55 protein-coding genes, 2 pseudogenes and 1 riboswitch (1 of these 58 running past the window's edge) are annotated in these 57,671 nt (G+C 38.0%); of the genes and pseudogenes, 8 read left to right on the top strand and 49 right to left on the bottom strand.

Annotation, left to right across the window (positions count from 1 at the left end; translation table 11 throughout):
* The 4 genes from betB to VKA52_RS17500 all read right to left on the bottom strand — a co-directional run.
* Positions 1-21, bottom strand: the start of a protein-coding gene (gene betB / locus VKA52_RS17515; protein WP_326316625.1) for a betaine-aldehyde dehydrogenase. Its footprint begins 1,458 nt before the window's first position; 21 of the gene's 1,479 nt are visible here — the first part of the coding sequence; its start codon is at positions 19-21; its stop codon lies off the left edge, out of view.
* Between the two features lie 262 nt (positions 22-283).
* Entirely contained in the window at positions 284-526 is a 243-nt protein-coding gene (locus VKA52_RS17510; protein WP_326316624.1) for a hypothetical protein, read from the bottom strand.
* A 192-nt stretch (positions 527-718) separates the two neighbouring features.
* Positions 719-1,429: a nitroreductase family protein gene (locus VKA52_RS17505; protein ID WP_326316623.1), complete on the bottom strand. Its 711-nt coding sequence runs from the start codon at positions 1,427-1,429 to the stop codon at positions 719-721.
* A 112-nt stretch (positions 1,430-1,541) separates the two neighbouring features.
* Positions 1,542-1,955, bottom strand: coding sequence for an RrF2 family transcriptional regulator (locus VKA52_RS17500; RefSeq protein WP_326316622.1), 414 nt, complete (start codon positions 1,953-1,955; stop codon positions 1,542-1,544).
* 402 nt (positions 1,956-2,357) lie between these two features.
* Here VKA52_RS17500 and VKA52_RS17495 point away from each other — a divergent pair, with 402 nt between their 5' ends.
* The 4 genes from VKA52_RS17495 (at position 2,358) to VKA52_RS17480 (ending at position 7,861) form a co-directional block, all read left to right on the top strand.
* Positions 2,358-3,680, top strand: coding sequence for a hypothetical protein (locus tag VKA52_RS17495; RefSeq protein WP_326316621.1), 1,323 nt, complete (start codon positions 2,358-2,360; stop codon positions 3,678-3,680).
* Entirely contained in the window at positions 3,674-4,423 is a 750-nt protein-coding gene (locus VKA52_RS17490) for a hypothetical protein (protein WP_326316620.1), read from the top strand. The genes VKA52_RS17495 and VKA52_RS17490 overlap by 7 nt, the downstream gene beginning before the upstream one ends.
* Before the next feature lie 348 nt (positions 4,424-4,771).
* Positions 4,772-6,145: a M28 family peptidase gene (locus VKA52_RS17485; protein ID WP_326316619.1), complete on the top strand. Its 1,374-nt coding sequence runs from the start codon at positions 4,772-4,774 to the stop codon at positions 6,143-6,145.
* A gap of 177 nt (positions 6,146-6,322) precedes the next feature.
* Positions 6,323-7,861, top strand: coding sequence for a multicopper oxidase family protein (locus VKA52_RS17480; RefSeq protein WP_326316618.1), 1,539 nt, complete (start codon positions 6,323-6,325; stop codon positions 7,859-7,861).
* A 71-nt stretch (positions 7,862-7,932) separates the two neighbouring features.
* Here VKA52_RS17480 and VKA52_RS17475 read toward each other — a convergent pair whose 3' ends face one another.
* The 11 genes and pseudogenes from VKA52_RS17475 to VKA52_RS17430 form a co-directional block, all read right to left on the bottom strand.
* Positions 7,933-9,081, bottom strand: coding sequence for an MFS transporter (locus tag VKA52_RS17475; RefSeq protein WP_326316617.1), 1,149 nt, complete (start codon positions 9,079-9,081; stop codon positions 7,933-7,935).
* A 321-nt stretch (positions 9,082-9,402) separates the two neighbouring features.
* Positions 9,403-10,320 carry an endonuclease gene (locus tag VKA52_RS17470; protein WP_326316616.1) on the bottom strand — a complete coding sequence of 306 codons (918 nt, stop codon included), beginning with the start codon at positions 10,318-10,320 and terminating at the stop codon, positions 9,403-9,405.
* Between the two features lie 430 nt (positions 10,321-10,750).
* Positions 10,751-11,689: a nucleoside hydrolase gene (locus VKA52_RS17465; RefSeq protein WP_326316615.1), complete on the bottom strand. Its 939-nt coding sequence runs from the start codon at positions 11,687-11,689 to the stop codon at positions 10,751-10,753.
* Between the two features lie 73 nt (positions 11,690-11,762).
* Positions 11,763-11,864: riboswitch (purine riboswitch) on the bottom strand.
* A 137-nt stretch (positions 11,865-12,001) separates the two neighbouring features.
* Positions 12,002-12,448 (bottom strand): threonine/serine exporter family protein, encoded by a 447-nt coding sequence (locus tag VKA52_RS17460; protein WP_326316614.1) that lies wholly within the window; start codon positions 12,446-12,448, stop codon positions 12,002-12,004.
* A gap of 18 nt (positions 12,449-12,466) precedes the next feature.
* Positions 12,467-13,210: a threonine/serine exporter family protein gene (locus VKA52_RS17455; RefSeq protein WP_326316613.1), complete on the bottom strand. Its 744-nt coding sequence runs from the start codon at positions 13,208-13,210 to the stop codon at positions 12,467-12,469.
* A 48-nt stretch (positions 13,211-13,258) separates the two neighbouring features.
* Positions 13,259-13,416: pseudogene (locus VKA52_RS20810) on the bottom strand (IS91 family transposase); the annotation flags it as partial.
* Between the two features lie 616 nt (positions 13,417-14,032).
* Positions 14,033-16,183: a hypothetical protein gene (locus VKA52_RS17450; protein ID WP_326316612.1), complete on the bottom strand. Its 2,151-nt coding sequence runs from the start codon at positions 16,181-16,183 to the stop codon at positions 14,033-14,035.
* Positions 16,184-16,245: 62 nt separating this feature from the next.
* Positions 16,246-16,713 carry a Panacea domain-containing protein gene (locus VKA52_RS17445; protein WP_326316611.1) on the bottom strand — a complete coding sequence of 156 codons (468 nt, stop codon included), beginning with the start codon at positions 16,711-16,713 and terminating at the stop codon, positions 16,246-16,248.
* A 580-nt stretch (positions 16,714-17,293) separates the two neighbouring features.
* On the bottom strand, positions 17,294-18,211 hold the full coding sequence (locus VKA52_RS17440; RefSeq protein WP_326316610.1) for a DUF2971 domain-containing protein: 918 nt from the start codon (positions 18,209-18,211) through the stop codon (positions 17,294-17,296).
* An 88-nt stretch (positions 18,212-18,299) separates the two neighbouring features.
* Complete coding sequence (locus VKA52_RS17435; protein WP_326316609.1) at positions 18,300-18,782, bottom strand: hypothetical protein; 483 nt, start codon at positions 18,780-18,782, stop codon at positions 18,300-18,302.
* A 109-nt stretch (positions 18,783-18,891) separates the two neighbouring features.
* Entirely contained in the window at positions 18,892-20,343 is a 1,452-nt protein-coding gene (locus tag VKA52_RS17430; protein ID WP_326316608.1) for an NUDIX domain-containing protein, read from the bottom strand.
* A gap of 313 nt (positions 20,344-20,656) precedes the next feature.
* On the opposite strand from VKA52_RS17430, the gene VKA52_RS17425 reads away from it, so the two are divergent.
* Positions 20,657-20,881: a hypothetical protein gene (locus VKA52_RS17425; RefSeq protein ID WP_326316607.1), complete on the top strand. Its 225-nt coding sequence runs from the start codon at positions 20,657-20,659 to the stop codon at positions 20,879-20,881.
* Positions 20,882-21,175: 294 nt separating this feature from the next.
* Here the strand turns inward: VKA52_RS17425 and VKA52_RS17420 are convergent, their stop codons facing one another.
* From VKA52_RS17420 to VKA52_RS17275, 30 genes are all read right to left on the bottom strand, one after another.
* A complete protein-coding gene (locus tag VKA52_RS17420; RefSeq protein WP_326316606.1) occupies positions 21,176-21,835 on the bottom strand; it encodes a hypothetical protein in 660 nt (219 codons plus the stop codon).
* Between the two features lie 222 nt (positions 21,836-22,057).
* Positions 22,058-25,060 carry a restriction endonuclease gene (locus VKA52_RS17415; RefSeq protein ID WP_326316605.1) on the bottom strand — a complete coding sequence of 1,001 codons (3,003 nt, stop codon included), beginning with the start codon at positions 25,058-25,060 and terminating at the stop codon, positions 22,058-22,060.
* 15 nt (positions 25,061-25,075) lie between these two features.
* Positions 25,076-26,929: a site-specific DNA-methyltransferase gene (locus VKA52_RS17410; RefSeq protein ID WP_326316604.1), complete on the bottom strand. Its 1,854-nt coding sequence runs from the start codon at positions 26,927-26,929 to the stop codon at positions 25,076-25,078.
* Positions 26,930-26,932: 3 nt separating this feature from the next.
* Positions 26,933-27,754: a PD-(D/E)XK nuclease family protein gene (locus tag VKA52_RS17405; RefSeq protein WP_326316603.1), complete on the bottom strand. Its 822-nt coding sequence runs from the start codon at positions 27,752-27,754 to the stop codon at positions 26,933-26,935.
* Positions 27,741-30,326, bottom strand: a complete 2,586-nt coding sequence (locus tag VKA52_RS17400) for an ATP-dependent helicase (protein ID WP_326316602.1) — start codon at positions 30,324-30,326, stop codon at positions 27,741-27,743. The genes VKA52_RS17405 and VKA52_RS17400 overlap by 14 nt, the downstream gene beginning before the upstream one ends.
* Before the next feature lie 334 nt (positions 30,327-30,660).
* Positions 30,661-31,476: a hypothetical protein gene (locus VKA52_RS17395; RefSeq protein ID WP_326316601.1), complete on the bottom strand. Its 816-nt coding sequence runs from the start codon at positions 31,474-31,476 to the stop codon at positions 30,661-30,663.
* Positions 31,477-31,744: 268 nt separating this feature from the next.
* Complete coding sequence (locus VKA52_RS17390; protein WP_326316600.1) at positions 31,745-32,668, bottom strand: toprim domain-containing protein; 924 nt, start codon at positions 32,666-32,668, stop codon at positions 31,745-31,747.
* Between the two features lie 59 nt (positions 32,669-32,727).
* A complete protein-coding gene (locus VKA52_RS17385; RefSeq protein WP_326316599.1) occupies positions 32,728-34,221 on the bottom strand; it encodes an ImmA/IrrE family metallo-endopeptidase in 1,494 nt (497 codons plus the stop codon).
* Complete coding sequence (locus VKA52_RS17380; RefSeq protein ID WP_326316598.1) at positions 34,208-34,489, bottom strand: hypothetical protein; 282 nt, start codon at positions 34,487-34,489, stop codon at positions 34,208-34,210. The genes VKA52_RS17385 and VKA52_RS17380 overlap by 14 nt, the downstream gene beginning before the upstream one ends.
* Positions 34,490-34,528: 39 nt before the next feature.
* A complete protein-coding gene (locus VKA52_RS17375; RefSeq protein WP_326316597.1) occupies positions 34,529-34,957 on the bottom strand; it encodes a hypothetical protein in 429 nt (142 codons plus the stop codon).
* Positions 34,958-34,967: 10 nt separating this feature from the next.
* A complete protein-coding gene (mobP2, locus tag VKA52_RS17370; protein ID WP_326316596.1) occupies positions 34,968-36,131 on the bottom strand; it encodes a MobP2 family relaxase in 1,164 nt (387 codons plus the stop codon).
* The gene (locus tag VKA52_RS17365; protein ID WP_326316595.1) at positions 36,128-36,385 is read right to left on the bottom strand and encodes a hypothetical protein; all 258 of its coding nucleotides are present in this window, start codon (positions 36,383-36,385) and stop codon (positions 36,128-36,130) included. The genes mobP2 and VKA52_RS17365 overlap by 4 nt, the downstream gene beginning before the upstream one ends.
* 250 nt (positions 36,386-36,635) lie before the next feature.
* Complete coding sequence (locus tag VKA52_RS17360) at positions 36,636-37,499, bottom strand: hypothetical protein (RefSeq protein WP_326316594.1); 864 nt, start codon at positions 37,497-37,499, stop codon at positions 36,636-36,638.
* A gap of 11 nt (positions 37,500-37,510) precedes the next feature.
* Positions 37,511-38,074 carry a hypothetical protein gene (locus tag VKA52_RS17355; protein ID WP_326316593.1) on the bottom strand — a complete coding sequence of 188 codons (564 nt, stop codon included), beginning with the start codon at positions 38,072-38,074 and terminating at the stop codon, positions 37,511-37,513.
* Positions 38,075-38,089: 15 nt separating this feature from the next.
* On the bottom strand, positions 38,090-39,190 hold the full coding sequence (locus tag VKA52_RS17350; RefSeq protein WP_326316592.1) for a lysozyme family protein: 1,101 nt from the start codon (positions 39,188-39,190) through the stop codon (positions 38,090-38,092).
* Between the two features lie 2 nt (positions 39,191-39,192).
* Entirely contained in the window at positions 39,193-41,115 is a 1,923-nt protein-coding gene (locus VKA52_RS17345; protein ID WP_326316591.1) for a VirB4 family type IV secretion system protein, read from the bottom strand.
* Positions 41,116-41,118: 3 nt separating this feature from the next.
* Positions 41,119-41,778: a hypothetical protein gene (locus VKA52_RS17340; RefSeq protein ID WP_326316590.1), complete on the bottom strand. Its 660-nt coding sequence runs from the start codon at positions 41,776-41,778 to the stop codon at positions 41,119-41,121.
* The gene (locus VKA52_RS17335) at positions 41,779-41,982 is read right to left on the bottom strand and encodes a hypothetical protein (RefSeq protein ID WP_326316589.1); all 204 of its coding nucleotides are present in this window, start codon (positions 41,980-41,982) and stop codon (positions 41,779-41,781) included.
* Entirely contained in the window at positions 41,969-42,292 is a 324-nt protein-coding gene (locus tag VKA52_RS17330) for a DUF5592 family protein (protein WP_241655963.1), read from the bottom strand. The genes VKA52_RS17335 and VKA52_RS17330 overlap by 14 nt, the downstream gene beginning before the upstream one ends.
* 26 nt (positions 42,293-42,318) lie before the next feature.
* A complete protein-coding gene (locus VKA52_RS17325; protein ID WP_326316588.1) occupies positions 42,319-44,220 on the bottom strand; it encodes a pLS20_p028 family conjugation system transmembrane protein in 1,902 nt (633 codons plus the stop codon).
* Positions 44,221-44,251: 31 nt separating this feature from the next.
* Positions 44,252-46,741 carry a VirD4-like conjugal transfer protein, CD1115 family gene (locus tag VKA52_RS17320; RefSeq protein ID WP_442788859.1) on the bottom strand — a complete coding sequence of 830 codons (2,490 nt, stop codon included), beginning with the start codon at positions 46,739-46,741 and terminating at the stop codon, positions 44,252-44,254.
* A 13-nt stretch (positions 46,742-46,754) separates the two neighbouring features.
* A complete protein-coding gene (locus tag VKA52_RS17315) occupies positions 46,755-47,864 on the bottom strand; it encodes a hypothetical protein (protein ID WP_326316586.1) in 1,110 nt (369 codons plus the stop codon).
* A 14-nt stretch (positions 47,865-47,878) separates the two neighbouring features.
* Positions 47,879-48,142 carry a hypothetical protein gene (locus VKA52_RS17310; RefSeq protein WP_035541924.1) on the bottom strand — a complete coding sequence of 88 codons (264 nt, stop codon included), beginning with the start codon at positions 48,140-48,142 and terminating at the stop codon, positions 47,879-47,881.
* Between the two features lie 15 nt (positions 48,143-48,157).
* Positions 48,158-48,352, bottom strand: a complete 195-nt coding sequence (locus VKA52_RS17305) for a hypothetical protein (RefSeq protein ID WP_115895028.1) — start codon at positions 48,350-48,352, stop codon at positions 48,158-48,160.
* Between the two features lie 68 nt (positions 48,353-48,420).
* Positions 48,421-48,861, bottom strand: coding sequence for a hypothetical protein (locus VKA52_RS17300; RefSeq protein WP_160841182.1), 441 nt, complete (start codon positions 48,859-48,861; stop codon positions 48,421-48,423).
* Positions 48,862-49,271: 410 nt separating this feature from the next.
* Positions 49,272-49,505, bottom strand: coding sequence for a hypothetical protein (locus tag VKA52_RS17295; protein WP_115895029.1), 234 nt, complete (start codon positions 49,503-49,505; stop codon positions 49,272-49,274).
* Between the two features lie 17 nt (positions 49,506-49,522).
* Positions 49,523-50,545, bottom strand: coding sequence for a DnaD domain-containing protein (locus VKA52_RS17290; protein ID WP_115895030.1), 1,023 nt, complete (start codon positions 50,543-50,545; stop codon positions 49,523-49,525).
* A gap of 11 nt (positions 50,546-50,556) precedes the next feature.
* Positions 50,557-51,048: a helix-turn-helix transcriptional regulator gene (locus VKA52_RS17285; protein WP_326316585.1), complete on the bottom strand. Its 492-nt coding sequence runs from the start codon at positions 51,046-51,048 to the stop codon at positions 50,557-50,559.
* 99 nt (positions 51,049-51,147) lie between these two features.
* Positions 51,148-51,471 carry a hypothetical protein gene (locus VKA52_RS17280; protein WP_008590613.1) on the bottom strand — a complete coding sequence of 108 codons (324 nt, stop codon included), beginning with the start codon at positions 51,469-51,471 and terminating at the stop codon, positions 51,148-51,150.
* Positions 51,472-51,702, bottom strand: coding sequence for a helix-turn-helix transcriptional regulator (locus VKA52_RS17275; RefSeq protein WP_035546713.1), 231 nt, complete (start codon positions 51,700-51,702; stop codon positions 51,472-51,474).
* Between the two features lie 190 nt (positions 51,703-51,892).
* On the opposite strand from VKA52_RS17275, the gene VKA52_RS17270 reads away from it, so the two are divergent.
* Entirely contained in the window at positions 51,893-52,315 is a 423-nt protein-coding gene (locus VKA52_RS17270; RefSeq protein WP_115895032.1) for a helix-turn-helix domain-containing protein, read from the top strand.
* A 347-nt stretch (positions 52,316-52,662) separates the two neighbouring features.
* Positions 52,663-53,643 carry a DNA/RNA non-specific endonuclease gene (locus tag VKA52_RS17265; RefSeq protein WP_326316584.1) on the top strand — a complete coding sequence of 327 codons (981 nt, stop codon included), beginning with the start codon at positions 52,663-52,665 and terminating at the stop codon, positions 53,641-53,643.
* Between the two features lie 915 nt (positions 53,644-54,558).
* Here VKA52_RS17265 and VKA52_RS17260 read toward each other — a convergent pair.
* Entirely contained in the window at positions 54,559-54,984 is a 426-nt protein-coding gene (locus VKA52_RS17260) for an NUDIX hydrolase (RefSeq protein WP_326316583.1), read from the bottom strand.
* A gap of 524 nt (positions 54,985-55,508) precedes the next feature.
* Between VKA52_RS17260 and VKA52_RS17255 the strand changes: the two genes are divergently transcribed.
* A complete protein-coding gene (locus VKA52_RS17255; protein WP_326316582.1) occupies positions 55,509-55,670 on the top strand; it encodes an aspartyl-phosphate phosphatase Spo0E family protein in 162 nt (53 codons plus the stop codon).
* A gap of 136 nt (positions 55,671-55,806) precedes the next feature.
* On the opposite strand, the gene VKA52_RS17250 is transcribed toward VKA52_RS17255, so the two are convergent.
* From VKA52_RS17250 to VKA52_RS17240, 3 genes and pseudogenes are all read right to left on the bottom strand, one after another.
* Positions 55,807-56,025: a hypothetical protein gene (locus VKA52_RS17250; RefSeq protein WP_326316581.1), complete on the bottom strand. Its 219-nt coding sequence runs from the start codon at positions 56,023-56,025 to the stop codon at positions 55,807-55,809.
* Between the two features lie 133 nt (positions 56,026-56,158).
* Positions 56,159-56,272, bottom strand: a pseudogene (locus VKA52_RS17245) (GNAT family N-acetyltransferase); the annotation flags it as partial.
* 1,175 nt (positions 56,273-57,447) lie between these two features.
* Positions 57,448-57,671: hypothetical protein (locus tag VKA52_RS17240; protein WP_326316580.1), on the bottom strand; the 224-nt coding region annotated here is incomplete at its 5' end.

Below are 57,671 nucleotides of genomic sequence, written 5' to 3'. Positions count from 1 at the left end.
CAATTTTATATTTACGTTCATTTGATCAACTCCAGTTCTGAAGTGAATTAAGTTTGTTAAGAATTTATTTAACGTTTTTAACACTAACATGTCTTTTTTAGGCTGTCAAAGTCATTTCAAAGAAAAAAAGCACCCGTTCCCCTACATTTGCTTTTGTGTAGGGGAAGCGAGGTGCTTCCTGTACTGAGATTCTTTTTTTCTACTTATTGAAGGAAGATTGTATCTCTCCCTGAGAATGGTAAGTGTACTTTCCGGCGTCATACCTATGGAAATTCCTTAGCAGTTAAATTGGACAGGTTCCCCATTTATGTAAGTCTTGAATTCCGATCATCTGATTCTGGGATGGGTCCATAAGTGCAACCATCACTTTCACATGATTTTGCATAATCATATATTGTTCTGTCGCGACCCGTTTGATCTCTGATTCTTGAATGCTGCAAATCAAAGACTCTAATTTGTCCAGTTCAGCTTTATGAACCGTTAAGTGCTCAGCCATCAAACTTAGATCGATCATTTTTAAGATCATATCCGTCACACCCCCTCCATTGAAATGTATTCTATTGATTGGAGGAAATGACGAAAGTATAAAACAACCTCTTCCTACTTCCTATTGTGAGAGCAGAATTGATCCGACGGTAAGGTATCTCTTCAATTAAATGATTCTTTTAAATGCTCCTTGAATAAAAAAGGTCATCCACTAGGGATGACCTTTTATGATTTATTCGTAACGATTCCACTGGACAACACTATCTAAAGGAAGACGTGTTTTCTGGAAACCTGCTTTGACCCCTTTACCAAGGGAGATCAGCATGACAGAAGTGTATTCTTCAGGAACATTAAAAGCTTTTAGAAGCTGTTCTTCATCATATCCTCCCATTGGTACGGTGTCATATCCTTTCGCTTTGGCAGCGAGCATGAACTGCATCGCAACGATCCCGCCGTCAATATGAGCGATTTTAGCAAGACGCTCTTCAGGGAAGTTTCCATAGTTGTCGAAGATACTGTTCACGTACATCTCTTTTACATCTTCCGGCATATTGCCTTTTTCAGCAATTTGAGAATAAATTTGATCGGCATTTTTATAGGCTTTCTTATCCCCAAGAACAGCAATGACAGCCGAAGCATCCACGATTTGCTGCTGATTATTCGCTATGGGAAGCATCCTCTCCTTCTCATCCTGCTCGTCTATGACAAGGAAACGCCATGATTGCAGGTTGGAAGATGAGGGAGCCAGCGCGGCGGTTTCCAACAACTCTTCAATTTCTTTACGTTCGATCTTGTAGTCCGGATCGTACTGACGTACAGAGCGTCGTTCTTTAGCTATTGTAAGAAAATCCGTATCATCAAGAACTTTCGGGGCTTCCTTCGTCGTATCGATTTCTTTTACTTTATTAAGGTATTCTTCTTTGGTCATTGTTTTGTGAGACATGAGTTTCCACTCCTTTAACTGTATCTTTAACAAATACAGTATAGAGCGTTAACTGTTACTTTGTCAAATACAGTTACTTATTAAAAGAAAACGAAACGGTCATCGTTTCGTTTTACTGTTCGATAAAATCTGATAAGGACTTTAACTGTAAACCTTCTACTATCCAAGACTCCATTTCTCTTTGTAAGTCACAAAGAGATTGTTGGGAAGTTCCTGAGAAACAGTGTTTCCCTTCCGTTTCAAAGTAATCCTTCACGACAGTCTCAGCACGAATCGCCTCATATACTTCAGATAGCTTGATGTCTTCTGTTTTTTTACTCAGGGCGTATCCACCATCCCGGCCTTCTTTTGCGCTTATTATCCCCGCCTTAACCAGATGAGTCAGGATCTTACGCAGATAAACAGATTGAGACTCCAGCTTCTCCGCAAGTTTCCCGCTCGGGCAGCGGCTTTCGTTCTCAGCTAAGACAATCAATGCTTTCAGCGCCATACTGAACCAACGCACATTATTCATTTTATCTGACATCGTTTCACCTCTTATCCAACCTATATTTTGGAACATGCGATACTAAAAGTCAAAGTTAAAAAGTCAAAAGCCGCTGGATTTAAATAGACCTCCGCCATCTTCTTGTACATACTCATGATTTATTTTGCATTTGTAAGTATTTAAGAAAAACACATACACCCATACTGGAACCCTTTAAACCGCCTTCCATCAACTCCACCTTTCACTCATCATGAGTCTTTATTCTTTACTTGAGTCGTTTATTTCCCTTCATGTAGGCATTTGGTTAAAACGAATAGCCCTATCTTTCATAGGATATTGAAGGAATCTTCCATGCCGAACCAGTACTTTTCACCCACTACTTATCATCCTTATCCCATCTGCATAGGAGGAACGTATTAACAGGAAAGGAGCTTGTTAAGAATGAACCCAGACTTATGTGAGCTTTTAGCTAATGACGGGTTTCTCAGGTGCTATTTGACCAATATGGAAGGAATACCTGTGGACGCCCCCACTTGCGAAGAGCTCCAGCAGCAAGGTGGCCGTGAGAATATAGAGGTCCTCTTACCCGGAGGAGAACAGGCCATGCTTCAAATAGTGAGAATCAAAAGCGAAGGGTATGTCGTCATAGAAGTAGGAGATGAAGACTCCCTGTGCATATCAGACCCGATTCCTTTTTGTTTTGTAGAAACATTGATCCTCTGCGCGCCGGATGGTACCACGGTCTCCTGTGAGGTGATGGAGTTCGAATGCCAGCCTTGTGTCAATTGCCGTGATGGAGAGTTTGAGTCCTTGGATATCCAATTCAATGTGTGCCTTAGCGTACAGACAGAGGCAGATGTAGTCATCGAGGTTGAAGCTGGATTCTGCCAGCCCCGAGAACCAATCACTCCTCCTTCTTGTGATTTTTCTGTCCCCAATCAGTGCCCTCCATTATTCCCGCTGGGAAGGGAAGCTCAAGGAGTAGATAAGGGAGACGAGGAAAAGTGCAATACTGACGTTGTAAAACCAAAGACATTAGCGCGCACACGCCTCCAGGAATCGGCCTGCGTATCAGTCGCAAAGGTGTACGATTGGGTGATACAGCAAAAAACACTGGAGAGAACGATTGACGCAGCAGATATCAATTTCATGTGTAACCCATGTGAAATTCATTTGTTCGTTCCCGCCGATATTGTATGCGACCGTTTCCTTTCAGGTAAAGTGGTTTGTGGAGATGTCGATGAAATTGAGGGAGCAGAAGTGACATTCAGTGCCGAGCCAGCCATTGTAGACTTCGTACCGGACTCTGTGTTCACTGATGATTACGGAAACTTTGAAGTGGAAGCGATCATCGATGCTGTGACTGAACCGACTCCTGTAGTGATTACGGCTACAACAGTAGTCAATGGGGAGATGATTCAAACATCGCTCCCAACAATTGTTGAATGCTTGGACGATCCTTGTAGTATTGAATTATTCGCACCAGCAGAAATCTCTTGCGAAGGTTTTGTGAGTGGAAGAGTCCAATGTAATGGCAGGCTCATTGAGGGAGTGACAGTAACTCTGGAAAGCAGCAATCCCGCAATCATAACGTTTACCCCGAACCCCGTGGTCACTGATTCTTTAGGGGACTACTTTGCCGGAGTAACCTTAGAAGATGAAACACCGCCTCAAACGATTACGATTACAGCTTCAGCGACGGTGGAAGGCCAGCCGGTTTCTAATTCTGTAGATGTATTTGTGGAGTGTGATCGACCATGTTAACTATTAATGTACCGGAATTGATTACTTGCGATGCAGTCATTACAGGAAATCTCAGTTGTCCCGTAGGTACTCCCGTTGAAGGAGCGGAAGTGTTTTTTAGTGATTTTCCTGAGGATGTCGTTTTTTATGATCCGAATCCTGCCATTACGGATGCGAATGGAGATTTCTCCACTACAGTCACCGTTCTTCCAGGCACCCCCCTTGTAGCGATTGACGTTTCAGCTACTGCAGAAGCCTTAGGGATCTTCTTCGAAACCCATGCAGGAACAGAAGTGGAATGCCCGGAAGTCGAATGCCCTTGTAAGTTTAGAATCGGAGTACAGGGGAACCGGGCGCCTGCAACTGTAGAAATTACCAATCAGGGAGTGCCTTCCACACTGGATGGGAACATAAACGTGACAGCCGTTCAATGCTTTACAGGAAGTCCAATGTGTAATCCTGCAGTGGATAACTTCAATGTCACCTTCGGTTCAGGTGGGACAACAATCAATTTCATTCAAGGAAGAAGAATTGAAATTGACTGCATCACTGATACTTTTGCGAGGGTTCGTGGAACAGCTTTGGGACGCGGGAACCTGTTCACCGGACTCTTTGAAGTACTGATTGAGGTGACCGTCAGTGCTGGGAATGTAGGGACATGGACAGTATTGGCTAACGATAATATGGGACACACCTTTTCAACGACATTTACGGCCAGGATGAATCCTATTACCTCGATCGGGGAGTGCGGGGTTCAATTTTAATCTGATGATGGAAAAAATCAGCTCAAAACTATAAATAAAAAGGGGGTGTCTATAGACATCCCCTTTTTCATGAACAGAATTGCCAAGAGTTTAAAGTGCGTTCAGGGTGCAAAAAACAAAATGAATCTTAAGTAACATTTTTTGGGAAGTGTTTTATCTTTTAATCATCCTTTCCCCTACGACGGACTATAAATTCGACATGCTCCCTCAAATTTCTGCTTTATCTTATAGGTAAGAAGGACAAGAACACCAACCACCCTTTCCTATTCTACAAAAAACCAGATAATTACAATTCTGCTAAACTATCAATAGCACGATTCTATTATGACTTAAGAGGAGGACATTGATTTGTCTAAAAAAGCCATCCCCCTGATGTTGGCCGCTGGAATTGTTTTAGGCTCCGTGCCTGCTGTCACTCTTGCTGACCCGCCTGCCCCAAATGAACAAGCTGATCACGCCTTTGATAATAAGGTGATTAAAAAAATTAGTGCCGAACGCCTTTACGAACGGGTGGACCTGCTGTCTAAACAGCCCCGGGAAGCAGGAACCCAAGGAGAGTATGAGGCCGTCCAGTACATTAAAAGCGAATTTGAAAGCTATGGATATGAAACAGAATTACAGCCTTTCACCTTCCAGGCGTGGGACGGAGGAACTTCCTCCATTTCCGTCAATGGCTCAGACTTTGAAAGTGGTGTCCATACCTTTAATGGATCTGTGAACGGTACAGTGGAAGCTCCATTGGAGTATGTAGGTCTGGCTTATGCCGAGGATGTACCGGATACCGTTTCCGGCAAAATTGCGTTGATTGAAAGAGGCGAAATCAGTTTTTACGAAAAAATAAAAAACGTGATCGATAAAGGTGCTGTGGGTGTAATTATGTTTAACCGTGAAGGAGCAGAAGGCAACGACTTCGGTTCTACATATGAAGGGCAGAACATTCCCGCTGTTGCGATCGACCGGGAAGCTGGAATGTCCCTCGTAAATCAACTTCAGTCTGAACAAGTCACGGCAGAAGTTTCCGTACAAGATGCAGGCCCGATCGATCAAACCTCTTATAACGTGATCGCCACCATGAAACCGCACAAAAATAAAGATACCGGACAAATCGTCACGGTTGGTGCCCACCATGACTCCGTGGCAGGCGGGCCAGGAGCCAATGATGATGCTTCCGGTGTGTCCGGGGTGTTGGAATTAGCTAAGATTATGGCGAAAACTCCTACGGACACCGAGTTGCGTTTTATGACCTTTGGAGCTGAAGAAAAAGGATTGCTCGGTTCTTATCACTACGTCAGTACACTTAGCGATAATGAAATCAGCCGAATCTCCGCCCATTTTCAAATGGACATGATCGGAAGCCGCGATTCTGGCGACCTGATTATGTTCACACCGGATGGAGAGAAAAATCTAGTCACAGATTTAGGAGCGTCTGCAGGGGCAAGAGTAGCAGAAGTAGTCGAATACGGACAGCTTGGCCGCAGCGACCATGTTCCGTTTTATCTGGAAGGAATTCCTTCTGCACTGTTTATCCATGCGCCTCTTGAGCCGTGGTACCATTCCCCTGAAGATACGTTAGATAAAATCAGTAAAGAGAAATTGAAAGAAACGACAGAAATTGTAGGGGCAGCCGTCTATCAAATTGCAAGACCAGATACACCTGCCCTTGAAAATGCACGCGTCGCGCCTGGTCCTGTTCATTATGAGTTTGATGATCGTCCCCTATAATTTTTAATTTTTCCAGTAAGCAGCCAGTCTATGTCAGACTGGCTGCTTTAAATATTTCATAGACTTTGTGTAGAGTAAAAAAAACGATCTCCATAGAATGAAAGAGTGAAACAGGCGTAATCCTCCTCCTCTGTAAATAAAATAAAAGAAGCCTAACAATCAAGAGGAGAGATAGATATGCTGAAGAAGTTCGTGGACCCCCTTCCCACCATGAAAGCCATCCGCCCAACGAGTCATATTCAGAATGTCCCCTTCTATGAGGTGAACATGCAGGAAACCTTTCAGAAACTGCACCGAGACCTCCCCCCAACGAAGGTCTGGGGATATAACGGACTGTACCCTGGTCCAACTTTTCATGTGCAGAGACATCAGCTGGTCCACGTTTTATGGAAAAATGAACTTCCTGAACATCACTTTCTTCCCGTTGATACAACCGTTCATGGGGCTGAGAAAAACAACCCGGAAGTGCGGACTGTGGTGCACCTGCATGGAGGGGTGACGCCAGATACTAGTGATGGGTATCCAGAAGCATGGTTCACACGTAATTTTCAAAAAGTAGGACCCCATTTCACAAATAAGCTCTACACGTACCCCAATCATCAGCCAGCGACCAACTTGTGGTACCACGACCACGCCATGGGCATCACACGACTCAATATTTACGCCGGACTTGCAGGCATGTATATCATCCATGACCAGGAAGAAAAACGATTAAATCTTCCATGCGGCCCCTACGACATCCCGCTGATCATTCAGGACCGTTCCTTTCATAAAGATGGCCGTCTCTTCTACCCATCGGAACCAGACAAACCTGAAACAGCTCCCCACCCCTCTGTCGTACCAGATTTCTTCGGAGATACCATCCTGGTGAATGGCAAAGTATGGCCTTATATGAACGTAGAACCAAGGAGATACCGTTTCCGCATTCTGAACGGCTCAAACTCCCGCTTCTATCGTTTGACCCTTTCCAACGGAACACCTTTTATACAGATTGGCACTGATCAAGGGTTACTTGAAACCCCGATCCGCGTCCCTTCCCTTATATTAGCGCCAGCGGAAAGAGCGGATGTGATCATCGATTTTTCTACTTGTGTCGGAGAATCAATCGTCCTGCAAAACGATTTTGAAAGGAAAGGAGAAAAACCCGACCCGGAGACGACGGGGAGTGTGATGCAATTTCGTATAGTCAATTCTCTCAGCTGTCAGGATAAAAGTTCCATACCCACTCACCTGGCATCTGTCCCCAAGCTCACACAATATCAGCAAAATAGGACCTTACGCCTCAATATGCGAAAAGATTCCTACGGGCGCAACATCCACTTGTTAGACGACCGGCTGTGGTCAGAACCCGTTTCAGAGACACCGAAGCTTGGTCAAACGGAAATATGGACGCTGATTAACGAAACCCAGGATATACACCCTATCCACCTTCATTTAGTCCGGTTCCAAATTCTCGATCGCCAACCCTTCGATCGTGATGTCTTTGAAAAGGAAGGGCGGCTCATTCCTGCAGGTCCACGTGTACTTCCAGATTTAAATGAACGAGGGTGGAAGGATACCGTCCGGGCTAATCCTGGTGAAATTACGCGGATCATCATTCCATTCGGTCCTTATCCTGGATTATTCGTATGGCACTGCCATATTTTAGAGCATGAAGACTATGAGATGATGCGTCCGTATTTAGTCATAAAGTACAGGAAAAAAGGGGAGCAGTAAAAACAAAAAGTTCCGCTCACGAGAATATCGAGAGCAGAACTTTTTTCATGGTGAGCAAAGAATTCGTTTATTTAAAATTCATTCCGCAACACCGGCAAAGCAAACAATTTTACCAAGCCAATGATTCCTAACAACAGAAAGATCAAGCTATACGTGGAATAAGCCAATATCCAACCAAACACCGCCGGGCCGAGAATCGCCCCGATATTCAGCACAATGATACAGATGCTGAACCCTTGGGCTGGGAACTTCGGAAAAACTTTCGCACTCCAAATGGGCAGATATGCGGCGTATAACATGAAGGAGATGCCAAACGTCAATCCTGAGAAACATACAATAAGCCATCCTTGAGATAAGAACAGGACCGACATGCTGAGGGAATAAAGGACGATCGTCATTGCAAAACTCAACCTCATCCCCCACTTACTGATGAGTTCTCCCCCTAACAGTCCGGCCAGGCCTCCTACACCTGTGATCAGGAAGAAAATCGCATTTGAATTAGCGATAGAGAAATTATCCTGCACAAAGTCCGCAGAATACGTCCAATAGGTAGACTCCGTGAAACCGAATAAGAACGACGCTGCATAGAACGGCTTCGTATATTTCGTGAACAAAGGCCGAAGATCCGCGATTCTAATTCGCTTTACATTTGAATCCTCTTTCTGATAGGGTACCGTCTTATACGCCCACCAATAGATGAGGTAGCCCGCCACAGCTCCACCACCCCAAACCAGTCTCCAATTTCCGTCCAGGAGCAAGTAGATGAGAGAAATGAAAATCAGCCCCACCGTTGAACCCGTACTGATAATGGCAAGCGTCCGCTTCTGAATGTTTTCAGGCAGGTGCTCGTTCACACTTTGGGAGAAAGAAGACCATGTCAGACCGGGACTGAATCCTGCAAGTAAACAGGAGGCTGCAAAAACAAGCCAGCTTCCTGTAAGAGAGGCAACCAACAACCCTGTCGAAGCCGTCATGATTCCAGCCATAATGACATGCCGTGACCCGAACCTTGCCACAAATAGGACAACGATTAACGCACCTGCTAAAAATGTGACAAACGTAAGACTGGAAATTATCCCCAGAAGGGAAGTAGAAAGACCGAAAGCTTTCTTAAATTCACTAAACAACAGCCCATAGCCGTACCGGAACCACCCAAAAATAATCATAAGCGCAAGCAAACCGATTATTGATATGGAGGGTATTTTCTCTGTTTTTATCATATGTCCACCCCATCATCTTTTAGTTATTTTCCTGGAAAAGATTTTCCCCTTCTTATTTACCTTTAAAACTTAAAAGTAAGAAATTGTTTTTAACAGCTGGGTTGACTTGACACTTACTGAAAATTAGAGTGGGTGTAAGTAAACGTGGTGTAGAAAAATCATTTGAGATTTGATAGATGAATGGATGAAATAAAAAAAGTTGGCCTCTCTTTTCTTGAGAGTCCAACTTTAATTACAATAATAAAATTCATATTAGGAATGGTCTATGCGAAAGTGCCTCCCCCGCTCCACCATTGCGTGGCACCATATCCAGAACGAAAGTTACATAGGTTTATTACTGAATAACCCAGCCATCTCAACCGGATAATCAATAAACGGATTCCGATTTCCCTGAAGCTCAAAAATCGCCTGATTCCGGTGAAATTCATAGATTTCAGGTGGTTCATTCCTATGCCACTCAAGCATAAGATCCACATCGATTTTTTCTCTATGATTTGATTCCAATTCATCCGGGTATCTCAGCAAAAAATAAAGCATCGCACGCGCCACCGTGCCTTTGGCGTATTCCGGTTCAAATAATTCTTCCTCTGCTTTTCCGCATTGATCCTCGATTCGAAGGACCCCCGCCTCTTGTCCAGCCGGATAATCATGAAAATCATGATAAGGAAAATTACTCCTGATTGAATTACATAAAGGTTCACAGGTGAATAAATGATGCAGGTCCCCCCGCATGGGTTCCTTCGCGTCATACCAGGATTGAGGGACGACGTGTTCACAATTGTATTTAAAGGCGGTAACTGCCTCTGCCATCACGGTCATCAGATTCTCGTTCTTTTTGTTAGCTCTTATTTTTTGTTCACGTTTCTGCGAAGCTACATAATCTTCCTGTATGATATCCTCCGGCTCTCTTACTTCTCCTGAATAGATGCTCTGTAACTTTCCATCTGGTCGCAGATCTACCCAGGGATAAACGTATGAGCTCGGGTCGTAGCGGAAATAGTTTGTATGTGTCGACTGGATTAATTCCATAACCTTTTTTATTGCTGTACTATTGGCAGAATCCGAAAGATCAACAGACGCATAATATTCTTGTTTCTTTTGTTCGTTTTTACTTTCATCAAAGTAGAGCTGTTGATTCTTATCAATCGCTTCCTTGTTTTTCTTCGCTTGTTTTACGATTTCGTCTATTCGTTCCGGGTCCGTAGATACGGAAATCGCCTGGCTGATCATTTTATCCATCCATTGATCCCTCCTAATAATCTATGTGAACGGTAAAGCTTTCTCTCCTCTATCCATTCCACTCATTCGTTTCATTCCCCTTTTATAGAAGTAATAAATTTGAATAAAAGTACAGAGAAGTTTACAAGTCTATTTGAATTTTAGATACATGATGAAGAGAGGAGGTTATAATAATAAATTCAAAATGCCTGCTCCCAAATCGCTAAAATTATATAGTTGAGGAGTAAAGAATTACAAAAAAGATGGCGAGCAAATGCTCACCATCTTTTTATAGCATAGGGAATGACGTAATTACCTCAAGCCACCCACTTATTAATTAAAATAGCTTAAAACAAAAACTAAATTCCTTCATATAAAAACCATTTCAACTAAACTAGGATACTTTTAATCAATAACTCATTGATCAATATAAGTATGTTCCAGTCAAAAATCAACCTTGTCTAGATAACTCTGTCACGTATTCAAAGAAATCATCACGGTTCACTTCATACACAAGATTAACCTTACGGCCGTTCTCAGACAACTCCGTTCTTCCCTGGCTCACCCCAGAGTCGTGGACGATGCTCTTCACTGTTCTTTTCTTCACGAGCCCTTCATTGCCGACCGTCGCCGTCGTCAACACGTCCCACAAAAAGTAAGTCGAGTTCGTCTGATTATGGACAAGCGGCGGAACCATCGCATAGCACTGACCGAGAAAATCAATGCCCAGATCTTTGCGCTGTGATGCCCATTTTTGACGGACGTCGAGCGTCAACGGAACCATGTTCGTGCTCTCTAGAGCGACCAGGTCGATGACGATCGAGCTGTCCCAGACCCGCTTCGCCGCTTCAGGATCCCAGAAAGCATTCCATTCCGCTGTTCCGTCGTGCTCCGGCTCTTCAACGTTTCCAACCTCAAGGAACGTCCCGCCCATCCAGATCAGCTTCTCGATCTTACCTTCGATATCCGGTGCTTCAGACAGTGCGCGGGCAAGATCCGTAAGCGGTCCAATGAACACGAGCGTCGTCGGGTCCTCCGTTTTACGGAGTGTCTGAATCAAATGCTCGTGAGCTGGAATCGAGGCAAGCGGTGCATCGATGTTCCCTTTTTCATTTAACAGCGGCAGGGCGTCCACATAGAACGCATGCATGCGCCAGTCCTTCGGAAAAGCGTTCACCCCGCGCGAGTTCGATGCCGCGACTTCGACCGACTTCCCATGTCCGAACCGGTCGATGATCTTACGGCTCGCATAAGCAGCAGGCTCCAAATAACAATCGGCAGGAATGACGCCCACCCCTGTCAGTTCCACATCATCCATCTGTAATAAAAGGAAAAGCGACACAAGATCGTCAACTCCACCATCATGGTTCAAATATACATTCTTCATCATCCATCTCCACCTCTCGTTGTATGCACGAAAAAAAAAGACCTCTTTCCCGTAAATAAAAAAGGAAAGAGGTCTCGCCGCGCGATTCTCTCCTTATAGTCCAGCTTTTCTCGGCAGCTGGGTAGAAACGTGTGGGCCATCTTTCCACATATATATAAGGAATGCTGATTTAATTGGTTTCATTTTAGCACAGGGGGTAAATGGAGGCAATCCTTCGTACCCAAAAGATGAATAATAAGAAAATCTACTGTTTACAAAAAAGATGCTTCTCACTAGTGAGAAGCATCTACTATTAGCGCAAGTGAGGTTCATCCATTACCTCAATTGCGCTTTTGTTTGTCTTACCTTTTTTATAATCTGGTTAAGCACTTCCGAGAACACGAGCCCAAATGCAATAGCACCAGATATCATAAAAGCTTTCGCTGCAATGGAGATAGCGGCGCTGTAGTCATTTTGTACAAAGTTCCGCATCGCGTCATAAGCGAGACTTCCTGGTACGAGAGGAATAATCCCTGGTACGCTAAATATAATCATAGGCGTTTTAAATCTCCTTGCCAGCGTCTGGCTGACCAGGGCAATAACAAAGGAGGCGATGAGTGTAGCGGGGACAGTGTCGACTTCTTTCCATACTAAGAATGCGTAAATCATCCAACCAACCATGCCGACGAGACCACATTTGACGAGCGTATTTCTTGGCGCCTGATAGATGATTCCAAAGGCAGCTGATGCAAAAAAGCTTGCTATGGCATATTCAATCCACATAGTCATTCCTCACGATCTCTAAAATAGTGCAAACATAACAGCAATACCTGCCCCAATTGCAAAAGCCGTTAAAAAAGCCTCCGCCCCCTTGGCGAGTCCTGAGATAAGATGACCTGCCATCAAATCTCTTACAGCGTTGGTGATGAGCAGACCAGGGACCAACGGCATGATTGAACCGACAACGATCTTATCAACTTCCTTCCCAATACCGAATGAAAAAAGGGAGAAGGCTGTAAAACCGATCAACAACGAAGCAACGAATTCAGCTACGAATTTAATTTCAAATAATCGAATAAAGTTAATCAATGCAATAAACCCCAGTCCTCCTGCTAAGCAGGCTGGCAGGAAATCGTACCAGCTCCCCTGAAACATGATAGTAAAGAAACCACTCGCTAACGTGGCGGAGATGATTTGCATGCGCATGGAATAATCTGTAGGACTGGTTTCAATCTTTCTGAGCTCTTTATACGCTACGTGAGTAGACATTTCCCCACTTGCGATCTTTCTGGAGACATTATTCGCAAGGTTCACTTTCTCGAGATTTGTCTCTCGTGCCGAAACTCTTACTAATTTTGCATGGGCACCAGGGGTAATCGTAAACATAATTCCAGTAGGTGTTACATAACTTTGGGATTCATCCCGTCCGAAAGATTGGGCAATCCGCGTCATCGTATCTTCCACACGATAGGTTTCCGCTCCATTTTGTTGCATGATCTTCCCCATTAATAAACATAACTCAATCAAGTCCTCTGTACGCTCCACTCGGTCACCTCAATTCGTATTACAGTATATTTAGCGTGTCTATTCCTATACTAAAAGCTTAAAACCTTTTTTAAAATTCCACAATCTCGAAACTTCTCCACTTTCTTTTGCACGACTGGCCGGATCTTAGCTCCACATTTGTTCTTAAAGGCTTCCCAATGTTGATGTTCATCAAAGAAAATTCGTCGTGAAATATTCGTCTCCATACAGGTACAATACCACATCATCAAGGGCTGTCGTATTGTCAAAAGTTATAGATACTTTACTTTGAACAAAAACTAATAAAAGAACTATCAGAAAAAGAGGTGTGCATGAGTGCTTTCCACACCTAGTTTTTTTGAATGTATAAACCATTCGTCTATGGGGACTATTTTTTCTGTTGGCTAGAATTTACAGTCTTCTAAAAAACCTGATATGCAAATTTTAAAAGCAAAAAAGGACTACCTCCTTTATTTAGGAAGTAGTCCTTTTATTACTAACTATTTTTACATTACTTGAAGAGTTTCCAGCCAGACTTTTTTGTGTGTTTCAAACTTTTTATAGAAAATCCAGTCAAAACTTATTTGTAATGCGGGAAAACCCTATTACATAAGTGGTTTGAGCGTTATTACATCATGCCGCCCATGGATTCTTCAAGGTGAATGGACTCGAATAGTATTAAAATAATAGTTAGAGCCTCATTTAACAAAGGGTGAGTGGGATCATATTAATATAAGAGGATAAACAGTTATATCTAAAAGTATGTCAATTAGTATGTCATCTCTCATTCCCTGTTTCCATTCTATTAAAAGAAAAGAAGAAACCTTTGCTTTTAATGAACTCCTATCTTTTGTCGTTTTGTTTATTTAGCTTTTCGTAAAACAAAATTAAGTTTTCCAACACTGTCTTCGCGTCACTTACTCTAAAATCTTTTTTTATCTTCTTTAAAAACTTTTCATCTCCCAAAAAGATTAGACCGTATTCGTTTTTGGCTTTTTCCAGCTTTTTAAACATATAAGGTAAATATTTTTGAGAATCTAATATTATCGATATATTAATTGGCTCTTCAGGAACTTTTAAAAAGTTAACTTGATTTTCAATTACATACCTTTGCTGACTATATAATAGTATAATTAGTTTAGTTAAGAGATAATCCTTCACCTTAGTATTCATATGGAAATCGTTGTCGATATCTTTATAAAATCTGTTTTTAGGAAGATACTTATTATCGTATGGATCTTTGTAAAACTCTAAAAACACTACGTTTAACATCTTGCTGTCATATGTGGTAACAAGGAATTTAATTAAGAACCCCGTGGTTCCGTAGTGTGTTAGTTCAATACTCTTTAAGAGAGCTTGTAAAAAAATAAATATTGATCCATTAAGATAATCAGTTGTATTTCCGTTTTTAGCATCCTCCTCATCTTCATCTATATGCTCAGTTATTGTGAAGTTTTCGTTATTGTTAAGATAGACTTTAGCTTCATTTATTTCTTCGTCATTTTTTTGAAAAAAGTCACTTAAATAATAAGAAAAAGAAGAAAGCATCTTTACATCATTACTAACCGTAGCCTTTATAATTAGAGACTGAAAATTTCTTAAAATCCCTTCTTGTTCAGTTGATTCAGTAGAACCTGATTCATTGTTCATTTCCTCGAGAATAGAATGAACACTTAATATTTCATTATCATACAAAAAGCTAATTACTTCATATAAAGTAACATAATAATGAGCCAGATACCTATCATAACTTTCTTGTCCAGTTTCTTCTGAAGGCGAAGGCATTAATTCTAGTAGTAAGTTGATGGCGTCTTTTGCATCTTCAATTTTATGGTTGCTTACTAGGGTAGTAATCAGTTGCTTATGATTTTTTAAAATGGTTTTGTAAAAGTCAGTATGTCTTTTTTCGTGTTTATGGAGCAAATATAAATGTTTCGTAGTGTTATCCAAGCTTCCTAAGCGATAATCAATTAACATATCATGCAAAAGTACTCTTAAATCTTTAAAATTTTCTCCATATACTTTACCATGATTTTTTTTGGATGCCTGAATCAGTAACTGGTAAATTGTTTCAACTTGGGAAGACAGGTATTTATAAATAGTTTTAGATTGTTTACTTGTACGACCTCTCCTCTTGGGGTTAACATTCAAAAAGGTAAATAAAAAATACGTTAGATATGTATTTTTCAATTTATTCTTCAACAGTCTTTCGATATTAATATTTCTAAAGAGCTTAGAGATACATTTCAGCAAGAAAAATTGAGAGATTAAAATATAAATACCTATAAGGCTGAGATCCTCTGCATATTCATTAGTCACCTTCAGGCTATTGGATCCTTCTGATCTTATACTATTAAATACATCCAAAACATTTATAATGTAGCCAATAGCACACAAAGATATTAATAAAAAAAGCAAGAAATATATATTTATAGATCGATCAGTCAAGTCTGAATCTGAAATATTCTTCTGTTCCCTAAAAGCAAAATAGTAGAAAGGTAAGCTTACAGGTAATAAGACTTTAAAAGTATTCAATATGCCTTCTAATAAAGTTAGGGTGAATTCATCTGTGGGGTTTATTAAGTAAAACCAATCATAGAGATTAAGAGTTTTTGTAACCTTAATCTCTACAAACGAAAACCAAATTAGAAATAAGGATACGAGAAATATAAAGATCCATTTTGTAGAATAACACCTTATTATAGCTAAATATAGATTAGATAATATAGAAACCTTTTTCTCTAGTTTATCTTTTCTCTTAACAATGCTTGTTTCATTATTACCAGAAGATTTTCGTGACAACTCATTATGTATTTCTTTTATTTTGTTTTCTACATATTTAATTATTGATTCAAGAGTAGGAAAATTTCTATTTAAGAAATATATAGCTAAGTAATAAGCAGCAAAAGCAAACACCGCTACCCCAAGGATTATATAAAGATTCCAAAATAGAATTAAATCATTTTCAATACCAAAAGGTTCCAATACAATCACCTATTTATAATTTTTATACAAAAAAAGTGTCATTCATTTAATGACACTTCTTAGGGTATAAATCAATTCTTAGCTACTTTAAATTTCTCAGAGTAGTATTCTTTAATTTTTTCTTTCGGAATAATTTTGTTTGAACTTTCATAGTAAGATAGACCACTTCTTGTCTCTTTCCAAGGTTTTTCGTTATGTGTCTTGTTTTCCAAGAATTTACCATCTTTTTCTCCATAAATTTGCCATACAGCTTCAATTACTTTAGCATCATCAGGGTTAATATTAGGTTTCTTAACATCATCTTGAATGTCTTTAGAACGATATTTCTTATAATTATAATAAAGTTCCGGTGAAACTGGCCCATGAACCCATGCTTCAAAGTCCTCTTTAAAAAGGTATCGATTATTAAATGGATGACTTAGTGCCTGAGCATAATAAACTAACTTCTGAAGTTTTAGTGGGGTAATTGATCTTGAAGTCCCTGGGGTACTTAGAGCAAGAAAATATTCCGCAACTCTGTGAATATTTGTTTCCTCCATAAAATCCCCTCCATCTCTACTCTAATTATACATTTTATAACTTAAATTGTCACTAGGCAAGAAGGGGTTGCATTGATGCATTTTAACAATAAATGTAAATCAAAAGTGAAATTTCATTCCTTCGTACTTTTCTTATTGTATAATTTCACACCACAATATTTCAGGTTAAAGGTTCCAACTCACTATCTTACATTAATTAAGAGGATTTGACCTCCTCTTTAATTTTTTATCAGTGCGCAGCTTTAACGGTTGGACACCGCCCATTCACTGTATTAAATAAATAATTGAAGATAAGACGTAAGAACCCTTAAATAATCAGTGCTCCAACTTTGCGTTATTATTCCAAGATCAAATAGTATATATGTATTTATAAATAGGATCCAGTCAATATCCAGCCAGAAGTATGACAATGTTTACATTAAATCATGAACTAAAACGACCTCCACTTTGTAAAGGTTGACTCCTGAATAAGAATGGTTGTGATGACTCTAGATAAAATCCTTTCTTATTTAGTTCTTTCTACGTTCTCTCAAACTTTAAAAGTTTAGTATGTTTTTTTCGATATTAATCATTTTGTGTACTATCTGTAAGGAATTTGGGACTTACTAACTTTTGTTTCAACGTATTCCTTGTTCTTTAGAAAGTATTCAATACTCTCAGTAGTAAGCTTACTTGACCCGGAAGGCCCAACTATAATCCTATCAATCGGTAAGTTAACTTTGTCGTCTTTCATTTGTTCTCTAAGAGGTAACTTCACAAAAGGAAGAATTCCATTTTCCCTTACTCTAAAATATACTTTATGGCCACCGTTACTCTCTTTATAATTTGTGGTAACAATCCTCCATTCTTGTTCTTCAGAAAATGAACTATCTTTAAATAATGGTATAAGTGTTTTTAGCGCTCTTGCAAATTGATTGGGTATAAAGTCAAGGTCTAAACCACTATTCTTCACATTCTTAAGCCCAATATCAAGGACTTCTTTGACAATATCTCTCTGTATAGAAGGATCATAAATAACTTTTTGAGGGAAAATATATTCATTATCTCTTGGAGTGGTGAATGAAAATAATTTTTTATAATTAAAACCGATCGACATTCCGTATTCACCTCTGCTATACCCTCGCCATTGGCTTAATAAATCACCATTTGGACAAAATGATATCACAAAGTCTTCTGATCCATCTTTATCTAAAGAATCCCCCACACTGCTCAGAAATTTCCTCTCATTTTCATTAACATCCTTTTTAAGTTCATCAATTATTTTAAAACATATACTTAAACCATGGAGGTATTCTTTTGAATCATTCATAAATTTAATGTGGGTAGCCCAAAAACCTCGTGATCCAATAATGCCTAATAAACCATCTAAATTTGTATAGTGATAGAGGCACTCAATATCGTCAGACAAGAATCTATTAAAAGCTTTATATATATATTGAGAAATTCCAATAAAAGTAGGGGGTCCTTCAATTAATTTTTCTTTAGAGAAGTCATCCAAATTACTCACATCCTATATTTTGGGAGTTGCCGCGACAAAGGTGATTTTCCAAATGAAGTACCTGAACTCATAATAGATCTCAGATAAATTACACTAAGTTTAACTTGTTCAAAACGCTACGCTGAGTATTAGATGCTTCGATGATTACTGAATAATCCTTTTGAACCCAGATCTGTAAAAGTTGCAGTTTTTCTAGCGAACTATTTACTTTTTGAACTCTTTGTCTAATCCTAGGTATATCTGGGTTAGCCATAGCTAAAATTACATTTGAATGTTGTTCATTATCGTATTCCATTAGCTTGCATATTTGCATATAAGTATGAGTTTTTATTTGATTAGTATCAAATACTACTGTTTTTTCATGTTTGTTTGCTTGTGAACCTTTGGATTCCACAAATATTGCCCATCCATTCTTGGATCCTCTCACATCTATTCCAGTTTTATTACCCGAGAGGTATTTCACATTTTCAAACATTGATTTTTTCAGAAAATTCGCTACAGCGACGTTCACTTCATCTTCATTCATAACAAAGGGGTCAGGGTTTATAAGTCTAGAATTAGTTACTGGCATATAATGTCTCTCCCTCTACCTTACTTTCAAACTATTACATCAAAGACTATTATGGTAAACAGATTAAGAATAGAGTATCTCTTTATATCCATAATAATTTTATAACGAGTTAACCATTTTTTATTAACTTCTGCACAATAGGTATATCAGCAGGTAAGAAATTATATCCATCCAACTTATTAACACTTACAAACTTCATTTCTTCATGGACTTTTAAATCATATTTTCCAGCAATCTTTTTTACGTAAAAAGCCATTAGTCTAATCACACCACACTCATACTTAAATATACTCTCACCAAAATACTTGCTGACTCTAACCTTTATACCTAACTCCTCTTGTAACTCGCGTCGAAGAGCCTTTACATATGTTTCATTTGCCTTCACCTTCCCCCCGGGAAACTCCCACTTTCCCGCACATTCGTCGTCACCCCCTCTCTTAGCAATTAACACTTTCCCGTCCTCTATTATTATTCCAGCTGTAACCGATATAACATCAGCTGCATGGTGATATTCTCTATGACAATTGGGACAAAGTGCTACTGCATTACTTACGGTATCCTCTCCTCCCTCGGCTAAAGGTTTAAGGTGATGAACTTCTAAATAAGGGGTAAAATCATTGGCTCTAAGGAACGGTGCTGGCTTAAGACATTTTTCACACACCCCATCTGCCCGCTCTAACACTTCTGCAATAACATCGGGGTTACGGTTAAATTGTGTAGAGGTTACAGCTAATTTACCAGGTACCCTCTTTGCATTAGCCAACCGTAGCTTCCTATCTTTCTTGGTATTCCTTTTTGATTGATTTACTTGCTTTTGAAGCTCTTGGTCATACTCTTCATCTGTCATTATCTTTTCAGTGCTTAGCGTATTAACCTTTTGAAGAATAAACCACCTGGAACCATCATCAGGATTATGTTCATTCTTTTCATAACGGAAAATACCTTTTAAGAACAGTCTTGTACCTTCTTTTTGAAATACATAGATTGGGGTATTGGTAATATTTGAATTTAAAATAGCTCTATTATACTTATAATCTGTGTTAAATTTATTTTTGGCACTATACATATAATATTTCAATAGATTATTTGGCTCGAGCCATTCATTAGGGTATTTACCTTCTTCAAATGTTGCTTTCACGAAAACGGCTTGGTAATTTGGTTCCTTCCCGATCAAGTAAATACCTGATTGCGTATCATATGTCTGAGCAAATATCGATATATCCCATGAAGTGTACTCTTTACCTATTACAAAATCATCTAGTACTGTTACATCATCAATATATGGAGCAAACTCCTGAACAAACTCTGAATAGAGATCTTCATAGGTTTTAAGGTTTAACTCTTTAAATCGATCATAAAGATCCCTTTTTGGATCACCAACTGGTGGTACACTTTCAAATCTCATTAAGTACCTATACAAATCACCGATCTTTTTAATTCGGTGAACAATTATTTTAGAGCGCTTTACTTTATTTTTATAGATCTCTTCTAAGTCCGGATGTTCTAAAGCTGGATCTTCTACTTCGTCCACAACAAATCTAATAGCATCATTTATGTGCATAGAACTACCTCTCTTATAATAAATCAGTATTTAAGAAATTCTTGTAAAATTATGTATTAATCCTAAGTATATCATAACGAAAACTGTCGATTGAACAGCAAGAAAATTACTTTACATTAACAACTCGTCAACATTCACTTGAATTTTGAGATGTAATAGCAGTATTAGATTGTCAGATCAATATTTACTTTATATGTAGGGATAAGATTTTTGTTGGTGAAAATTTTTAACCACTTTTTATTTTGAAAAATAAAGGATACTTTCAGTTTTAGGAGAATATAATCTAAGGGATCTTTTGCATAGGAGGAATGGTATGAAAACAACAAAAGAAAGAATCAGGGAATGGAATAAGCTAATGGCTTCTGAGGAAATGAGTCAGGACTTGGAATTTACGATTAGTAAAGTAATTAGTTACTTAGAGGTTCAGTCAGAAGAGCTGGATAATCTCAAACAGAAAGTTTATACATACGAGGCTCTTCTTAACGAGATTGGAAAGGAGAAGTTTATAATCGAAGATGAAGATGTCGTCAAGCATTAATAAATAAGTGTAACCCCCCAACCTCATGGATGGGGGGTTACTAAATTTGCACTCTAACAATTGTCTTTAAGTCGAATCTCTCTATAAGTTATAGTATACCTTAACTTATAACCATTAAAAAGGTTTCTGGGTAAAACACCTATAATGCCATCATCCATGTCAACTTATCGAATAGAGAAGAATAACATTAGACTATATCAGGTGAAAAACTTTTATAAAACGTACTATAATTCACGTAATGTATAAAGAAATTAACTAAATGAAAAGAATACTTCACTGTTATTTATATAATATTCAAGAGAGTTTTTTTAAACTTTCCGTTAATTGTATACTTAGTCCTTCAACTCTCCGATAAGCTAATAGCCCCATACTTAGGTTATAATCTAAGTTCTTTTTTAACTCAGCTTCGAGATGGACCGTATTTCGGTATTCATATAATTTAATTAAGTCCTCTTTTAGTCGGGAGTCGATTAGATTTAAGTTATAGCAGGCATTAACTTTTTGATCGTATCGTATCTTTGTTCTATCCACTGTTTTTTTTTCTTTGTAATATGTGTAAATCTCTTTCCCATCATGAATCAACTCTTTTTTTAATTTTTCTTTTTTATGTTTAGGTATCATAATTTGAGTAGATCTCTCTTGAAATAGTAAGTCCTGTACATGATCTTTATCTTCTAGTAGATTGAATAACACGTAATTTACCACTGCTTCTTGTATAGATACATACATAATAACTTGTGTTTTTATCTGTGCTAATAATAGCTCTTCTTTTGCTTGTAAACCCTCAAATATTTTATAAATCACTCGACAATTTTTATACTCTATTATTAATCTGTTTCTTAAATTAGAATCATTTATAAATGTGTAAAAATTTTCGTCATACCATTTCGTACTAGGTAAATGTCCATATGCGTAATCCATTATTTCATTTTGTAATTCCTCGGAAAATGGCATAATCCCCCTCCTAAATATTACGATATTGAATAATCAAACTATTGTTAATTTACATATTTACTTGGTAATATTCCAAGCGAATATTTGCAAGTGTGTAAAGCCGTCTTGGAAATAAAAAGCATGAATCTCGAATTAGATTCATGCTTTTTACTTCTTACCTAAGAGCAAAGTGATGGAAGATTATGGTATCTTAGAAACGACAAAATAGTACTAAACCAGCAATTACCTACTAAACTTCAGTTGTTGTGGAATATTTACGTCCATCCAATCGTAAGTTTCGTCAGAAACCATCCTGTAATTAATACCCAGTTTCTCAAAATACTTAATTGCACAAAGTACTTTCCTTTTTTCATGTGGAAAGCGTAATTCATCTAAATTCTCATTACCCTTAGTTTCCCGAATGAGTTCCAATTTCATTTGACCGTCATATTGACGAATGATAGCCCAATCAGGATTGTAATTACCTATAATCTTGGGTAACTTTATTTTAAATTTAGGTGGAAACTTAAAATAAATTAAGGTATGATCATTTTCTACGTCAGGCTTTACTAAGTTACTGATAAAGTTACGTTCAACCTCTGAATCTACTTGTACTTTATCATACAGACCTGCTCTTCCAGCCTCAATAAGCTCCCTTTGAGGTTGTTTGATATCCTCTGGAAAAAGATCTTCAATATCATAAACACTGGTTCCTTCAGCTATTTCAAATTTAATATTCTCGACTATATGATCGCTTAGTGTAATTCTGATTTGGGCTAAAAACTCATTAATCCATCCTTCCGGATTGTAAAAGATTTTTTCCTTTTGCTCCTTATTCATGCGCCTGAAAATCTCTACCACCGTTCGTTTTGTTAAATTGGTTTCATTTGCAGTTCTTGTCACAAAGTCAGGAATTGGATAGGTAGATAAATGGGTTGATTCTAAATGTTTTTTAGGTTTGTCGGCCCTTTCAATATGAAATTTATGTGGCTGAAATCTTTTAACAGTTACTTCATTAGTAAATTTCACAAAAGGTTCTCCATAAACCTCCCCTATCTCTAATACCTTATATCCTCGAAGACGATCGTCACGTGAAACTTTCTTTAAATCATCATCCTTCTCTAAGGTTATCTCATTTAAAGACCGTGTCCCTTTAGAATCTTCCATTTCTACCTTTACTTTTGCACTCTCACCTTCAAGTTCAATAAGTGAAATGCGATATTCACACATAATGAAACGGCCCTGCGTAACCTCAATTGATGGCGATGGAAAGCTAACGTAATTAAGTCTTTCCAAACACTCCTCAATCAAATGTTCGGTATTAATTGTCACATTGTAATTCATTTGCTTGTTTAACTTGTTCCAGAACTCTTTAAACTCCTCAGAGTGATAAAGCCCATTATTCCTTTTCACCTGCGCTTGTTGGGGTTTCTTCGGCTTAGGTGGTGCATCATTTCCATCTTCTATATATTCTTGTTGAAGACGGGAAACAAACGATTCATATTGTTCATTTGCAACAACAGTTAAAGTATTGACATCGTGATTTTCTGTTCTGTTTCCCTTTTGGTCTACGGCTAACCTTAACCCTCTTCCAATCTCTTGACGTTTCTTCATTGTGGAGGTAGTTTGATTCAACGTGCATATTTGAAAGACATTGGGATTATCCCAACCTTCTTTTAAAGCTGAATGAGCAAAAATGAAAGACACTGGTTCTTCAAAGCTGAGCAGACGTTCCTTATCTTTCATGATTAATTCAAATGCCTGTTTTTCCATTTTTCTTTGAGCTATTGTACGTCCTTCCGTATCTACAGCTTCTTCTTCAGGAGAATCAGGTTTAGGTTTGGCAAAATAACCTTCTCTTACCTGACTACTTTCAAGTACATTAAAATCTTCATAGTGTCTTTTTATTCTATTAAAACTCTCATCGAATAAGCGTTTAATTAGACCATTATCAGATGTGTAGTTCTTCACACGATCTATAAAGAAAAGTGACAAAACTTTGATCCCTTGAGCCTTAAGTAGTTTCTGTCTCTCCATATGGACACTTATTGTCCTTTCAATTTGAGATCGAAAGATACTCTCTTTTGATAACATGGAGTCACTAACAGCCAACTGAACATCATTCTGAAAAACGATCACTTGCTCATCTTCTTTCTTACCATACTTAATCTCATCAACAATGAAATGATCATAATCAGGGTTTTTAGTCTTGCTTCTTAGATCATCTCCCTGTTTTAGAGTAATCTCTTTTTCAGAAAGTTCTCCCTTGTCAAAAGCAAAAGCCTTGACTATTGCTGTGAGAGGATTACCCCTTTTCACCTCTACTAACCTTAACAATTTATCATTAAGATTCTCCAATTCCGATACACCAATTACTTCAATTTGCTTAACTAAATTATTTCTAAATGCATCCAATGGTGTCAAACGGTAAACTAAGTTTGGGGTTTCTTTATGTGTTGCTGAATACCTTAATACAAAGAGGGGCTTTAAGGTCCGAATAGATTCCTTGGCTTTTTTCGATTCATAGTTTTGTGCTTCATCTAAGATCATTACCGGCCTTGCTTCTTGAATGTATTCAAATGGCTTCCGTTCCCCTTGTAGCTTCTCAGTGTTTTTATAAATGTTATTGCTAGCTTTGTTAAATGAATCCACGGTCATAACCATTAAAGTTAAATCTGTATTGCTGGCAAATGAATTTAACTCGCCGATCTTGGCACTGTCATAAGAAATCAGCGAAATATCCTGGTTATCGTAGAGTTTCCGAAAGTGATTCCTCATAGAACTAACAGACTTTACAACACCTTCATATATTGCAACGCTCGGTACCACTACGATAAACTTTGTGAAACCATAATATTTCTTTAGTTCGTACATGGTTCGCAAATACGCATATGTTTTACCTGTTCCTGTCTCCATTTCAATAGTGAAATGCGGAACACGTATCGAGTCATTACCTGCAACTTCTAACACCATTCCATCATCCACTTCCAAATCTGTGGAAATGTCTATTTCACTACCCCTTTTTTCCTGACTATTTCTCTCCTGGACTGATTGAAGGTTTTCAGTTAATAGTATTTCATCTAAGAATTCATCTTTAGGGTAGTTAGGTGTCACATCATTAATCGTAGTTGAAAACATATCTTTTTGTTCTTGGAAAGGAATCCCTTCAAATAAATCTACCACGCTTTTTATTGCATCAATTTGAAATTCTTGATCGGGGTTATATTGAAGCTTTAGTTTCCCCATACTTTCTACCCCCTATCAAATGGTCTTCACACGTAACCTTTCACTTAGTAATACTTTTTGTTGATTAGAAAGTGCTTGATCTAAACAAATGAATGTAGAGTCTGCCTTTTCATTTATTAAATAATCCACGCTTGTTTGGTCTAATTCAGTCGAAAGATCTATTAAAAGAGAAAATGGAACATCCTGATGTGTTATTTCCCATATTTCACGCTTTTCTTCTATGTGACTGTCTAACGGAAACCCTTGGGTTAGCATCAGTTCTATGGCAATATCAAAAGGTTTAGATTCTTGTGTAAATGGTTTAGATTGCACAAAATCTAAGATATCTTCCAGTTCATCCATGCTTTCCCCTTCATATAATGACCATTGCTTCAAGTGAGTTCGGCTCATCTTAAAGACTGAAAAACCTCTGTCTAATATTGATTTATTACTACTTTTATCATAAATATAGTTAATAGCTCTTCTAATTCGTTCCTTAGTTACGTCTGCGATGGTTCCATAATGTTTATTTTGTGTTTTATCAGGCAACTGAATACATATAAATTTTCGGTTACCTGAGTCCTCCTCATTGGTCTCAAGTACTGCTTGAGCAGTCGTACCAGAACCTGCAAAGAAATCTAAAACGATGTCTTCACTATCTTTCTTAGTACTTAACTCTATAATTCTCTTTATTAGTCTGACTGGCTTAGGGGTATCAAACAAAGCTCCCTCATTAGGAAATAAATCCCTTATATTTTGTGTCGCTTCTTGATTATCTCCGCAATCCTCACGAGTCCACCATGTAGTAGGTACATTCCCTTGTTGAACTTCACTTAGAAATCTCTTTACAGAAGGTATACTGTTGCCATCTTTCCCAAACCATATCCTTCCATCATCAACCATTTCTTCAAATTTCTGTTTAGATACTCTCCAACATCTCCCATTACTAGGATGCACTTCTCGCCCACTCGGAGTTATTATTGGATAATCATATTTCGAAGAATAGGTTTTTACTAACAAATCGCCAGATTTCCATCTACCTCTGGGGTCATTATCAGGATTTTTATATAAAGAATTTTGTTTTTCTGTCCTTGGTAACAAATTTCTTTCCCAGCCATGATCATCAGTCTTTTTGCTCTTTTTGTTTTTGGCATAAACCAATAAGTAATCATGCATATCGCTAAAGTATGTCGCATCATTTTGAGGAGAGTATTTTTTTTGCCATACAATACTTGTTACAAAATTTTCCTCACCAAAGATCTCGTCCATAAGTTTCTTCAGGTTTGCTTGTTCATTATCATCTATACTTACAAAAATAACTCCATCCTTTCTTAATAAATTTCTTGCCAGTTTTAAACGCGGATACATCATACTTAACCAATTAGCATGATAACGTCCACTTGACTTAGGGTTACTGGTTAATAACCCCTCTTCATCAGCTTGACCTGTCTTTTGGAAGAATTTTTCTACAGGGTCTTTATAATCATCTTTATAAACAAATTCTTTACCTGTATTATATGGAGGGTCTATATAAATACATTTGACCCTATTGGAGTAACTTTTTTGTAAAATCCTTAATACTTCAAGGTTGTCTCCCTCAATAAAGGCGTTTTTTGTATGTTGTTCATTAACACCTTCGTTATTACTAAAAGTTAATGTTCCCTGTGGAGGTAGAAAGGATAACTTCCGAGCTTCCTTTTTACCAATCCAATTAAAGCTGTAGAACTCCTCTTCATCATTGATAAGATCATTATCTAGCATAGAAATTTCTTCTTTTAAGATATCTAAGTTAAGCTCTCCATCCCTAAATGCTTCAGGGAATAGTTCTTTTAACTTCGTAATTTTATCTTCATCAATTCGATCTGGCCTTTTTAATTCTTCATATGACATTTATTACACCTCTTCCTCTAAATTTGCCTCTATTATTTCATTTTTTTCATTATCAGTTCCGAAATCTTTAAAAAACTCTAAAAAGTCCCTCTTAACTCTTGAAGACGATGAAAAAGCATACTCTTTGTATGACTCACAGGAAAACCGAATGTCACAGTTACTACATACATGATCGATAAATGTTTTGTTATCAGATAGTTTGGTTTTAATTTTATCCACTGAAGGTGGTTCATACCTATGCTCTTCAATCAGATCAACTACTTCACCAAATGAATGTAAATGCTCCTGAACTTTATCAGGTGATACCTCAATATCTATTTCAGGTTGCCAATTTTCTAATGCATCCAATAAATAAGTTTCATCACCTGTTTGGTTATATCTTTGTTTAGCTTTTCTTAATTCATTAGTCTCTCCTGTAGCAATTAGTGTTGTTTGATCTAACTTCTCTCCTCTAATTGTTTGCCAAATATAACTATATATATTTAACTGACCTTCAAACTCATGTTTATTGCTCCTCACATATTCTGCATCATGAGTTTTAATGTCATATAAAGTGGTTTGTTCATCCTCCCTTACTACGTCAACCACACCTTGAATCGTATAAGTTCTACCTCTGGTTGACTTTTGCTGAGGTAAGGTAAGTCTTACTTCGGTATCTGCTACGTTTTCAGCGAGGTGGTTTAATTTTCTCCAATAGTTCTTAACTTGTTCAAGTGCCAGTTTTTTCACATGGGGGGATAGAGAGTGACCACCTTCGAGTCTAAGAAGTTCATAATTCTCCTCAAAGCTTTCCTCAATGAATCGAAACATCTCATCTTGATTCATCACTATCACCTCTTTGAGCAATGATTTTGTTATGGAGGTCTTCAATTGTCTTATGAACCAAGCTACCAAATAGCATTGTCTGTGTTCTAGATGGTACAAAACCATACTTTTTAAATGCCATATAATTTCTCGGACACTTTATATAAAGCAAATAATCACTTGTATACGAATATACTTTAGGAATATCCTCTTCCTTTGCAGTTACTTTAGATAGATTAAATGTATCTATACTACTTAGAGTTGGGTAATTCATTTCTTCGAAAAGTTTTTTAAATGCAGGGTCTACCACCTGGCCTCTACCTCTTAGGTTTGTTATTATTAGACCTTTTTCTGCTCGTGAGAGGGCAACATAAAATAGACGCATCGTGTCATACCTCGGGATTTTTTCTAGGGGTTCGCTTCCTCTATTTGTAATTGGTCTAATTATCTCTTCATTCTTAGGAACTCCAAAGTTTTTCTTACCAGGGGAACCTAAAACTACATAAGGGAACTCCAGTCCTTTAGATTGATGTATGGTTAGAAAGGGAACTCTACCTTTTGGAAAAGGCGTCTCATCATTTTCCACTTCTGACTCTCCTATTCTATAAAGACCGTAGATGTATCGGCCGAAGAAATCATTACCAAATTTATCTTCTACTAATCTTCCACCTGAAATAATTGAACGGCTTTGTTCCATATATCTGGACAGATACTCAGAAATCATAGAAAGATTGGAAATCGGGCCTTCATCTGTACCGTCTTCCGCAAGTTTAAATAGGCGAGAAAAGTATGGGAATCCAGTTAACCGATAAAATACGTCTAGTAAATTCCAATCTACTGAAGTTGCTCTATTTAAAATATATTGTAGTGAAATTGGTTTTTCTTCTTCTTTCTTTTTTTCAACTAGCTTATCTATTCTCCCCGCTGAAATACCTTTGTTTGCTCGCTGTGAAATTAGAGGAGTATTTACTAAGACACGCTTATGCTTCTTAGGGTTATACATATCTTTAATAGACCACTCATAATCATTAACTGTTTTAAGTAGTCTTATGTAATCCTCCCTACATTGCTTTAGTTCGTTGACTTTTGTTTCTATAAAATTTAAAAGACGTTCATCTTTGTTCATTAACTCTTGAATTAATGCCTCTGCTTCATCAAGCCAATCATGGAAGTCTTGGTATGACCCTGAGTAGTCTTGTCTCTGAGGCTTTCCAAAAATATGAATTAATACTCCTAGAATAGCCTTTGCTTCTTCGACTTCTAAAAACTGCCCAGCTCTGGGAGCATAAACATTGATCCCTTCACTTTCCAACGCCCTCTTCATACGTTTTACATGGACGTTATTTTTCAATGAGGGGAACAAAAATGCTATTTGATTTGGGTCTTCTACTATGTTCTCACTTATCATCTTACTGACAAAAGAAGCTATCTCTTTTGCAACTTCTTCAGAAGTATTAGGTTCAGTTGTAATCACAGCTAAATCAGTTTCTTGATTATGTGGCTTTATAGTTTTTTCATTTAACCTATGAAAACCATTCCCATCATCTCTAACCCAAGACTCTTTATCAATAAATGATGTATATGTTTCTACAATTTGCTTTTTAGAACGATAATTTATGTTTAGCTGAATTTCTTTTGGGCTTGATTGCAAGTAATATTGGCATCTATCAGGAAATTGTACAAAGTTCTCCACTGTAGCTCCCCTAAATCTATATAGAGCTTGATCATCATCACCTACTACACAGAAGTTTTTATAACCTGATGCGAGCTTAAAAAACAATTGCTCCTGAATATGGTTTGTGTCTTGGAATTCATCAATAATCACATATTTAAATTGACTTTCTGAACTATTCCCTTGACATAAAGTATCATAGGCTCTACGTTGAAGCAGAGCAAAGTCTACCATATTCTGATTAGCAAGATCTCTTCTGTACCAATCATAAAGATTAACAACCTTTAATAAGGTATTATTCTCTTGTGCATTTGCATAGGAAAAAAGGCTTGACATACTTATATTTTCTTCGCTGAATCTATTAAATATTGAAATAAGAGAAAGAGCTATATCATGTTTAGAGGAAGACCTTCTTCCAAAATAGTCTTTAAGTTCCTCTCGAAGTTCTTGTTCTTCAATATGTAATAAATCCTTCGAAACTTTCCAAAACCTTGTGGAATTAATCGTGAAGTATTGATCTAACTCGTCTAAAAGAATGGGAGGTTTTACCCTGCTACGTCCCTCAGTAAATCGCCTATCTGCAATTAAGCGTTGGCAAAGTGAATGAACCGTACCAATATACATACTCGATATATCATAAGGTACCCCTGTCTGGTTAGTTACACTTCCCAAAATTGATTGCAATCCATCCTTAAGTTGCTTAGAAGCTTTTTCAGTAAATGTGGATAGGAAAATTTCATCTGGTTTAACTCCCTGAAACACAATAGCGTTAACAGTTCTCCAAAGCAATACTCTTGTTTTACCTGAACCAGGGCCAGCCATTAAAAAAAGTGGACCTTCCAAAGTTTCTATAGCCTCACGTTGACCTTCATTAGGAGTAAAGTCATGCATACAAAAAATCTCTTCAAGTGAAACGCTCATAAAAGCCCCTCCTCTGCCAACAAATTATACTTATATTTTACCATATTAAATACTACAAAAATGGTAATTGGTAGGAAACTATGAAGGCTTGACCTCGAATTTCGGTTCTCTTAAATATCTAGTAAAAACAAAATAAGCCCTCGGGAGAGGGCTTTATCTTAGTATATAATTTAAACTAAATTCCATCTTGCCTTTTCGAATCTTCCTCAATTATTAGAGGTTATTCAAATGGCAGAATTTCCACTGCAGCCACTTTTTTATTTTTATTTTATTTATATAAATCTAAAGTGGTAAGGTTACACAAATTTTATATAGATTTCTGAAAATTCGAAGTTTATCTCTGTCTCTTCCTAGTACTTACATAGTTTTTCGGTTTGTCGATATAACTATTCTCCAATACACTAAATACTGATTTAGTTCCCTTTATTGCGGAATTTTGCGGATTCACATTATAGTGTGCTGCAAAGTGATTGGGGTTATCGAAATTATAGGCTAAAATCATATTATTAAACGATAACATACCGGAAATCTTATTTACCCTTTCATAATTACGTAATTCATCAGTATATGGTTCCCAACTATCCATGTTCTCTCTTACTCTTTTCAACTCGTATATATAGTCATCTTTACCAGAACCATTGTTTAAGAAGACCGCATCAAAATCATTTATAACGCTATACTTACTTAATTTACTTCTAGTCCACAGCTGAAAGTTGTCATTAAGACTTTTATTCCTATTCTTAACCGTCCCTGGATTTTGGTTAATATTCGGTAACTGAGAATTAAAGGCCATGATTAAACCATTACTATCAACATCGATGTAGTTCCTATCAAAAATCTTATAGGAGAAAATGTTAGGATTTGTGGGCGAAAACAATAAAATGTTTAACTCTTTTCCGAACTTCTCATTGATTAAATTAAAGTCTTGGTTATTGGTTAAACTAGTTTTTATTGCAGACCAGTCTTCTTCAATAGATTCTACTGTTAATATCCAAATATATCTTCCCCTTAGATTTATATATCTTATTGTAACAACAGAATTATCAGGAAGATTAAGCCTTTTCCTGAAACTTTCATGACCTGAAACATACATATTATTCATTTGAGCCAACCAATCGTTTAACCAATCACTTTTAGATGTTCTAGTCAAATATACTCCCCCCTAATTAAATGCTATTTAATACGCTATTATTATAGCATGAAATCAAGGGAATAAATGGATATAAATAAAGCCTATCGACTAGAAATAAAACGGAATCAAGAATTCTCCCCATACATATATAGTAATATTTTCTCACATTCAGAAATTATCTTGGATAACACATTTTAATATAAGATTCTTCTATGAAAATAGTGATTACATCTAAACTGTACAATAATGACCGACTTAAGTTCTAAATATCGGCTCTTGATCTAGTTTAGGCTCTTTCTGAGGACTCTTTTCTTGAATTTCTTTTCCAGCTAATTTTAAGTTCGTCATTCCAATCTTTAAGCCTTGATAAATCAGTACTTGAGAGGTATTTAGTAAATAACCCATGATTCTTGCCAGCAAACTCCCTCCCCGCCTTATCATTATCCGTACAAAACGTTATTTTCTTCAACTTATAGCCTTCCTTCCCCATCCTTTTAATTTCATCAATCATAGTCTGGCGCTTAAGCCCTGACATGGAAACTAGTCGAGTGTTCTGCAGCTTTTCCTTCTTAATACTCCAATAAGACAGCGCATCGATCGGGCTTTCAAAAAAGTGGATGGAATTGGGTTTACCTATATCCACCGAAAACCCTGCCGAACCATGGCTGTTCCTATCAATTCCTTTAAACATTCGCCCATCTTTCATAGTAGAAGTTCCTTGGCGATCTGATCCTACAATCTCTCCCTGGTGTTTCCACTTAAAGACCACATTCCCGAGCTTGTCCTGGGCAATTAAGTCTTTACTCTCTAGCCAGTTAATAATCTTAGGATGAATCTTCCTTTCATTCGTTAGATAATCTTTAGCCTTTGTCCTATCGTTCACTTCATAATGAGAAGGATATTGATAAGGCTCCTTAGGCTTTTGCTCTTGGATGTTGTCTTTTAATTTATAACCTTGTTCGTTCAGATCGAGGACAGCTTCCGGAAAGCTCATGCCATAAAACATTTTGGCAAAGTTAATGACTCCAGCTCCTTTTTCATCTCTGGAGTTCCAAGCATACATTTGGTCCTTAATCACTAGGCTGTCATTCACTTGATGTCGGTAGTACTTTCCCTCTCTTTTTAATGGCTCACCTTTACGTTCTAGATAGTCAATGAGATCGACGTTACGGGCAACCTCCACTTGATCCGCGCTTACATGTTTAGCCATGCAGCACTTCCTCCTCTCTAAAATTAGATATAAAAAAAGACAGGGAGAATACTCCCTGCCTAGCGTTCAACCTCTACTTCTTCTTTTTGCTTTTCCCTCTGCTGAAAAGTCTCCTTTTTCCCTTTTCCATTCTTCATTTCTGAAGTGGTGCTTTTATTTTCTTTCTCTTCATGGAACTCTCGGTCCAGCTTACTTTCAATTTGAGATAGCCGCTGCTCTCCACGCTCCGTTAAAGGCAGCTGTTTTAATTCTTGAAGAGATTCCTTTTTGATTTGGTACACCTCTTCTTTACTGTGAGTCTCCTGAAAAGCACGCATCTGATTTAAACGTTCTTGCCGGTCATTGTTTTCTTCTTTATCCAATTCTTTTCCGACTGTTGGTTCAATAAAGTTCATGAGCTCTTTTTTATAAGCATCCTTGAAGTCTTGATGAGAATACTCTTCTTCGGCATTTTCTTCTTTAACAAACGGCCCGCTATCCTTCTCAGCCTTACTCACTTGACTTCGGTACATATCCCGAAGCTTTTCTGAAGGTAGTATCGCTCTTTCTTGTTTGTCCTCTTCCATTTCATGTTTTTGTTCTTTAACACTCATACCTTTCTCCCCTTCCTTTTCTTGGCCCATGGATTCTTCTATGGTCGTAATAAATTCTTTAGCTGTTGACTGAACTTCTTGTAATAGGCTCTCATGGTCTTTAAATTCATGATCCTTGGTCCAGTGATGCAGATAATCTAACGAGTAGTCACTGGTATCAATATTGAAATATGAAGCAACCGTATAAGCTGTCATTTCCGCCTGAAATTCTTTCTCCGGTTTTGTGTATTCATTTATGTTTTCCTTTGTGTGAAGCTTGGCATGAGTCAGTTCATGTAACAGAGTTTTTGTATCTTGTCGCTCAGAGTTACGCGGATTAAGAGCGACTTCATCTCTGCCTGTGTAACTTACGCCTTTAGCTGCTCCTAACTCTTCATAAGGCTCTACAATTTGTATGTTGTTTTTATCGGCTATAGCCTCCATCCCTTGTCGAAGCTGAGTGTAGTTTTCAACCTTCCCATCGATCCATTTGTTAGGGAAGATTTGAGGCAGGTCTTTTTGAGTGGCTGTGGTCTGAGAAACATCAAACACACTCCCGGTAGAATAAACAAGACGGCCATCTCTTTTATCGAGTTGGCCGTCTTTGACTTGTTGCTTTTCTGTTTTCGTTGCATATTTCAAAGGTTTCCATTCGCCCTCTTCATCTTGGAACTGCTGGCCTAAACGATTGGGTACGAGAACCTTTAGACTTTTCTCTCCTTTGTTTACGGAGAACCCTTTGTCTTTCCAGAAGGCGTAAGAACCTACAGCTTCTGCTCCTGGAAACTGTGAATCAATTAATGCAGTATTCCGTGGAGAATACCGGTGGAACTTTCCCATAAAGTCTAGATACTCTTTCATTTGTTTAGGAGAATGAAAGTGCTTAGAAATACTTTCTTCCATCCCTTCTGTCAGTCGATTGATCTCTTCTTTGACCTTTTCCGGTGATTTCTGTTTATAGGATTGTTTAGTCTTCGCCATGATCTTCAGCTCCTTCACTGATGTTCATGAGTTCTTCCATTTCTTCCTCACCGTAATTGGGTTCTGTATTTAATATCAGTTCCTTTGTTTTCTTATGAAAAGGAATGAGTAGATTCTCTTGATTCACTAAATGTTGCTCAAGATCATCCATTTCCTCAGCACTTAACGTTAAGGTATATTCCTGCTGGCCCACGTCCACCACGAGCTCATTATTTTCACTTAAACGCTTAAACACACCTACTTCATAATCGCTATTAAATAAAAGCATATCCTCACTCCTTTGTTGAATAATTCCTCATTTATACCATTAGCTTGATGCTGGTTGAGTCTCTGTTGCGCTTATTCTCTTCTGACGCTGATGACTGATCCTTTCTTCCACCGCTTGTTTCGCATCCTTCATTGCTTGGCTTTCAAAGATTGGCGTGGTAACACAACTTTCTAAGTTCTGATCCATCGCAAAACCGTTCATTAATTCTAGAAGGACTTGTGTATTTTTATCGCTTCGATTGGCTGCTAACCGCAACCGTTTCATTTCTTCAGAAAACACTTCTTGAAAACGTTGAGCCATCAAACTCAGCGCATATTCTTGAGTATGATCCTTCGCATTCTGCGCTTCCCATTCCTTAATCATACGGTCTAAAGCTTCGCCAGGATAACGGATATGATGCTGTTCCTGATACTCTTTGATTACCGCTATCGTCTCTTCATGAAGTGTGACGTTTTGACGCCTTCTCATTCATGGATCCCTACCTTTCTCTTTCGATTTTTCGTTCTAATTTCTGATGATCCAAGTCATTGATAAACTGCTCATAGGTTTGTCCCATCGAACGTTGAATGCTTCTCAAGGAACGTTGCAATTGAACTCCTGAATGTCTGGACATGTAAGAGGCATTTGCGTGTGTCGTTTGTCTAGGATACTGTTGGTAATCGTATCGTTTCATTTCTTGTAAGAACGCATTTCCCATTCGTTTATAGAGATCATCCAGCTTGTTTTGTTTGTAATGTTGATAACGCTGCTTATCTTTCGGTCCATCCCCATAGGCTTGCTTAAATTCATTTACTTCCTTGTCCAATTTTTCATACAGCCGGTTCATATCTTTGGCGTGATACTTATCTAAATACTTTGTGGTTAATTCATCAATCTTTGGTCGAATAGGATTTAGCGTTTGATAGCCATAGTGCCACTGTCGCTTATCCTTAGGCAAGTGATTATACACGTCGAGAAACAAAGGTTTCATTTCTCTATTGCTCCATTTCATGCTGCTATTCTCTTTCTTTGCATTCACCATATGGTCACGGATTAACGAGTTTATTTGATTCCGTTCTTGTGTTCGATCTACCAATCCATTGACCACTTCACTTTTCATCGCGTCTAGCGTTTTTGGCTTTCGCTTTCCACGTTCACGAGTCGGGTTTGGTTCGACTGTAGCTACATGAATGTGAATGTTATCTGTATTATAGTGAATGGCCGCCGACCAAACAGCACTCTCTTGTAATCCCTCTTTTTTCATCATCGACTGCATGGATTTTCTTGTCACTTGCTTCAAAGCGTCTTCATCTAAGGTGTTTGTCTCTGAATCATAAACCCCTCGGTTTTGAAGCCAATCATTATTAAATGTAATAACATCTTGCCACATGATACTGTTCATCTTTTGAGCTTGTTCAAATAAAGATTTAATGCCCTGCTTTTCTTCCACCGATAAATGGTCCGACTGCTGAGTAAACAAAGTAGATGTTTTATCTGGATCGTCCATATAGTGATTATATAAACTAAACATGGACCGATGAGCATCCCCTTTTCCTTTGGCCTCTTCCCGATCCACATACTGGACATAATCTTGAAATCCTTTTTTATTCGCGGTCACGAATTTTGTTTTTAAAACCACTCCAGGCGTTACGGTTTTACTCATGCTTCTTTACCTGGTTCTTCAATCTGCAAGAGATCATTCATTTCTCGAATCGCTGTATAACAATGAGCCATAGTTTGAATGTTTCGATCGACTAATTGCTGGAGTCTTTGCTCACGATGGTTCTCTTCTCGAAAGACAGCTAACTGTTGCAATTGAGCATGTAAGAACTCTTGCCGACTTAACCCTTTTTCTTCTGCAAGTTCGTCAATTCGTTGAACGGTTTTCGGATCCATATAACGAATTCTTACTTCCATTAATATCACTCCTTTTGATAAAGTCCCTAAAACTAGTGAATAAAGAGAAGAGCATAAGGGGTTTTTGTTCCCACTTGGCGTGTGAAGCCCGGCAGAGCCGGGCAAAACGAGGGAACAAGAAAATCTCCAGATGTGCGGTCGCTGTGCGGCTAAAACAGGAACAATCATTCGTGTATTCACCTTGATGTGTGGCCCCTGCACAGGAGATGTGTGGTCCGTGTGTTGACCTTTTTCACAACCTACACCCCATTTAGTTCGAAATCATCTCCCGTTTCTCTTGCAACATCTCAACTTTTTCAACGATGGTTTGGATAGTTAGTTCATGTTCAGCTGCCTCTTGATTGATCTGATCATTTTCATTTTCTAGCTGATGAATTCTAGCCTCCGTTTGCGTTTTCTCTTCCTCTGTTTCGTAAAGAAGCTCTGACTCTAATTCAACGGTTTTCTGATCAATTTCTTTGATTCGTTCATTGATCGTTTGAATGCTTTCCTTCTTCTTTTTTATAGTTTCTTTAGCCTCTTCGATCTCTTCAGATACAGCAGCTACTTCATATTTCTGCTCCGTTAAAATAGTTAGTTTTTTGTCCATATCCACTTTTCGTTGATCTGTATAAATACGTGCCAGCTCTTTCTTTTCCTCACCCCCTTTCAAGGAATTTTGAGTACTCTCTTTCGTTAAAAGCGGATTGGTATTTTCCTTATTTACATCTAAGGCCATGACATCAAAGGAAGGACTTACCTGTTGGATACTAATGACATATCTACTTTCATCGCTGTACTCTACGTGCGTTGGAAGATCACGTTTTGGATGCTCTTTTTCCTGAGCCGTGAAGCTTAATTTTTCATCTAATAAAGTGGTTGATTTATTAAGGTTCAAGGTGACAACCATCAACTTTTTCGTTGGATTATAAACCCAGTCCTTTATGGTCAGTTCGCCTGATCCTTGTAAGTTCAAAGGTTCATTGACAGGTGTTTGTTGAACTTTACTCTGCTCTTCATCACCAAAGATAAAACCAGAAAACAGGAAAAAAAGAAGCGCCATGGCCATGACGCTTAATCCAGTAAGATATTTTTTTGAGGTCCCTTCGGTAATATGTTTCGTGTGTTTCTTCATGAATAGCCCTCCTATTCTACGTCTTGAAAATCTGTTATCTTCCACTGTCCTTCTTCCCTATGAACTTTTATATTTAGAAACACGGGAGACACCTGTTGTTGATCGCTCTGTAAAGAATAGAGCGTGTGTTTAAACTTAACTAATACGCTAGCTTTATTGTTTTTGAGATTACCTGTTTTGATGAATATTTCTACTTCACCCACCTCCGTTTTCCTGTCTCCTTTATAGTTAGCTGTAGGAAAGAAGGTTGCAGCTAAATCTTTGCTCATCACCTTGTGTGCTTCTTTTTTCCTTTCTTGGTAGGTCTCTTTATTCTGTTTAAAAGCAACCTCTATAAACACAGAAACCTGCTTCACTAAAGCGTCATATCTCGCTTGAATGTCAGCAGGTTCCTGTTTTTGTAATGTCATCTCTAATTCAGTGTTTTCTTCCATAACTTTTTCGGTTTTCACTTTTAATTGATGCAAGCTTTCCTGTAGATCATCACTCAATTCTGTACGTGCAGCATATATATTAACCGATGTGAGAACGATTAACAGAACGACAAACAGGACAAAAAGAACACGTCTATTCATCAACGTTCTCCTTTCTTAAAGTCCAAGATATGGGGCAGGATTCACATCAGAACGATACTGTTTTTTGGTCCGAACTTCGAAATGTAGATGGGGACCTGTAGAGTTTCCTGTCGAACCACACTTGCCTACTTTTGTTCCTTTTTGAATCATCTCCCCGTTTTGTACACTTATCGTATACAAATGAGCATAGTGACTAAAAAGTCCCTCTTCATGTTTCACAAGAACGTTATTTCCATATCCTGAGTTTTTTCTTACCACCTCAACCACTTGACCGTTATCTACGCTTTGAATAGGCGTTACGGCGTTAGTACAAGCAAAGTCTACACCTCTATGCATGTCCGGTGTTCCATCAAAAGGGTCTGAACGCATTCCGTAATCAGATGTCTGTGTGAGTGATCCTTCAATGGGCATAACCCAATCTCCCGTTGGTTGTAAATCTGCTTCAATAACACCGCCTTTAAGGTAACTTAAAACGGCCTCAACATAACCAATATCCCCATAACAAGCTCCTGTTTCTGCCGACTCAGGTCGAATGCAGGAATACATGCCTGTATGCTTCAATTCCTGGTACTTCATTCTTGAAAATTCTATCGCTAACTCTTTGCTGTATTCTCCATTGTTGTGTTCGTTTGCGTAATCAATGAACCCTCCACCGAAGTTATAAGCTTGGAGTGTTAGCTTAATATCTCCCCCTGCTTTCTCCAGCATTTCAGAGAAGTATCGGATCCCGACATTAATACTTCTTTCAGGATCCTCTATCGTGTTTGGAGGTAGACCGAGAGACTCACTTGCTTGCATCACATCATCAAGACGTCCACCAGATTCCTGCATAGTTTTGGCCAAGAGAAGTTCCACATACTTGGACACCCCATACTTTTCAGCATATTCTTCAAACAGAGGACGGTACTCTTCTAGTGCAGCTGAAACTTGTGCTGTTCCATTTACCACATCTACGGACCTCACATCCTCACTGGAGGAAGACTTTTGATAACCGATCAACCCTGTAATGACGGAAGCATACAAAAGCATTTGTAAAAGGAAAAGAGCTACCAGAATACCAATCAACCAAAGCCATACTTTCCGAGGGAATAACCCTAGGAGAAGGGACCAAGGCATCCTTATGCACCTCCTCCAAACAAGGCTAATTCTTCGTCCGATACCTCCACCTTGAAACGAATGTTTTCAACCGCACGGATGCTTAACATCGTCTCCCCTGTTTGTAGGTAAGGGATATCTTTTAATTCACTTTGGCTTAATTGCCCCATGAATATTTGCTGCATCATCTCTAAGTTGTTACTATCTTGCTGCATAATAATTTTGTATTGGGTCAGTTCAAAAAGCTTCTTGATTTCCTCTACCATACTCTGATCCGAACCCTCAGGAACAAAATCACGGATGGTGTGACTGGCATAGAGAAGAGCACCAAAATACTTCCTGGCCTCTCGGCTAAACTTTGTAAGAAAATCAAGAGCACTCTCACTTTTCTTCTTTGTATTAATGATGTGGTGAGCTTCATCCATCAAGATGAGATATCGTACAGCGTCTTCAAAAGCTAATTCTCCTCGATTATAAGCATCAAACTGAGGTGAACCGTTCGTTAGCATGGAGTCCCACAGGAGGTTGAGTACATTAAACAATTGCGCTTGGAAAACCTCTGCCCTCATTTGCGATAGGCCCCTAAGGGTAAAAGTAACGACCTGTTGCTCATCAAAGTGTTCAATGGTTGATACGCCATTAAAGAGATGCGCGTAAGTCTCTACAAGGTTACGTATGTTTAATTCGATGCTTTCCAGGCGTCGTTTCCTTTCCTGACTCAACTTCTCTTTTTGCTTCCCTTCCTTGATATTTTCATAGAGTTGTTCTTCGATAAAGGCAAGAAAATCGGTAAAGATAGGGTACTCATGGACAGAAAGTTCGGTTATATTTGATTTTGAATCATCGTTCCATAAGCCAAGCTTTTCATAGAGCTTTCTTAATAGATTTTCATATTCTTTCAATTCACTATCATTCGCTTCAGGTGCTAAGAATTTATAGAATGTTGTCAATTTGGATAAATGCTGAGTAAAGGACGTATATTCGTCCTCTGCCGTTCGATACACCTGCAAAGGATTGATGACCCCATCGGACCCATCGAGAGCAAGCTGCTTCCCACCTAAAGCTTCCGTTAACTCCACAAATTCTCCTGTGACATCAAACGTCCGGACCTTATATCCTTTAATCGCATTATCCAGCATGATTTTCTTAAGCGTAGTAGATTTTCCTGCCCCCATCGCTCCTACCATGACTCCGTTATAACTTTTACGCTGCTGATCTCTATGAAAAAGATCAAAGACGACGTTTCCTCCTGTGAGTGTCGTTCCATAGAATGTACCGTAAGGATCATTTAAGCTAGTAAAATGAAAAGGAAAGCCACCAGCTAACCCTAAGGCGGGTATCGGATGACCTTCCCTTTTGTTTCGATAAGTGGATTGTTCGGTATAATTCGTGAGTAGTGATTTCCATTCGAATTCCTGTTCGTTTAAGAAGATAGATCCTCGAAAATTCTCGTCCTGTAACGTCGATAAGACGACTTTCACTTTGTCTTCCAGCTCTTCTTTTGTTGGTGCACTTACATAATGCCTAAGGTGAACACGTTTAACGATCTCTCCTTCTTCAGACACCTGATTGTACAGCTGCCGCAAATCATCGTAGTTATTTTGCGCTTCTATGATTCCTGCATTATCTTTTTCATTAATCATTCTGGAACTCTGTTCAGCCATCCCTTTGTTCAAACCATCTCTAACTTTGTAACGATCGTCAGAGACAATATCCATCGTAGTAATGACATTCTCCATATTGAAAATAGGCTCTAACCAAAAATCTGAAACATTTTTAGGGAAGGAATAGACATGGACACAAACTTCATAACCGTCTCCTTTCCGGGTGAAGGTTTCGTGAAATTTAATTCCTCCTTGCGGTTGAATATGGGCCAGTAAGAAAGGGTTAAATCCTTTTTCTTGTGTTTCTTCGGCATCACTTTTCTTCTTTAAAAATGAGAACATTCCTTAACCCCTCTTTTCTAATTTAGAATTTTGATTGTTTAGCTTATAGAGCAAGTCAAGCTTCTTTTCATCGGTTAACTCAATGACCGGAGCGACTCGTCCAAGATAACGCCGGCAATTGTTTCTATACTCAGCAAGCTGTTTAAGGCTAGTCGCGTATATATATAAATAAAATTCTCTATTCGTCCGGTAGGTCTCTAAAAAATGCAGCTCCTCTCTTTTTCTAATTAAAAAGCGCTCATACAGAGGCGCTTTGTTTTGAGCAATCTTGTAATTAATCGCATCTAGTTGTTTTTTCATATTAACCGGAAAATTCATAGATACGATCTTGATATCCGGCGCATATGATTGAAAGAACTTAGCCATCTTCATGATGTCGTACTCGGTTTCCTGGGTAGATGGAGAATAAATATCTTTACTCTGAAGTTGCATCACGTCCATATAGCCCGTGTCTCCTTTTAATTGAAAGGATCCTTCTTCGGTCATGTCCTGAATGGGAAGAATCTCAGCTATAGATGGAATTGCCACCTCTCTCTTTTTCTTTTTAGCGTTCGACCTTTGCTGCTTCTTGTTTTTCTCAGTAGTTTTTCGTTCATCAAAAAGAGCCATTTTTTCGGAACTGTCTTCTTTAAAGAAAGGTTGGTCTTTCTTATTCTTCTTCATTTAAAGTCCTCCCTCATTTTTCTTTCCTGCTACTTCATGAATCAGGTCAAAAATTACGCCGACCGTTTCATGCTCCCATCCAGACAACCACCGAATCTTCCATGCTTCTATTTTTGTTAAGTCTCGTCCAAGCTGTGCCACAAGAAGTGCCTTAAACCTTTGAAACGTATATCCTTCATCTTTTAACTCTTCATATTTGATCACTATTCCTACCATCCTCCCTTTCTTTTTTATCGATGGCACAATAAGCAATTCGGTCCCTTGTGACAGCTAAGAACAACGCTTTTGCCATACGCAGCTTTGGATTCGTTTTGGGTCGGATTAACCAACCAACCATCAATAAGATCCAAAAGATTGCATACCACCAGACGAATGAAGAATGAACGACATACCGAAATGTAAAGCCTATGCCGCCGAGGATGAGGACCACAAGTAAGTCTGTAAGGTAAAATAGACGATTGATCTTCAACTCACTTCCAATTTCGGATGGAATCTTATATTGCAATAAAAACACTCCTTCATAACAAAACGCGGACCAAGTTAAGACTCATGCCCGCGTTTCTTAATTTTATTTATCCAGTTCTCCGTAGTGTTTCGAGATAAGTTATACGTCCGTTTTGCACTTTGAACCTTAGGATTATTAGTAAGTCGCTCACCCAACCGATCTTTCATATATCCTCCTACAGTTCGCTGCTCTGTTCTATATTGATTAGGCATAGGAATATCATCTGGACTTTTTGGAGCTTTTACGTCTGGTGTTTCTAATTTTGCGCTTGCAGCTATTTGGTTTGTCTTTTCCTTAGGTTCATTATCGTTTGCATCTAAACGTGCGCTTCCTGTTTCACTACTACCTATATCTTTCTCTTGTTTTTTATCTTTCTGAGGTTGAGTATATATAGGTTGCTCATTGCTTTGGTTCGATGACGGTACGTCCAATCCTCCTGGGGAATCTTCTTTTGTAGTGTTCATAGAGGACTCTTTCTGAGAAGAAGGATGAGACTGACCCTGAGTTTCATAGCTGGATGAACGATTTCCTGCCTCCGGACTTCTAACTTCTTTTCCTCCCAACGAACCCTTTTGCCCTTCCTGATTGAATCTCATTGGACTTGGCTCTTGTTTTTTTCTATTTCCTTGACTTCTATTTCCTTCAGTTGATGATGAATCACTTTTTCCTTTTGTCTTAGATTCCCTCTCATCTTTGCGTCCATAGATACCAGCGACCGCACCAGCTGTCCCGGCACCTGTATTCATCAAGGCTGATACACCACCACTTGTAATAGCTCCTGCAGCTTTCTTCACGGGAGGTCCGAGTGTTTTAGAAGCTAGGTAACCACCCATCGCCACATGCCAGGCATTTTTCAATCCAGCATCAATTCCAAAGAGTTTTTGCACGATATTAGGACCATCAATGACAGCCAAACTTCCTGCAATTAAAGCAATCAGATACCCTAGTCCTTCAAGATTATTATTTATAAAAGTTGTGTAATACATATACACACGAAGACTTAAGAAAATCATGATAAGCGAAGCAAAAATGCTTCCAATATTCTTAATGATCGCTTTCAATCGCTGGCCCGTGGATATATCAGAATACGCCATAATTAGCGCCACGATATGATTAAAGCCAAGCTCAAAACAGAGCTTGGCTACTTTAATCGATATTAATATCATGGTAAAAGCCATAACGGAAAGAGTTACGATGGCAGTAAACCAATCCACATGCCACCTGTAATAATTTTCTGGAAGGAAATCAAACAGACCACTTTTTCCTAACTCAACAAGCCCTTCTTCACCATTTGATTCCAACCCTACTTTGTTCATTACAAGCTTTTGTCCTTTATTTGATAGGCTATCGCCATTAGATTTTTCAAAACTATCGTCAATCGTTTCATTAATGGATATTTTATCAATTGAGTCTGGGCTTATATGATGTTGTTCTTCTACATCTGGATCTGTCCAGTCTGTTTCTTCATAAATGACTATGTCTGTAATATGGTCTCCCATTACTCGATCGGAGGTGGTAAAAGAATCTGTTTGTACTTTCGCTACGTCCATTGCATCTCCAGTAAAGTCATTAATTTTCCCCATTCCAAAAGACAACAGAGAAATCGTCATGATCGATATAAATAGGTTCATTGGAATGTCAGATCGATTCTTTTCTTTATTAAAGATTAATCGAAAGCCGATCATTCCCAATGAAATGGCCAGCATGATATAGAGAACAGGCTGGATGGTTTCGAGAAAGTTAGTCACGGGATCGCTCGAAAAGAAATCCGTTAAGGTTAAGACCTGATCAACCATTCCTTCCAGACCATCAACAATCATTTTCAAGAATAATATCGTTCCCCACCCTACGATCCTTAACCCAGATGTAAAGATATTATTCGTTGATAAGACTTCGGAAAACCTTAACAATATCTCTAACAGTTCTTCATCGGACACTCCATCACCACCTTTATTATTTTTCCCTTTTTCATCCCTGCTCTACTGGTGTTTCCTGTTCTTCAATTAACTTATCTATTTGTTTGCGAATGTGACTATACACTTGTCGGTTAATTTCTTGGTGATCGCCTAAAAGCTTTAAGTTATAAAGAAAAGCTTCCATAGGTTCATCATTCATTTCCTCCTCACTGTGTTCTAAATGAGGAGCAATTTGTTGGTGGATCAGGGAGAATGTGCTTTTATCAAAGAACTCACCGACTTTTTCCTTCCTCCACCATTCCATAGGTTGTTCTGAATCACTGAATGGTCCATTTTGTGAGTGATTTTCCATATCCTCTACCGCCTCGTCTGTCTGTGCTTTATTAGAATAGCCAGTTTGAAAATCAATAACTAAGTCTGCTGGAAGAACATGGCGGTGTGGGGTAGAAATCTCTTCTTCCGTAATTGATCTACCTGGACGGAATTCTGAACTAAGATACGTGTGAGCATATTTCATACTGTACTTTCCTGTATTATAAATAGGAAAGGCACGAATCTTTCTTCCTTTCTTATCACGACGTAATAGCACACGTCGCACTACCGTATCTCCTTCCTCCAATTCCTGCAGTTCATTGGCCGTTAGAAGGTCTCTTCCTTCCGTACTTTCCGTTTTCGACTTATCCAGGGAAAAGGTAGATCCAGACCGTGTTTGAGTATTTAACGTTTGCTTTCCTAACTTGGAAGAAAAATAGGAAGCAGAATCATAGTCAGCACTCAATATATAAATTTCATTTCCACAGTTACCACGAATGGTGGCTTGCCCATCTTCTCCATACAGATCTTTTAATTGAGCATAGGATTGAACAACTAAGTGAAAGCGAATGTTTCTTCCCAAACATACCGTGATTTTATTATCCATATCTGCTATTGCAGGCATATTCCCGAACTCATCTAACATAAAGACCACTTCTCGTAAGCATTTTTGTCCTTTGGCAATGGCTGCATTTTTTGATAACACATAATACAATTGGCTAACGAAAATAGACGGTATAGCATGAGTAGACGTATCATAATCGGGTGTAACCATAAACACAGCAATAGGCTTATTGGAGTTAATAATTTCTTTTACTTCCATAGTGCTACTAGCAGAAATATAAGAAAAAGAAACCTTGCCCGTTTCCTTCTCTACTTTGTCAATCCGAATCGTCGAGCTATCCTTTTGAACTTCTTTAACTTTTGAAGATCCAGGAGCCAAGTCTTGAGAAATAACTAAATGATCTCCGACCTCTAATGAGGTTTTAAAGTTAATGGTCCATGTCCCACTCTCTCCTGATTGATTGATTTCAGTGGTTCCATCCGGAAATGAAATCATTACTTTGGAAAAAGGGCGACCTCGCCCCTTAATACTTTGACCGAAGCCCACTCTTTTTAAATCTAAAGAGTTTTTTGCTGTCATTTTAGCTGTTTCACTCATAGTGAATTTCGTCAATCCATTCATCGCTGTCGTAAAAATGCTTGATCGAGTATTCCCTTTGGAAAAATTACTCGTTGCATATTGACCTTTCGCCACATGGGATTGGGGTAGTTCTTGGAAGAATTGATCCAATGCATTGTATTCTTGGCCATCTTCATCCATTTCATTTCTAGTCCCTAACTCTGAGAGCATGTTGGCGACCGTGTACATCGTAATTTTCTCTTCCATCCCTTCGGTTATGCTTTTCTCTGTAACCGCAAGGATCATAGCATTCACAAGTGATTTAGCTGAATCATCCCACATAGGTTCTTTAGCATTCGGATTGTGGTAAAGCATATGAGTAATGGTTTCGCAAAGCGTTTGAGCTGTAGAATAATCCCCATCCTTATAAGATTGTTTAACCAACTCTAGCAAATTGAAGCTCATGCTTTGCATGGGATTCATTAAGTTTAAGACCTCAACCTCATAACCTCTTCTCTCCAGCGTCTCCCGGCTAGAAGCAAATAACTCGCCTTTAGGGTCATTGATGACTAAAGAGGGCTGATATTCAGCACGAGAGTAGGCATCTATGGTTGGAATAACATAGGTTTGGCCCTTACCACTCCTTGTCGTACCAATAATTAGATTATTGACAGGTGACGGATCAATAAAAGCTTTGTCCCCTTTTCTAGATAACACAGGGCCTCCTTTACCTTTATATGGTTGTTTTCGATCAGGAATGGCCCTGTACTGTTGTTGAATTTCTTTTCTCGTTGCAAATCTCTGGGAACCTTTTTCGTCCGTGCCTACGGGTTTAAAGTTACTTCTAAGTTTGTAAATCATGTTGGCTATACCGACTAAGCCGATTAAGGCCGCTATTCCATAGTAGAGAGGTTGTTCTTGCATATGAAAATCTGTCAAAAATGAAGCTTTAATTTCTATTGGTTTACTGAATTCTGGGAAAGTCTTTAAGGTCGACCACATGGCATATCCCAAATTCCATACGAAAGTACTGACCAGCATCGTGGATATAAAAAAACAGATGCTTAGGAGAATAAGCACCTGTTTTTTAGCAATGACTGATTTCAAATGAATCACCCTCTTATATATTGTTCTTTCGGCCCTCCAGCTCATCTTGTTGTTCCTTAAGCGAATCGATTTTAGATTGATTTTGATCTTCCGACTTTTTCTCTGTTTCTATTTGGCTGTTTATCTTCGTCAACTGTTCCACAATTTCTTGATACTCATTAATCTTTTTATTCAGTTCATCATTTTTCGCTTCACTGGCCATCTTTTTTGCATCTTCCAATTGACCAAGCCTCAAATAAGCGATCCCCTTTTGTTTATACAGTTCAGGAGACATCGCCATATCTTGAATATCCACCGCCTGTTTGTATTCCCCATTATGAAAGGCTATTTTAAATTCACCCAAAGGACTTGGATAAGCTTCTTGAAAGGAAATCAATTCTTCCAGACCATGAACTTTCATGACTTGCTCAGCCAGTGAAGAAGAGTTTTTCTTGCCCACATATTGCAAAGCTTGATCATACTTTTTAAGTTCCACCAGAAAATGAAGCAATGTTTTGCGCTCCGATTCCGTTAAGGTTTCCATTCCTTGTAACTGATCAACAGCTTTTTTCTGCTGACCTGTCCAATAACCTTCATAAGCCGTTTTTACATTCTCCGTTTTTTCCAGCTCTTGTGTTGTGGCTCTTAGATCTTTGCCTTGATTGCTTAGAAGTATAAAAAGAGTGATGGATGTAACTATGGCTACCACTAATGTGGTACTGATCATACTCACAAAAAATTTGCCACGCTTACCAAGTTGCTTCCAACTCGATTTTTGTCCTTCCTTTTCTTTCAATACTCCTGTCATATCAATTTGATAAGATGCTGGTGTATTAGAAGTTAATTGTTGAAGAAAGACATCCCTTTTTGTTTCTTCATTTTTATTTTGCATGGGTAACTCTAAAAGCTTTTGACAAACATGGTCATAAATATTTGATTTTCCTTCTGCTCCCATTTCATATGAGCCGTTGTACAGCTTGTCTCCTTCTTCATTAAATATCATGAAATCTAGCAGAATTGGCTTGGCATTTTTCTTCTTTAATTTAGCATCCAATTTTGCTGTTAGAACGACAATTTCCTGGAAGGAATAAGGGTGAAAGCTCGAAATTTCACCATCCATTTTTGATGTGAATAATACCCTCATGAACCTACACTCCTTTAAAAGATCACCTGACTGTCAATGTATTCAGCGATAGCTGTAGCTCCCATTAGAACGACAAGTCCAACGGCACCACCAATGAACCACACGATAGAGCTTTGGCGACCTCTAACTCCACCCCATATAAGATGGTAGGCTCCTATACCAAAAGCAATGGCAGCCGAGATAATACCCAAAAGCTGCATGGCGGTTAAAATTGATGCCCCAGTAGATTGTAAATTACTAATGGCAGCAAGCATGGAATGATCCGCAAAGTACTTCATTAATATCTCCCCTTATTAAATATTTTTATTGTTGTTTTCTTCATCCACCCCTTTGTAATGGAGCAATGACTTCATAACGACATCTTGGTTTTGTTGAATGTAGTCTTGGTGCTTTTCATGAAGCCAATCATTGTAAGAAATGTCTTGGATGGTTAGCAGTGTTTGAACTAAGTCTTTTGATTGCTTAAGTTCACGATTAGTAACGCCCATTTACCTTCACCCCCTTTCAAGGTTTTTATCCATAAAAAAAAGAAGCGATCTATTAAGGATCACTTCCATTAGGATGATGTTTCGTTGATGAATTTTTGTATGGCTTTATCCCTATCTTCAAGGGTTTTGTATTTCTGTGTTTTTAAGGAGATACGATCCTGTAATTTTCCATCCTGATAATAACTTAGAGATTGGAACAGTTCACTACCTTCCAAACCTATATCATTCAGATCCATATCCCCATCAAGAATCTTTTGATTCTGAGCATTAATTTCTTTCACATTAATTTCTTCAATATTTTCTTCCACTACCTTGATATATTCATCTCTTTTTTCTTCCTCAGACGCATCAGTTACTAAAATATAAACATTGTCACTGTCTTGCAGAGTTTCTTTCATGTCACCTGGTGATAATGACTCGACTTGACCTGTGGCTCCTTGAGATCCGCAACCAACTAGGATTAAAACTATAACAAATCCAGCCAAACCACCGACCCAACGCTTTGCCATCAGATCAATCTCCTCTCAAGTGATTTGTATAACGATTCTAACACCTACTAAAATATAAATCCACATTATGGAAGATAGATCTTTATTATTGATGATTGTTTATGGCGAGATACAATCAACCCTATGTAGAATGATTATTTTTCTACAATGCACATCGTTTCTAGCCTATACGAAGAACTTTATGTATCTAGGATAAACTACATAATGCTTCATCAGTTTATACCTCACTTTATATAAGTAATCCATAATAGATACAACGCTTACCCGGTCACAAGATGCGTTTCACGTAACACGCACCAAACGGTCATCGACTGTTAGGAAAGTTTTATGACCTTTCAATTTCCTAACATAGATATATAGTTTTCAATGTTCAATGTGTGCTATTTAAGCACGTGTTAAAATCGTTATATTTACTTGACAGGTTTCAGCTCACTCATAGGATTTTTGCGTTTAGCAATGGTTCTGAATTGATCATCTTTTACGGTTCGAATTAAATAATAGATACTGGCCAGCTTTTCAGTAGTACCATGACGATCAACCGCCCAAATACCACGCACATCATATCTTTTTCCTTCAAAGGTTTTTACATTGTCAGCTTGTGAAGCAATGTCATAATAAGCAAAGTGCTTTTTATTTGATTTCACCTTTTCTTACCTCCCAATTATGGTTCTCCCGCCACACTAAGATTCGATTGTTCTAATAAAACGTCAATAGCTGAGCGTTTCCCTTCCCGAATAGAAGCTATATCTTCTTCAGAAATGTTATATCGATCATCAATAGAATCAAGAATGTTCTCTCTCGATCTTTTTAGCTTTATCGATAACTCAATGGTTCGAGCTGTATCTTCGATGCTAGGTTTTTTATTTATATGATGCTTTTCTTGTTCTTCACGATTTTTAAACCATTCCGGTAATACCTCCTGACTTTGTGATTGTTTGGAATACGGAGCTTTATTAGCCTGCTTGTTCTTATATTCAATTTCTTCAGCATCCGCCTGTTCTACTGTTCGTATCCCTTTATTTATCCAGGATTGAAGGATGCTCTTAACGTAGCCCCATGTCGGTTTATTTCGGTCCAAGGAACGCTTCATAGCCTCCACAATTAATGGATCCCCAAGGTCTTCAACCCATTTCACTATTTCTTCTGAGATTTGAGGACGTATAATCCCAAAGTTGTTTTGGTAAAATTGAATGCTGTCACAATCCAATCGTTCAGAAGTTGTTGTAGTAATGAATTCTTTTACATTCTTAACTTCTTTAAGTTCTCTGCCATTCTTGTATGTGTCTTTCTGCTGTCTCTCTGGTGACGAGGAGTTGTCGTCTTGCTGTTTTTCTGCTGTTGTTTTGTTGTCGTATTCTTCATCGTTAGATTGATAAATCCCCCAGTTTTCAACGGTTATTACACTATATTTGTTGGTGGTATTTATACTAATGACACTGTCTTCCTGAAGTATTTTTATATAGTCACGAACGGTGGATTCATTCATACTTAATTCAGAAGCAGCTTTTTTACGGCCAAATATAAATTGTCCAGGTTTAAGAGTAACCTTTTGCCTCCCTACTCTCGATTCTGTACTTTTATGGCTTGCCTTCGTCAGACAATAAATGAACACTTTTAACAACTTCTCATTTTCAAAAATTTCACTATGAAGAATTTTACGATGCAGCTTTAACCACCCCTGCACAACCTCACCTCCTAATTTAATAATCTCTTACAATATAGAGTTTGGTGATGATCCTTCCAAAGCTTTAGCCAATTGATTTCATATCTTTCACAAACAGTAGCTAAATACAGGGTAGAGAAATGAATAACACCAGTCATAATTTCAGCTGATTTCCGTATGTCATGAATCTTAATAGAGTGCTTATCGTGTAATTTTGCAGTTAAATTTACATTAGCTAATACATTAATAGCCTTCTGTAGTTCTTCCTCTAATAGAAGTTGTAAGAGAAAATTATCCTCTTCTACTTCCGGTCCCTCTAAGCGAGAGATCCCCCACCCAACATATTCATTAACAGCTTCAAGTGCTAACCAAGGATTGTTATACTTCTCAATAAAATATTTAGTGGATACAGGAGGAATCTTCCGTTCTCCCCCTTCCTGTTTAGAGATATACTCTCTTGACTGAAACATATCTACAGCTAACTGTTGCTGGGTTTTATTTTTGTTTTTTCTTAAATCCTTCATTAACTGCGCTGATTTGCTTTTATTAATAGTTTCCCCCTCCTTACTTATGGATTTGTACCATTGATTGCTTTCTCAGAGGTATATACTAGATTCATAGAGTCAAACAACACCAAAGTTTCTTTCCGGAGCAATATCATCAGATACATCAACATGATTTCTAATCCATGTAATGACTAAATCCTTAGGGTAAAGTGTCCGGCCACCTACATGAACTTTTGGAAAGTCCTTGCGCTTTAATACGTGAGCATCAAGAGATTGTACACTGACATTAAACACACGCTCAGCTAATTTTGTTCGATCAAGTAAATAGGGTAATTCCATTTCTTTCTGAACATCTTCTTGTGCTTTTTTAGCAATATCATAAAAAATATCATAAACCTTGTTATTAAAATCAGATTCGGGTTGCAGTTTAGCTTCAAACATCTACAACATCTCCTTATAAGTTTTTTGTTCCTTTAAGGAACATTGATTTTCAAAAAAATTTGTCCACTTGAACTCTAGAGCAAAAGCTATGTCCTTCGCTGTTTCTACTGTAGGATTTTTAACTCCTGATTCAATATGGGTATAATAGCTTCTCGATATGTTTGATTTAATAGCTGTTTGTTGTTGAGTTAAATCCTTCTGAAGTCGAATCTCTTTTAACCACATCCTCAATTTATTCACCTCCTAAAGTTCCTTTAAGGAACATCTTACAATGTATTATAAGTTCCTTTAGGTAACATTGTCAACAATATCCATATAATTTTTTTACACTTTTAGGAACTTTTCTTTAAGTTACTTTGAGAAACATTTATAATGGATACATAACACACTTTAATCTAGTGAAAAGCATGGTGGTATAAACATGAATTTTTCAAACAGGCTGAAAAGATGCCGACAAATAAAAAAAGAGGAAAATCCAAATTGGACCCAAGATTATATTGCAAGGCAAATCGGCGTAGCTCGAACAACTTACACAGCATACGAGAGAGGTACCAAAATTCCTACTTTAGATACTGTGAACAAGATCGCTGACCTTTTTGATGTATCCACCGATTACCTTTTAGGCCGATCAGATATTTCAGATTATCAAGTGGATAAAAGCAATGAATTTGATTCCATAAAAGAAGTAAATAAATTGATGGACCAATACGGAATCGAAGATGCAGCTTTTTTTGATTTGGAAAAGTGGAAATCAATGAGTCCAGAGCAAATAAGGGAATTGGAAAGTTACTTTCAATATTTAGTGAAAAAATCTAAAGAACTCGAAGAAAAAGAAAATAAATAAAAAGCAGGGAACTTCATTTATAGGAAGTCCCTGCTTTTTTGTTTAATCTGGATAGAGTGTCCAATTTTACATTTTTCATCCTAAAGAAAAGCATGGGTTATAATAAATGTAAGAAAAAAGATAACCCAACCTATGAACGAATAACATTTACCCTGCCGCAACCACCAGGAGTGCCAAATCTACCGTCCCAATTATTTTTAGTGAGACCTGAGCTGGCATAGAGGAAAGAAGTAGGAACCGTTCTATTGCGAAAAACAATTGCACGACCTTTTCTTTAATAAATATAGTATATTTGGATAAAAGACCCATTCAAAGAAGAGGGCAAATCATAAGAAGAGGTGTTTGAATTGAAAAGAAAATGGAACTACATCGTGGTGGTTCTGCTGACCATCTTTATAGTCGGCTGCAGTGAAAATGCAGAAGATACGTCCACCGGAAATAAAACAGCAGATGTACAAGAGAAAACCACAGCACAGGCGGATGAAAATAAGGAAGAAGAGGGACAACAAGAAGAGCAAGAAGAAGCCGCCCCGGCAGTTGCTGATGAACCAGAAGTGGAAGAAACGAAACCCAATACGAATGAAGACCTCTTCTCGGGCTACGACCGAATAGAGGTGGATGGTGGCGACCAGAACGGAGATCGAGAAGCGAATGTTGTCGTGGATATTGGATTTGGGGACCGGGAATACTGGGCTTTCACCAATAAGCACGGTCAGTTGGTGAGAGTTGTGGCGGAGGAAATCATCCTGCAGGACGACGATACAGAGCCGGTCGTCTCATCCGGAAGATACTTCTGGGACGAAGCTCAAGTGCCTGGGGTCGAGAGTGACCAGTTAGATCAAGGACATGTCATTGCGGACTCTCTCGGAGGCGTCTCCAATGCTTATAACATTACGCCTCAGGAAAGTACGCTGAATCGCCACGGGGATCAAGCCTACATGGAAGATGCCATCCGGGACGCCGGGGGCGCTACTGATTTTGAAGCCATTATCACATATCCTGATACGAACACACAGATTCCTTCCCATTATGAATATACTTATACGATACAAGGCAATGAGGTTGTCGATACCTTCGATAATCTCAATCCGGATGACGTCAATGAATCACTTGGACTCACCGGAGACGACTCCTCCGATTCATCCGATTCTAATGGTTCCATCGGGTCCACTGAAGAAGGGGATGTTTCTAGCGTTGATGCAAATGGTAATGGTCAGGTGACGATCCAGGAAGCAAAAGATGCTGGTTTCAGTATGCCGATTACCAGCGACCACTGGTTGTATCAATACATGCAGGATAGAGATGGAGATGGGATGGTGGGGGAATAAGTTCCTCGCTTCTCCCGCATAACACTGCGGTTCGAACCGGCTCCCTCATAACCGAGGCTTTCGTTTTTTTTAGACTCTGCTAAAGTTTAGTGTTAATACGACTACAAATAAAAGGAACTTCCAATTTTATGGGAGTTCCTTTTTTAATATTTGATTTATTCAACTAAAGCCCCCGTTTCCGTAAGACTTGATTTCGAGATATTTTATGTAATTTACTAACTTTCCCACCTTACTTGAATCAGGCAGATGGTCATCCTTATCAAAAATTTAAAGAGATAATGCTCCTATTAATACAATAATTACAGCTAGGAATAATAAATATACTGCGCGAGCTTTCTTTTTATTTTGAAACTCTGAAATGCTGTAAATTAAAAGTATGGTTCCAATAAAAAACTGAGTATAAGATAGGATTTGTTTGTTATCGGTTGTAAAACTAAAAACTATTAAGGATAATGCAATGATGGCTGATACAATCCTAATCACTTTCAATTAAAGCCCCTCTATCCTCTTTCCATAATAAGTATTCTTCAACGTTAGCACATAAGGCAATTGTCCAAGTAACGCCCCCAATTTATGAAGACTCAATATCAAGATAGCACCGAGGATTTTTTCTTTTTTCTAGAGTGTATGTACTTTTGAGTGATCATTCCTGCATTAAAAACCGATACAATCATAATGAAATAGAAGAGTATCCGGTTGAACAAGAATTTTTCCTCACCAGTAAACTCAACATATGAAAATGAATGAATTACAAAACAGATGGCAGCTAATAGGATCAAGACAAACTGCCCTTTCAAAGACTTAACCATAATTAATAATCGCTCCTCATTGTTTTCAGGATTTGCCACCGTTTCCGTAAGACTTAATTTCGAGATATTTAAGATGATTAGAAGCTCTTCATATGATTCAATACTTTTAGGTGAAAACAAGGTTCAAATAATCTCCATGACCTCTTATAAGTTCAACCTCATTTTCAGATGAAATCCAAAAAAAATGAAAAGTTAGCCCTTCTTCTTCTCCCCCGCCTGTTGGTTTGTAGCCCCATTCATCTGCAACATTTGAGACAGTTATTTTATAAAAGTATCTGTTATGTATAGCACCGTCATCATTCTCCCATAAATCTTCAGCAAGTAGTTGTTCCACATGAAAGTCCGTTAATCCTGTTTCTTCTTCCATTTCTCTTACAACTGCATGTTGGGTGGGTTCTCCAGGCTGTACCGTCCCCTTTGGTATTTGTATCCCTGCCTCAGCAATAGGATGTTGAAATACTAATACCTGTGTCTTACCTTCTTTTTGTCTTGTTACATATCCATATGTTTTTTTAATAGGTGTCACTTTCATCTCTCCTCCCAAGAACTACTAAAACAGTTGCTTTATTGAAAAAGTGAACGTCTATATTGAACAAACGCCCCCGTTACTGGAAGACTCGAAACTGAGATATGTTACGTACAATCTTCGTAATGTTCAACTCTGCAGAACTATATTACTAGCCTTAAGACTGTATTTTTTAAACATTTTTGATAGGTTAAAACGTCCTGAAATTTATATTGACACCTCCTTATAAAAAAGCTATAAATATATTAAGCAAATACTAATCAACTATGAATGGAGGCAAGCGGAGTGTACAGGCTCACTCGGTCTATTAATGGTTCAATTGAGGTGCTAAAAGATTCACTAACAGAACAAGTTAGATTGTTTCAAGATTTTCACGATGCGATGATTTTAAGAGACAAATTAAACGTTAATCTATTAGTTGAACAAACACCGTGGTCGATTGAAAAGTTGTCCCCCTTTAATGAAAAAACTCAGCAAGATTCATCTTTGCAAAAATCAAATTAAGCTATTCTGTTAAAGGAGTAGTAGATATGTCTAACATAGATTGTATAAATAACCAGATTGAAGCCCTAAGATTAAAAATGTTTGAAGCCCACGCAAACTCTGTCGATTACCTCGAACTAGTTGAAATTTCACAAGAGTTAGATGATCTTATGAATCAATTCGACGAGCTAAACAAACTAAGTATTTAACTAGGTCTCATCGTTATGAGGCCTTTTTTAGTGCGCATTATGTGTCTTATCTACAGTAAAGCCCCCGATAACTGAAAATTTGATTTCGAGATATTGGAGCAAATATTCACTAATATTCCCTTAGATTGGACTTTTATTACTTGAAAATAGTGTCATCAATCTTCTTTTCAAAATCCTTGGTTTCTTTCTCAGACATTATAAAGGAAGATATAAATATATATCCTAAAACGGAAGACACCACTCCCCATATCACCATATCAATAAAGTCTTTAGTTTCATTTATAAAAAACAAGCAAAAAAATATTATCGCTCCTATTGTTAAACTTATAGTACCTTTTATCATCGTTTTGCTCATATCCCCATACCCCCCATTAGGAAATTTAATGACATTATTTCGTTAAACTGCGCATTAGTACAATAAGCCACTATGCAGCTATCGCCCCAGTTAGTTTAAGACTCAGCTTCAAGATATTCTAAGAAAGAAGCATTTATTTATACCTCAACGCACAACGGCACCGTTCAATTCCAGGATACTTTTCTCCTAAACTTGTTAATTCTTTATAGAAATTCACAGCATCACTATCGGTTTCAGCCAATACAGTTTCGAGGTATCAAATGCTGACTCACTATACTCCCATAGTGTCTTCTTGCTTCATGAAGTAGCCTACACAAAATATAAACACCCCGGCAAGAAATGTACTCACACCTATTATCAATACAATGTAAACGAAAAGTATCCCTTCATCTAACATCAGATGAAATAACAAGAAAGATAGGGCAAATGAAATGATAGGGATCATTGCACCATAATATATTCTCTTTTTCTTAGTTTTTAATACCATTGCAAGAAGAACAGACGAGAATAATAAAGCAAACACCAAAGTTATCGTAAAGAAGATCAAGTAAAACATGAGCACACACCTATTATATATTCTTGAAAAGTTACTTTTAGCTTACCATAACTTGTTAATCAATAAGAAGATAGTCAAAGTAATAAACTGCATAATTGTATGTAAAAAAGACGACTATCCTATTTGAATAATCGCCCCCGTTAGTTGAAGACTTGAAATTGAAATATATTTCATTAAGTCGCACTTATCTAAAGCACGTATTAGGTACATCTTTATCGGTTTATAAACCATATCATTAAAGATAAGATGCCTACTACAAACCAGACTGTTATTGCTAAAATACTTCTTCTTTTTCTATTCGTGATAAACTTGGAAGCAGAGAAGTCAGTTAATCCTCCTATAAGAAAGAGTACAATTATAATTATCCAATCAGCCATCGCAATAGTCTCCCCTACCAAATTCTTACCTGAAAACCATATTATCTTATTTAACGTAATATTTTTGTTAGATCAATAAGCTATAGCTTCATTGCAGCTATGCCCCCGTTTCTATAAGACTTGATTCTGAGATATATTGAAGCAGATTTTCAATTAACGTATTCGTTACTTTAATTACCCATATATTCACAATTAAAATAAATGTTGTATTAGTTCTTTCATCCCTTCGTAAATTGCAATTCCTACTACTACTCCAAATAACAACTTTACAAAGTTCATAGTTTTCTTTTCCACCATGAATTCCCCTTCCACCTAGCTACGATATAACAATTCAATCTGATTTATATATTAGGATTATTTTCCTTCAACAAATCCTGGTCCGTTAGTTAAAAAAGATAAATACAGCTATGTTTATGGGCTAATGGCGAGCACTCTACAGAGCAATTGACTCGATACTTTAAGACTCGAATTCATGCTAAATAGAACGTCTTACCATTCACTTAATAAAGGGTGACCTTTTTTAATAGTACTCTTCCAGTGTTTTTTTAAAAAAGGTACAATCCATATTAAGGATAAAGAAATCAGAATAAGTCCTCCGACAATAACAATTACGGGCGATGGAAAAGGTTCAGAAGAACTATTCCCATCTAGAAAATATCTGTAATAAATATCTCTTACACTGACTAGAAAGTTAAAAGAGATATGTATTAATA

It is taken from the genome of Halobacillus sp. HZG1 (assembly GCF_035818575.1).
GTDB classification, from domain to species: domain Bacteria; phylum Bacillota; class Bacilli; order Bacillales; family Halobacillaceae; genus Halobacillus; species Halobacillus litoralis.
This window is presented reverse-complemented; position numbering and strand designations above follow the sequence as displayed.

Coding starts and splice junctions, on each gene's coding strand:
- VKA52_RS17250 (WP_326316581.1), bottom strand. CDS start 56,025: ATGAGCAAAACGATGATAAAAGGTACTATAAGTTTAACAATAGGAGCG.
- VKA52_RS17380 (WP_326316598.1), bottom strand. CDS start 34,489: ATGCTTTTATTTAATAGCGATTATGAAGTAGGTGTGTTTAAGCGTTTA.
- VKA52_RS17270 (WP_115895032.1), top strand. CDS start 51,893: ATGAATTTTTCAAACAGGCTGAAAAGATGCCGACAAATAAAAAAAGAG.
- VKA52_RS17430 (WP_326316608.1), bottom strand. CDS start 20,343: ATGCACATAAATGATGCTATTAGATTTGTTGTGGACGAAGTAGAAGAT.
- VKA52_RS17415 (WP_326316605.1), bottom strand. CDS start 25,060: ATGGGGAAACTAAAGCTTCAATATAACCCCGATCAAGAATTTCAAATT.
- VKA52_RS17425 (WP_326316607.1), top strand. CDS start 20,657: ATGAAAACAACAAAAGAAAGAATCAGGGAATGGAATAAGCTAATGGCT.
- VKA52_RS17480 (WP_326316618.1), top strand. CDS start 6,323: ATGCTGAAGAAGTTCGTGGACCCCCTTCCCACCATGAAAGCCATCCGC.
- VKA52_RS17340 (WP_326316590.1), bottom strand. CDS start 41,778: ATGAAGAAGAATAAGAAAGACCAACCTTTCTTTAAAGAAGACAGTTCC.
- VKA52_RS17365 (WP_326316595.1), bottom strand. CDS start 36,385: ATGGAAGTAAGAATTCGTTATATGGATCCGAAAACCGTTCAACGAATT.
- mobP2 (WP_326316596.1), bottom strand. CDS start 36,131: ATGAGTAAAACCGTAACGCCTGGAGTGGTTTTAAAAACAAAATTCGTG.
- VKA52_RS17255 (WP_326316582.1), top strand. CDS start 55,509: ATGTCTAACATAGATTGTATAAATAACCAGATTGAAGCCCTAAGATTA.
- VKA52_RS17490 (WP_326316620.1), top strand. CDS start 3,674: ATGTTAACTATTAATGTACCGGAATTGATTACTTGCGATGCAGTCATT.
- VKA52_RS17260 (WP_326316583.1), bottom strand. CDS start 54,984: ATGAAAGTGACACCTATTAAAAAAACATATGGATATGTAACAAGACAA.
- VKA52_RS17495 (WP_326316621.1), top strand. CDS start 2,358: ATGAACCCAGACTTATGTGAGCTTTTAGCTAATGACGGGTTTCTCAGG.
- VKA52_RS17305 (WP_115895028.1), bottom strand. CDS start 48,352: ATGGGCGTTACTAATCGTGAACTTAAGCAATCAAAAGACTTAGTTCAA.
- VKA52_RS17280 (WP_008590613.1), bottom strand. CDS start 51,471: ATGTTTGAAGCTAAACTGCAACCCGAATCTGATTTTAATAACAAGGTT.
- VKA52_RS17355 (WP_326316593.1), bottom strand. CDS start 38,074: ATGAATAGACGTGTTCTTTTTGTCCTGTTTGTCGTTCTGTTAATCGTT.
- VKA52_RS17460 (WP_326316614.1), bottom strand. CDS start 12,448: ATGTGGATTGAATATGCCATAGCAAGCTTTTTTGCATCAGCTGCCTTT.
- VKA52_RS17470 (WP_326316616.1), bottom strand. CDS start 10,320: ATGGATAAAATGATCAGCCAGGCGATTTCCGTATCTACGGACCCGGAA.
- VKA52_RS17285 (WP_326316585.1), bottom strand. CDS start 51,048: ATGAAGGATTTAAGAAAAAACAAAAATAAAACCCAGCAACAGTTAGCT.
- VKA52_RS17350 (WP_326316592.1), bottom strand. CDS start 39,190: ATGCCTTGGTCCCTTCTCCTAGGGTTATTCCCTCGGAAAGTATGGCTT.
- VKA52_RS17420 (WP_326316606.1), bottom strand. CDS start 21,835: ATGCCATTTTCCGAGGAATTACAAAATGAAATAATGGATTACGCATAT.
- VKA52_RS17360 (WP_326316594.1), bottom strand. CDS start 37,499: ATGAAGAAACACACGAAACATATTACCGAAGGGACCTCAAAAAAATAT.
- VKA52_RS17385 (WP_326316599.1), bottom strand. CDS start 34,221: ATGGCGAAGACTAAACAATCCTATAAACAGAAATCACCGGAAAAGGTC.
- VKA52_RS17505 (WP_326316623.1), bottom strand. CDS start 1,429: ATGTCTCACAAAACAATGACCAAAGAAGAATACCTTAATAAAGTAAAA.
- VKA52_RS17390 (WP_326316600.1), bottom strand. CDS start 32,668: ATGGCTAAACATGTAAGCGCGGATCAAGTGGAGGTTGCCCGTAACGTC.
- VKA52_RS17475 (WP_326316617.1), bottom strand. CDS start 9,081: ATGATAAAAACAGAGAAAATACCCTCCATATCAATAATCGGTTTGCTT.
- VKA52_RS17465 (WP_326316615.1), bottom strand. CDS start 11,689: ATGATGAAGAATGTATATTTGAACCATGATGGTGGAGTTGACGATCTT.
- VKA52_RS17435 (WP_326316609.1), bottom strand. CDS start 18,782: ATGCCAGTAACTAATTCTAGACTTATAAACCCTGACCCCTTTGTTATG.
- VKA52_RS17375 (WP_326316597.1), bottom strand. CDS start 34,957: ATGAGAAGGCGTCAAAACGTCACACTTCATGAAGAGACGATAGCGGTA.
- VKA52_RS17500 (WP_326316622.1), bottom strand. CDS start 1,955: ATGTCAGATAAAATGAATAATGTGCGTTGGTTCAGTATGGCGCTGAAA.
- VKA52_RS17510 (WP_326316624.1), bottom strand. CDS start 526: ATGATCTTAAAAATGATCGATCTAAGTTTGATGGCTGAGCACTTAACG.
- VKA52_RS17405 (WP_326316603.1), bottom strand. CDS start 27,754: ATGAATCAAGATGAGATGTTTCGATTCATTGAGGAAAGCTTTGAGGAG.
- VKA52_RS17400 (WP_326316602.1), bottom strand. CDS start 30,326: ATGAGCGTTTCACTTGAAGAGATTTTTTGTATGCATGACTTTACTCCT.
- VKA52_RS17310 (WP_035541924.1), bottom strand. CDS start 48,142: ATGAAGTACTTTGCGGATCATTCCATGCTTGCTGCCATTAGTAATTTA.
- VKA52_RS17300 (WP_160841182.1), bottom strand. CDS start 48,861: ATGGCAAAGCGTTGGGTCGGTGGTTTGGCTGGATTTGTTATAGTTTTA.
- VKA52_RS17410 (WP_326316604.1), bottom strand. CDS start 26,929: ATGTCATATGAAGAATTAAAAAGGCCAGATCGAATTGATGAAGATAAA.
- VKA52_RS17315 (WP_326316586.1), bottom strand. CDS start 47,864: ATGAGGGTATTATTCACATCAAAAATGGATGGTGAAATTTCGAGCTTT.
- VKA52_RS17445 (WP_326316611.1), bottom strand. CDS start 16,713: ATGGAGGAAACAAATATTCACAGAGTTGCGGAATATTTTCTTGCTCTA.
- VKA52_RS17345 (WP_326316591.1), bottom strand. CDS start 41,115: ATGTTCTCATTTTTAAAGAAGAAAAGTGATGCCGAAGAAACACAAGAA.